Origin of the sequence: Nocardia albiluteola (genome assembly GCF_018860155.1) — a bacterium.
Lineage (GTDB): Bacteria > Actinomycetota > Actinomycetes > Mycobacteriales > Mycobacteriaceae > Nocardia > Nocardia albiluteola.
The window spans coordinates 393,947-438,706 of sequence record NZ_JAHKNI010000008.1; the positions used below are offsets into that span (position 1 = coordinate 393,947).

General features: G+C 69.0%; 41 protein-coding genes and 1 pseudogene (1 of these 42 running past the window's edge). 15 read left to right on the forward strand and 27 right to left on the reverse strand.

All coding sequences use genetic code 11. The features are described 5' to 3' along the window. Both KO481_RS25220 and KO481_RS25225 read left to right on the forward strand, forming a co-directional pair. A pseudogene (locus KO481_RS25220) lies at window positions 1–102 on the forward strand (SAM-dependent methyltransferase); it begins 668 nt to the left of the window's first position. Window positions 103–112: 10 nt separating this feature from the next. Next, window positions 113–1,030, forward strand: a complete 918-nt coding sequence (locus KO481_RS25225; protein ID WP_215920266.1) for a serine/threonine-protein kinase — start codon at window positions 113–115, stop codon at window positions 1,028–1,030. A gap of 128 nt (window positions 1,031–1,158) precedes the next feature. Here KO481_RS25225 and KO481_RS25230 read toward each other — a convergent pair whose 3' ends face one another. The 9 genes from KO481_RS25230 to KO481_RS25270 form a co-directional block, all read right to left on the reverse strand. After that, window positions 1,159–3,111 carry an MFS transporter gene (locus tag KO481_RS25230; RefSeq protein ID WP_215920268.1) on the reverse strand — a complete coding sequence of 651 codons (1,953 nt, stop codon included), beginning with the start codon at window positions 3,109–3,111 and terminating at the stop codon, window positions 1,159–1,161. Window positions 3,112–3,461: 350 nt separating this feature from the next. Then, window positions 3,462–3,791, reverse strand: a complete 330-nt coding sequence (locus KO481_RS25235; protein ID WP_215920270.1) for a transglycosylase family protein — start codon at window positions 3,789–3,791, stop codon at window positions 3,462–3,464. 343 nt (window positions 3,792–4,134) lie between these two features. Beyond that, a complete protein-coding gene (locus KO481_RS25240) occupies window positions 4,135–5,931 on the reverse strand; it encodes a hypothetical protein (protein ID WP_215920271.1) in 1,797 nt (598 codons plus the stop codon). Next, window positions 5,928–8,810: an ABC transporter permease family protein gene (locus KO481_RS25245; protein WP_215920272.1), complete on the reverse strand. Its 2,883-nt coding sequence runs from the start codon at window positions 8,808–8,810 to the stop codon at window positions 5,928–5,930. The genes KO481_RS25240 and KO481_RS25245 overlap by 4 nt, the downstream gene beginning before the upstream one ends. Beyond that, complete coding sequence (locus KO481_RS25250; RefSeq protein WP_215920273.1) at window positions 8,801–10,117, reverse strand: ABC transporter substrate-binding protein; 1,317 nt, start codon at window positions 10,115–10,117, stop codon at window positions 8,801–8,803. The genes KO481_RS25245 and KO481_RS25250 overlap by 10 nt, the downstream gene beginning before the upstream one ends. An 84-nt stretch (window positions 10,118–10,201) precedes the next feature. Next, a complete protein-coding gene (locus KO481_RS25255) occupies window positions 10,202–11,458 on the reverse strand; it encodes an SPFH domain-containing protein (RefSeq protein WP_215920275.1) in 1,257 nt (418 codons plus the stop codon). After that, window positions 11,458–11,889, reverse strand: coding sequence for an NfeD family protein (locus KO481_RS25260; protein ID WP_215920277.1), 432 nt, complete (start codon window positions 11,887–11,889; stop codon window positions 11,458–11,460). Before KO481_RS25260 ends, KO481_RS25255 begins: the two co-directional genes overlap by 1 nt. Window positions 11,890–12,319: 430 nt before the next feature. Beyond that, on the reverse strand, window positions 12,320–13,003 hold the full coding sequence (locus KO481_RS25265; protein WP_215920279.1) for an SDR family NAD(P)-dependent oxidoreductase: 684 nt from the start codon (window positions 13,001–13,003) through the stop codon (window positions 12,320–12,322). Further along, the gene (locus KO481_RS25270; RefSeq protein ID WP_215920280.1) at window positions 13,000–13,896 is read right to left on the reverse strand and encodes an NAD(P)H-binding protein; all 897 of its coding nucleotides are present in this window, start codon (window positions 13,894–13,896) and stop codon (window positions 13,000–13,002) included. The genes KO481_RS25265 and KO481_RS25270 overlap by 4 nt, the downstream gene beginning before the upstream one ends. Before the next feature lie 67 nt (window positions 13,897–13,963). Here KO481_RS25270 and KO481_RS25275 point away from each other — a divergent pair, with 67 nt between their 5' ends. Beyond that, window positions 13,964–14,851: a LysR family transcriptional regulator gene (locus KO481_RS25275; protein ID WP_215920282.1), complete on the forward strand. Its 888-nt coding sequence runs from the start codon at window positions 13,964–13,966 to the stop codon at window positions 14,849–14,851. Beyond that, window positions 14,848–15,663: a DUF3097 domain-containing protein gene (locus KO481_RS25280; protein WP_215920288.1), complete on the forward strand. Its 816-nt coding sequence runs from the start codon at window positions 14,848–14,850 to the stop codon at window positions 15,661–15,663. The genes KO481_RS25275 and KO481_RS25280 overlap by 4 nt, the downstream gene beginning before the upstream one ends. Before the next feature lie 69 nt (window positions 15,664–15,732). On the opposite strand, the gene KO481_RS25285 is transcribed toward KO481_RS25280, so the two are convergent. From KO481_RS25285 to KO481_RS25295, 3 genes are all read right to left on the reverse strand, one after another. Continuing rightward, window positions 15,733–16,149 carry a hypothetical protein gene (locus KO481_RS25285; RefSeq protein ID WP_215920289.1) on the reverse strand — a complete coding sequence of 139 codons (417 nt, stop codon included), beginning with the start codon at window positions 16,147–16,149 and terminating at the stop codon, window positions 15,733–15,735. Between the two features lie 49 nt (window positions 16,150–16,198). Further along, the gene (locus KO481_RS25290; RefSeq protein WP_215920428.1) at window positions 16,199–17,011 is read right to left on the reverse strand and encodes a heavy metal-binding domain-containing protein; all 813 of its coding nucleotides are present in this window, start codon (window positions 17,009–17,011) and stop codon (window positions 16,199–16,201) included. Between the two features lie 76 nt (window positions 17,012–17,087). Continuing rightward, window positions 17,088–17,918, reverse strand: a complete 831-nt coding sequence (locus KO481_RS25295; protein WP_215920297.1) for a heavy metal-binding domain-containing protein — start codon at window positions 17,916–17,918, stop codon at window positions 17,088–17,090. On the opposite strand from KO481_RS25295, the gene KO481_RS44025 reads away from it, so the two are divergent. From KO481_RS44025 to KO481_RS25305, 3 genes are all read left to right on the forward strand, one after another. Further along, the gene (locus KO481_RS44025) at window positions 17,917–18,051 is read left to right on the forward strand and encodes a hypothetical protein (protein ID WP_281066179.1); all 135 of its coding nucleotides are present in this window, start codon (window positions 17,917–17,919) and stop codon (window positions 18,049–18,051) included. The two genes, KO481_RS25295 and KO481_RS44025, sit on opposite strands and share 2 nt — an antisense overlap. A 9-nt stretch (window positions 18,052–18,060) precedes the next feature. Beyond that, window positions 18,061–18,417, forward strand: coding sequence for an iron chaperone (locus tag KO481_RS25300; protein ID WP_215920299.1), 357 nt, complete (start codon window positions 18,061–18,063; stop codon window positions 18,415–18,417). A gap of 104 nt (window positions 18,418–18,521) precedes the next feature. After that, window positions 18,522–19,310 (forward strand): alpha/beta hydrolase family protein, encoded by a 789-nt coding sequence (locus tag KO481_RS25305; RefSeq protein WP_215920301.1) that lies wholly within the window; start codon window positions 18,522–18,524, stop codon window positions 19,308–19,310. On the opposite strand, the gene KO481_RS25310 is transcribed toward KO481_RS25305, so the two are convergent. The 4 genes from KO481_RS25310 to KO481_RS25325 form a co-directional block, all read right to left on the reverse strand. Then, window positions 19,311–23,660, reverse strand: a complete 4,350-nt coding sequence (locus KO481_RS25310; protein ID WP_215920303.1) for a HAMP domain-containing protein — start codon at window positions 23,658–23,660, stop codon at window positions 19,311–19,313. A 49-nt stretch (window positions 23,661–23,709) separates the two neighbouring features. After that, on the reverse strand, window positions 23,710–24,123 hold the full coding sequence (locus KO481_RS25315) for a response regulator (RefSeq protein ID WP_215920305.1): 414 nt from the start codon (window positions 24,121–24,123) through the stop codon (window positions 23,710–23,712). A 143-nt stretch (window positions 24,124–24,266) separates the two neighbouring features. After that, window positions 24,267–24,641 carry a VOC family protein gene (locus KO481_RS25320; RefSeq protein WP_215920307.1) on the reverse strand — a complete coding sequence of 125 codons (375 nt, stop codon included), beginning with the start codon at window positions 24,639–24,641 and terminating at the stop codon, window positions 24,267–24,269. Window positions 24,642–24,750: 109 nt separating this feature from the next. Further along, complete coding sequence (locus tag KO481_RS25325; RefSeq protein ID WP_215920311.1) at window positions 24,751–25,452, reverse strand: helix-turn-helix transcriptional regulator; 702 nt, start codon at window positions 25,450–25,452, stop codon at window positions 24,751–24,753. 107 nt (window positions 25,453–25,559) lie between these two features. Here KO481_RS25325 and KO481_RS25330 point away from each other — a divergent pair, with 107 nt between their 5' ends. Beyond that, window positions 25,560–26,369, forward strand: coding sequence for an Rv1486c family protein (locus KO481_RS25330; protein ID WP_215920313.1), 810 nt, complete (start codon window positions 25,560–25,562; stop codon window positions 26,367–26,369). Window positions 26,370–26,387: 18 nt separating this feature from the next. Here the strand turns inward: KO481_RS25330 and KO481_RS25335 are convergent, their stop codons facing one another. After that, window positions 26,388–26,879, reverse strand: a complete 492-nt coding sequence (locus KO481_RS25335) for a pyridoxamine 5'-phosphate oxidase family protein (RefSeq protein WP_215920315.1) — start codon at window positions 26,877–26,879, stop codon at window positions 26,388–26,390. 127 nt (window positions 26,880–27,006) lie between these two features. Between KO481_RS25335 and KO481_RS25340 the strand changes: the two genes are divergently transcribed. Next, the gene (locus KO481_RS25340) at window positions 27,007–27,762 is read left to right on the forward strand and encodes a S1 family peptidase (protein ID WP_215920317.1); all 756 of its coding nucleotides are present in this window, start codon (window positions 27,007–27,009) and stop codon (window positions 27,760–27,762) included. A 9-nt stretch (window positions 27,763–27,771) separates the two neighbouring features. Here KO481_RS25340 and KO481_RS25345 read toward each other — a convergent pair whose 3' ends face one another. Beyond that, complete coding sequence (locus tag KO481_RS25345; protein WP_215920319.1) at window positions 27,772–28,527, reverse strand: sulfite exporter TauE/SafE family protein; 756 nt, start codon at window positions 28,525–28,527, stop codon at window positions 27,772–27,774. 272 nt (window positions 28,528–28,799) lie between these two features. Between KO481_RS25345 and KO481_RS25350 the strand changes: the two genes are divergently transcribed. Then, the gene (locus KO481_RS25350) at window positions 28,800–28,979 is read left to right on the forward strand and encodes a hypothetical protein (protein WP_215920321.1); all 180 of its coding nucleotides are present in this window, start codon (window positions 28,800–28,802) and stop codon (window positions 28,977–28,979) included. 544 nt (window positions 28,980–29,523) lie between these two features. Here KO481_RS25350 and KO481_RS25355 read toward each other — a convergent pair. The 8 genes from KO481_RS25355 to KO481_RS25390 form a co-directional block, all read right to left on the reverse strand. Then, the gene (locus KO481_RS25355; RefSeq protein ID WP_215920323.1) at window positions 29,524–30,567 is read right to left on the reverse strand and encodes a ferrochelatase; all 1,044 of its coding nucleotides are present in this window, start codon (window positions 30,565–30,567) and stop codon (window positions 29,524–29,526) included. A 17-nt stretch (window positions 30,568–30,584) separates the two neighbouring features. Continuing rightward, window positions 30,585–31,421 carry an NADH-dependent enoyl-ACP reductase InhA gene (gene inhA, locus KO481_RS25360; RefSeq protein WP_215920325.1) on the reverse strand — a complete coding sequence of 279 codons (837 nt, stop codon included), beginning with the start codon at window positions 31,419–31,421 and terminating at the stop codon, window positions 30,585–30,587. Between the two features lie 85 nt (window positions 31,422–31,506). Further along, complete coding sequence (gene fabG1, locus KO481_RS25365) at window positions 31,507–32,223, reverse strand: 3-oxoacyl-ACP reductase FabG1 (protein WP_215920327.1); 717 nt, start codon at window positions 32,221–32,223, stop codon at window positions 31,507–31,509. Window positions 32,224–32,430: 207 nt separating this feature from the next. Beyond that, window positions 32,431–33,435, reverse strand: coding sequence for a VWA domain-containing protein (locus tag KO481_RS25370; protein ID WP_215920329.1), 1,005 nt, complete (start codon window positions 33,433–33,435; stop codon window positions 32,431–32,433). A gap of 230 nt (window positions 33,436–33,665) precedes the next feature. After that, window positions 33,666–34,634 carry a DUF58 domain-containing protein gene (locus tag KO481_RS25375; RefSeq protein WP_215920333.1) on the reverse strand — a complete coding sequence of 323 codons (969 nt, stop codon included), beginning with the start codon at window positions 34,632–34,634 and terminating at the stop codon, window positions 33,666–33,668. A gap of 30 nt (window positions 34,635–34,664) precedes the next feature. Continuing rightward, window positions 34,665–35,822 (reverse strand): AAA family ATPase, encoded by a 1,158-nt coding sequence (locus KO481_RS25380; protein WP_308166776.1) that lies wholly within the window; start codon window positions 35,820–35,822, stop codon window positions 34,665–34,667. A gap of 124 nt (window positions 35,823–35,946) precedes the next feature. Further along, on the reverse strand, window positions 35,947–37,368 hold the full coding sequence (locus KO481_RS25385) for an NlpC/P60 family protein (RefSeq protein WP_215920334.1): 1,422 nt from the start codon (window positions 37,366–37,368) through the stop codon (window positions 35,947–35,949). A 408-nt stretch (window positions 37,369–37,776) separates the two neighbouring features. Then, window positions 37,777–38,304, reverse strand: coding sequence for an Rv1476 family membrane protein (locus KO481_RS25390; protein WP_215920336.1), 528 nt, complete (start codon window positions 38,302–38,304; stop codon window positions 37,777–37,779). A 281-nt stretch (window positions 38,305–38,585) separates the two neighbouring features. Here KO481_RS25390 and KO481_RS25395 point away from each other — a divergent pair, with 281 nt between their 5' ends. From KO481_RS25395 to KO481_RS25415, 5 genes are all read left to right on the forward strand, one after another. Next, window positions 38,586–41,378 (forward strand): aconitate hydratase, encoded by a 2,793-nt coding sequence (locus tag KO481_RS25395; RefSeq protein ID WP_215920338.1) that lies wholly within the window; start codon window positions 38,586–38,588, stop codon window positions 41,376–41,378. Between the two features lie 130 nt (window positions 41,379–41,508). Further along, complete coding sequence (locus KO481_RS25400) at window positions 41,509–42,075, forward strand: TetR/AcrR family transcriptional regulator (protein ID WP_215920340.1); 567 nt, start codon at window positions 41,509–41,511, stop codon at window positions 42,073–42,075. 90 nt (window positions 42,076–42,165) lie between these two features. Continuing rightward, the gene (locus KO481_RS25405) at window positions 42,166–42,570 is read left to right on the forward strand and encodes an acyl-CoA thioesterase (protein ID WP_308166778.1); all 405 of its coding nucleotides are present in this window, start codon (window positions 42,166–42,168) and stop codon (window positions 42,568–42,570) included. Window positions 42,571–42,899: 329 nt separating this feature from the next. Continuing rightward, on the forward strand, window positions 42,900–43,283 hold the full coding sequence (locus KO481_RS25410; RefSeq protein ID WP_245401449.1) for a hypothetical protein: 384 nt from the start codon (window positions 42,900–42,902) through the stop codon (window positions 43,281–43,283). An 11-nt stretch (window positions 43,284–43,294) separates the two neighbouring features. After that, entirely contained in the window at window positions 43,295–44,254 is a 960-nt protein-coding gene (locus KO481_RS25415; RefSeq protein ID WP_215920344.1) for an MvdC/MvdD family ATP grasp protein, read from the forward strand. Window positions 44,255–44,355: 101 nt separating this feature from the next. Here KO481_RS25415 and KO481_RS25420 read toward each other — a convergent pair whose 3' ends face one another. Next, window positions 44,356–44,598, reverse strand: coding sequence for a helix-turn-helix domain-containing protein (locus KO481_RS25420; protein ID WP_215920346.1), 243 nt, complete (start codon window positions 44,596–44,598; stop codon window positions 44,356–44,358). Window positions 44,599–44,760 lie beyond the last annotated feature (162 nt).

Sequence of the window (44,760 nt, forward strand, 5' to 3'; positions counted from 1 at the left end):
TTCGATGTCGAGCCTCATTCCGGTCCTGCCTGGGCGTGGGCCGGAATGTGGCGCAAACCTCGAGCCACCGATACCCCGGAAATCGCGGCCGATCCGCTTTAAGCTGTGCGGCGTGTCATTCAGGTCAGGAGACCGCTTCGCGGGGTTCGTCATCGCGGCGCAGCTCGGAGTGGGCGGGAGCAGTGAGGTCTATCTGGCCGACGACGGGCAGGGTCCGGTCGCGCTGAAGATCATGAATACCGCCGCCGGGCAGTCGGATTCGGCGCGGGCGCGGTTCATCCACGAATTCGAGGTCGCGGTCAAACTGCACCACCCGAATATCGTGCAGATGTTCGCGCACGGGGAATTCGACGGGCGGCTGTGGTCGTCGCACGAATATATCGATGGCGCCGCCGCGCGCGGGCCACAGCCGCGTGCCGATCCGGATCCGGATCCGGCGATGGTCGTCGCCGTACTCACCGGAATCGCCCGCGCCCTGGACTATTCGCACACGATGCGGGTGCTGCATCTGGACGTCAAACCGGCCAATATGCTGGTGAGCCGCGATATTCCGGCGCCGCCGCCGGATGCCGATCCGATATCGCGGGCCGGTTCGCACGATCCCGATCCGGATCTCGTGGCGAGGGTCAAGCTCTCCGATTTCGGCACCGCCCGCCGGTTGGGCGGCGCCGGGCCCAAACTCACCCCGGAGGGTTTCATCGTCGGCTCGCTGCCATATGCTGCCCCGGAATTGTTGCGCGGCGAGCCAGTTCGCCCGGCGACCGACCAGTACGCGCTCGCCTGTTCCGCGGCGGAACTGCTCACCGGACAGCCGCCGTTCCCGCTGGTGAATCGGTATAAGCTCGCCGACGCGCAATTGCACGAGCCGCCGCCCGATATCTCGCGCCGCCGCTCCTGGATTCCCTGCGCGGTCGGCTCGATTCTGCGCAAATGCCTGGCAAAGGATCCGCATCAGCGGTATTCGACCTGCACCGAGCCGATCAAGATGATCGCCCGCGCCCTGCGTGACATCGATCCGGCGGACTACTGAGCTGTATTCCGGTCGCCGCGGCGTCGGTGCGGCGGTCCATCGACGTTGGTCGACAACACCCTGCGGTTCGAATCATGCTGCACAGCAACCAATTACATCTGCGGTCGCCGCCTGGATTCGATTCGGACTCAGCCCGCCTTCCCGGTGCCCGGCACGGGTTCGGGATCACGTTGCTCGCGCTCCTGGTCGCGTTGCGCCGGTGCGGGATCCGCCAGGGTATCGATGGCCCGGGTGAGTTCGGCGAGGGCCGGCATGGCAGCCGCGAGCAGGTGCTGCCAGCCCGGGTGCAGGTCGTCCAGGGCGGTGCGCAGGATGTCCGTGTTGGTCGCCTGCCAGCCGCGCACGGCCGCGACACCGTCCTCGGTGAGGGTGAGGGTCACCGCACGGCGGTCCTCGCCCGGGGCCCGGGTGATCATGCGCTGGGTCTGCAATCCGTTCACCAGCGTGGTGACCGAATTCGGCGCCAGGCGCAACAGCCGGGCCACCTGCCCGGGCCGGATCCCGGGATGCTCGGCCACGCAGGACAGCAGTTCGAGCTGCGCGACCGACAGCGTATTGCCCGGATCGGCGGCGCGGGCGGCGCGGCGCATCGCCCGGCGCAGGGATGCGATCACCTCGGCGACGGCGCCCTCGGCGGGCCGGACGGCCGCGGGCTGGGCCGGCGGTTCACTCATGGGCGCCTCCTCACGGTGCACGGATGCCTGTGATTGTGCCCGGCGCCCGGTCAGCGTCGACGCGGCGGCCAGGATCGCGAAGAACAGCAGTCCGATCAGCGCCAGCCGCGGCGCCGCGGACGGTGCGCTGGACTGGCGCTCCACGTGCAGCGCCAGGGTAACCACGGCGACGCCGCCCGCGGTGCCCAGTCCGCGGCCCATATTGACCAGTCCCCCGCTCGTGGCCGAGCGTCCCGCCGGGACCGCGCTCATGATGCCGGTGTTGTTGCTCGGGATGAAGACGCCCAGGCCGAGCCCGAGCACGCCCAGCCAGGCGAACGACCACCACGCCGCGGTGTCCGCCACCAGCGCGGCCAGCGCGATCATCGCCGCGGCCGCGCCCAGCCGCCCGCGCAGCCGGCCGTCCCAGTCCGGCGGCAGCACCTTGCCGCCGCCGACAGCGGCCAGGGCGAATCCGGCGGGCAGGGCGGTCAGGATCAGCCCGGATCTGCCCGCGGTCGCGCCGTGCAGCTGCGGGAACAACGCGAGCGGGCCGAACAGCACCAGATATGCCGCAAACGCCCCGACCAGCCCGGCGCCGACCGCGCGTGGGCGCAGCATCGCCAGATCGATGAGCGGATCGGTCGCCCGGCGCGACCACCACCACAGCCCCGCCCCGCTGACCAGCGCCAGCGCCGCCAGCGCGACGGGCGCCCAGCCGGGGACCGGAAGGCCCGAGATCGAGGACACCGCCAGCAGCGCCGAACTGGTGCAGGTGATCAGCAAAAGCAGTCCGCGCCAATCGAATTCGGTCAGAGCGGCGCGATGCCGGGTGCGCGGCAGCAGGTAGCGGCCCGCGATCAGCGCGATGATGCCGACCGGGACGTTCACCCCGTACACCCAGCGCCAGCCGATGGAATCGACCATGAGCCCGCCGATCGCCGGCCCCAGCGCGAGCCCCAGCGCCTGTGCCCCGGCCTGCACGCCGAGCGCCGAACGCATGCGGCGCGCGGGCACGCTGGTGACCACCAGCGCGACGCTGTTGGCCTGCAGCATCGCCGCACCGATGGCCTGCAATACCCGGAACCCGATCAGCCAGCCCAGCCCCGGCGCGAGCGCACAGGCGGCCGAGGCGACCGTGAAGACCACGAATCCCTGCAGATAGACGACCTTGCGGCCGATCGAATCGGCGATCCGCCCGGCCGCCACCACCAGACCGACGACCGTCAGCAGGTAGGCCAGCGACACCCACTCCACTCCAGCCAGGGGCGCCCGGAATTCGCGCTGCACCGCCGGGAACGTGAGCGTGACGATGCTCGCGTCGAGCTGGCCCATGAACGCGCCCAGGCACACCGCCCCCACCGCGAGCCACCCCGCCCGCGGATGGTCTCGCACGAACGCAGGACGAGCCGACTCGACGAACAACATCACAGACCTCCCGCACACACATGCAACATTTTTATTCTAGAACAGAACATTGATGTGCTTGTAACCGCTGGCCTAGGATCGCAAAACAGACGCTGAACCGGACGTATATCGCCGGTCATCGCACGCTTCCCGAGGCCGATCGGCCAGCCATCCACAGGAGGCGACAGCGAAGTCTTGACGATATAGTTCGAGCACAGAACCTTCTAGCGACAACCTGCCGCACGGACGGCGAGTGCGACGGTGGTGGTGCCGACGGGCTGACGCGCCGAAACAGAACACGGCCCCGCCACCCGGACGAACCGGACGGCGGGGCCGTGCTGATGCTTGTTGTTGCCCCTGAGAGCGGCGCCTTACAGGTTGCGGCCGCAGACGGGCCACGCGCCGGGGCCCTGGCCGGCGAGCACCTTCTCCGCGACGCGGATCTGCTCGGCCCGGCTGGCGCTCGCGGGGTTGCCGCTGCCACCGTAGGCATTCCAGGTGCTCTGGGTGAACTGCAGGCCACCGTAGAAGCCGTTACCGGTGTTGGCACCCCAGTTACCGCTGGCCTCACACTGCGCGACGGCATCCCAGTTGTGGCCACCGGCCGCGGACGCGGTCGCGGTCAGGCCGAACGGAACGGCGATGAGGGCGCCGGCGACGGCAGTGAGTCCGAGCGTGCTGATCTTGCGGTTGCGAGACATATGGTTTTCCCTGCCTGCGCCCAACCACCCGGCAATATCGCGTCACCGAGCCCTGTCCCCAGAAAATGTCGGGTTCGAAGCTCGTATCACGGGACAGGTTTCCGGCGTTCGACGATACGAGTTCCAGCCCGTGTTCCGGGCCGACGCCGACGGTAACGGAGAATTCGCCGCAGATCACGTCCAGATAACAGCAGTTATTTATATTAATCGTCCGACGATCTCGCGGATTCCCGCGCACGACCTGCCGAAAATGACGGACTACATTCCTGTAGTTATAGTTCCGTTATGTGTTCGGGATCACACCGAAATTGTGATCCGGACCGCTGAGAGAGCGGGGCCCGGTTCACCGGTCTGCGGGCGCCGGAGCGTCCTCGGGCGCGGGCAGCGGCCAGCGGTCCACGTCCGTGAGCAGCAGCGGGCCCGGCGAGCCCAGCTCCGGATCGAACAGGCCCGGCTCCGACAGCAACCGGTCCCGCACCCTGACCTGGGCCGCAACGGTCAGTGGCGCATCCGGGACACCGTGCTCGCCCCGCGGGCGCACCTCCCCGGCGTGCGCGAGCCACCCACCGGCCTGCCGCAGCACCTCGCCGCGGCCCGGCGACCCGTTCAGCAGCAGACCGCCGTACTCGGGCACCAGGGCCATCGCCGATCCGAGATGCTGCAGGCAGCGTGCGATCCCCAGGGCATGATCCAGGTCCCGGTAGCGGGTCAGCGCCCGCTGCCAGTCGTGCAGGGCGCGACGTGCCTCCCCGCGCTGCCACCGCAGCACTCCCATCGTCTCGTAGACGTGGGCCAGCCCCGCGGGATCACGGTCGTCCGCGGCCAGGGACTGCGCGACCCCCAGGCAGTTGCGCGCGGCATCCAGGCTCCCGAGGTGCAGGCGTACGATCGCCAGGTCGACCAGGATGCAGACCGCCCCCGCGACATCCCGGGCCGGAACCCGCCCCCACGCGCGCTCGAGCAGCGCGGCGGCCCCCTCGAGCGCGCGGACCCTCGTAGCCTCGTCGGTCCAGTCCTCCCGCAACCGCCGCATCGCCTCGCCCTGGTCACGCCGGGCGACCAGGGAGGACTTGTAGCGATGCAGCCACGACACCGCCGATTCGACGTCCCGCGCGCCGAGGCGCACCCGCGCCAATTCGTGCTCCACCGGCTCACCGGCCGGCGTGGTGATCTCGGCGATACTCAGTGCCAGACCGTCTTTCGCGGCACTCCAGCCATTGCGGGCGTACCAGCGATCGAGCGCGTCGGCCAGCCGGATCAGTTCCGGCACCGCCGCCGAAAGCCTGCTCCGGCCGATCTCGCGGCAGTCCCGGATGAGCGCGATGAGATGCGCGTCCTCCTGCTCGAACCAGCGCCGTGCGCCGGCGCCGAGCCGGCCGGTGTCCAGCGCCGCGGCCCATCGGGTCGCACGATCGGCGTGATGACCCACCAGCGTCTGGAGCGCGGCCCCCCACTCGGGGCCGTCCGCGATTCCGTCGACCATGTCGGCGGGCAGCACGCACACCACCCGGAGCCGATCGCGAGTGTCGCGGGCCAGGATCCCGGCCCCGATGAGCCCCTCGATTTCCGTGGCGGCGGAACCGTTCCGGTCGGCGGGCGCGTCCTTCGGGAGCCGCTGGCGGGCGGTGAGCACCGCGGACACCAGGTCGTACAGGGCCGCCGTCTCGTACCTGTCGAACGGCAGCGCGCTGAGCACCTTCAGCACGCGATCGTCGCAGCCGGCGGGCAGCTGCGGATCCCGATTCACCTGACGCACGGGAGGTTCCGGTTCCGCACCGATGGCGCTCGGCCACGACCGCACCGGCGCTCCCGGCGAGATCAGGTCGGCGGTCAGCCGCAGCTCTCGCTGTGCCCACACGTGCTCCCAGGTGCGAATTGCCTGGCGCACCAACACATATCCGGCCGCCGCCAGCACCACCAGCACCGCGATGCGGCTCAGCCAGGAGGAGACCGAAGTCAGCGCCCGGCTCTCGCCCACCTGCTTTTCCAGGAGTTTGCTGATAATTTCCAAAAGCATCGAGGTGGAAAAGACCGACGCGGTCCGCAGAAGTCCCTGCCACACCGACGATTTCGCGACGGCCTCGGCCGAGGATTCCGGGGCGCCGGGCTCGGCGCCGTCGATGCGCTCGCCCGAGGTCATCGCAGCACCCCTCCGGTCAGGCCGGGCACCAGGAACCGCCGCCACGTCAGCAGCAGGAGCAGGACCGGCGGCACCGAGGACAGCAGCCCGGCGGCGGCCAGGTGCGCCACGCCCTCGTGAACCTGCCGCGCCTCGCTCCACAACAGCAGCGACCACGGGCTCGCGTCGGCGCCACGCACTTGCAGCCCGATGAAGAAGTCGTTCCACACCTGCACCAGCTGCAGCACCAGCACCGCGACCACGGCCGGTCCGGCGGTCCGGGCCACGCCGCGCACCCGATACCCGACGCTGGCGGGATCCCGCTGCGACTCGGCCAGAGGACTGTCCGCGGGTGCGAGCAGCGCGCCGCGCAGAATCAGGATCGCTATCGGCAGCCCGATCGCCGCATGCACCAGAATCAACGGCATCGAGGTACCCGCCAGGCCGTGATCGGTGATGTACGACCGGATCGGGCCCAGGTACACCTGCGCGGGCAGCACCGCGAGCACCACCAGCAATCCCATCACCGCGCGCGAGCGCGCCCGCGCCGACGACGCCGCCCGCCCGGATGCCGGCTCCGGCGCGGCAGCGTAGTACGCCGGCGGCAGCGCCGCCGTCACGGTCAGCACGCTCGCCACCGCCGCCACCAGCGCCGTGTTCCGCAGCGCGCGCCACAGCTCGCCGTCGCGCCACACCGATCCCGGCCCGACCAGGGCGGGACCGTCGAGCCCGCGCCAGCTGTTCACGACCAGCACCGCCAGCGGCAACAGCAGTACCAACGACACCAGCCCTACCCGCAGGCACAGACCTCCCGCCTGCCACCCCACCGGAAGCACTCGCCGCCGCATCCGCGCGCTCAGCGAATCGATCTGCGCCCCAATGCCATCCGCCCGCCGACTCAATCGTGTCGCACGCCTGCCGACTTCTCGCGCGATCGCCACCCGCACGGCCCAATCACCGTCGCCCACAGCACCATTCGCAACGACACGCCTCTCCTGGCCCGCCGCCGCACCCACGTACGCGGCAATGCCTGCCTCGGACCTCACACCATCCGATCCGCCACTACCGTCCCCGGTGACATTCGACGCCGCGCGGCCATCCTCGGTACCGCCCTCACTCGAAACATCCACCCCTCCTCCGAAACTCCCGACACCGGCCTCGTTGCTGACCTTGCGGGCGACACTCGCTTCCCCACTGCCGCTCTCGATGCCGCCCTCGCCGACCGCACCCATCTCGGCACTATGGTCCCCAGCGGTACCCGACCAAACACCGCTGTGCCCAGCGTTGCCTGTCCCGGTGTCGGCCGCGGCGCCGCCGCCGCCGGCGATGCCGACTACACCGCCGCCGATTCGCGCGACACTCACTTCCCCACTGCTGCTTTCGGTACCGCTCTCACCGACGGCACCCCCAACCCCGGCACTCGGCTGAACGTCGCTGTGCCCGCCTTCCCTGGCGGCGCTCTCCTCAGCGACATATGACCCAGCGTTGGTGTGCGCGGCACTGGACAGTGCAGCACCGGCAAGCCGAGGATCGCAGGACGCATGGCCGCTCGGCCGAACGACCGTCGCGATCGTCGTCAGGGTGGCGGCAAGAATGCGCAGGGCCCGGGCGGCGCTGCCGATGGCGACCGCAGTCAGCAGACCGCGTCGTGCGGGGCCGGACGCCGGGCCGCGGTATCGGATCGCGTCGACCGACATTCGCAGATGTACCGGAAGCGCGGCTCGCGGTGGGGTGGGCCAGCGAGTGTGATGGCGCGGCATGCCCATTTGCAGCAGCCAGGCGAGCAGGCCGACCAGCACCGCCAGGGGCAGCGAAAATGCGGCGGCGGCAGCGCGGTCGCCGCCGGAGGCCGCGGGGAGATACCACCAGTGCAGGGTCACGCTGTCCAATGTGTACTGCAGCGGACCGGGAACTCCCACGAGAATGACGTCGAAGACCCGGGCCGCGGCGACGGTGACCACCAGTCCGACGATCACAAGCACGGGGTTCAGCAGCGCGAGCAGTCGCCACCAGCGCCGCCAGCCGGTGAGCGCGGCCAGATCGCTGCTGCGGACCGGGTCGGCCTCGATGCTGGCGATCGCCACGCGCACCAGCACGAACAGCGCGCCGAACCAGACCCAGGTGAATGCTCCGCCCAGCATCAGCGCATAGAGGAACTTCTGCCCCGGCACGCTCGTGACGCCATCGGCGAACCATTCGATGATCAGCCGCCCCGCCAGGCCCGCGACGAACGCCGAAACGCCGAACGGCACGATCAGCGGCCACCACGGCCACCAGGTGTGCCGCAGCGTCCACGCGATCAGGATCGTCAATCCGAGCATCAGCACCGTGAGCAGCACCCAGGCCACGGTGATCGTGTACGACTCGATCCCGTCGCTGGTGCCGTACAGGATCCCCACCGCCGTCACGCCCACCACCGCCGGCAGCTGCGCGGTTCGCAACCGGCCCACCGATTTCCGCAGCCACAACCACAGCAGCGCCGCGCCGACCCCGGCCGCGATCGTCCAGCACGCCAGCGGCCACCAGCGCAGCTGCACGGCCGCCACGATCGCCGCGACCACCGCGCCGGCCAGCCACAGCGACCACATCACCAGGTCCCACGCGCGCGGCAGCCAGCGATTCTCGTGCAACCGGCGCACCGTCCACGCGGCGCAGACCACGGCCGCACAGCACACCACGACCAGCGGCCGCGGCCCCGCGGCGAGCCATACCGTCGTCAGTGCGGGCGCCACCAGCAGGAGCATGAGCGCCAGCGCCGGCAGTTGCAGCACCAGCGGCGCCAGCCCCCGCAGCTGCCATCCGCTCACCAGCGCACCGGACATGCGGCGGGGCGCCAGCTCCAGGCGCAGACCGTTGGCCTCGATCCGATCGATGCCTGTCGCAGGTTCCGTCACAGCCACGTCTGCTCCAGATCGCCGATCGCGTGCTCGGTGGCCGCATCCACGGCGGCGGACCCGTGGCCGCCGACATCGGTGAGAAATCGAGTCAGAATGCGCCACAGCCCGTTCCGCCGCCCGCGCGGCCCCGCCAGATCCGCGAAGTCGAAGACGTCCCAGCTGTTCATCTGTGCGTGCACCGGCTCGAACACCCCGTAGTAGGACGCCGGTTCGGGTGCATCGAGCCGCGGCTGCACGAAACCGCCGTAGCGGGTGACCCACGGCTCCGGAGCCGAGGGGGCGGCCAATGCGGCCACGAGGTCGTCGGCGCGTTCGGACGCCGCCGAGGTCACCACCATGACGTCGCCGCCGCCGATGCGAGGGGCGACGGCATACTCGGCCCTCCGAAAGGCCGGAAACGGCATCACGCCGACGCTGGACTCGCCCCGGCCCGTGCGCCGAAGGCATTCTCGCACAATGGGTTCCGCATAATCCGGTGCCACCACCATCGCGGCCCGGCCGTACAGGAACACATCTCGCACGGCGTCGGGAAACTGCCGTCGCAGCGTATCGGCGACCCCACCCGGAAATGCCCGTGCGTGCCCCCAGATGGCGCCGAGCATATGCAGCGTCGTTCGCACCTCAGGCCGATCCCAGCCCGCGGGCGACTTCGCCAGACTCTCGTACTCCTCGCGCGCTATCGCGCGCAGCACGTTCGAGAAGTGATACGCCAGCACCCAGCCGTCCGCGGCGCCGAGGGCGAACAGGCGGCGGTCGCCGCGGGCGTATTCATCGACCTTTCGCGACCAGTCCGCCAGGCACCACTCCCGTGGCGGGTCGTCCGGGGGAAACGCCTCGCGGTCGTACCAGACCAGGGACATGTTCGCGGACTTGAACGGCAGGCCGAAGAGGCTGGCCTGGCGGGCGCGGGGATCGGTATGCCACAGCACGTTCCACCACGAATCGGGATAGCGCTGCACACCGTCCGGTGCCCACAGCGATTCGTGCATCGCGCGCAACGTCGTGCCCGCGAGATCCTGGATCCGGCCGGCGTCAGGCAGCATCACGATGTCCGGCGCATCGCGGCCCGCAGTGAGCGCGGTATCGATATCGTCACCCAGCGGCACGACCTCCACCGGGTCGGTGAACTGCGGCGCGCTGCGACCGGACCGCACCCCGTCCAGTACCGCGCGAAAGGCCTCCAGTTCGGATCCGCTCCAGGACACCGCAATTCGCAGCGCTCCCGAACTGCCGCGCAGAATCTCCGGCGCGCATGCCCCCGCGAACGGCAGGATCAATCCGGCCTGTAGCACGGCCCGTCGCGTAACCATCCCCCGAATACCGCTTCCTTGCAGTACACCCCGTCACCGGTCCCCGGTCCGACGATTGCTACATCGCCGGACCAGGCCGGTCCGTTACCGTCCCGGCGGCTCCGGCGGCTGCCACCCCCGGGTCTGCTCCTGACTCGGCCGCTGCTGCGGCGGTGCCTGATACTGCGGCTGGAACTGCGCCGGGGTACGCTGCGGCGAAATGCTCGCCTGCCCGGGCGTATTCCGCCCCCCGATCGGCGGCACCGGCGCCTCGACCGGGGTGGCCGCGGCCGCCTCGGCCGCGCGAACCGCCCGTGCGGCGGCCGGGTCGGTCGACACGTCGAACCAGTCGGCGACCTCGTCGGTGTCGTCCTCGGCCACCGGGCTGTCACCGTCGGTGCTCGGCTCGTACCGGAACACGCCGTCCTCGCCCTGGGTGCCGAAGTTACGGGCGAAACCCTCGAGCGCCTTGCCGAAATCGCTGGGCACCATCCAGACCTTGTTGGCATCGCCCTTCGCGACGAGCGGCAGCGTCTGCATGTATTGGTAGGCAAGCAGTTCGGGCGTGGGCTTGCCCGATTTGATTGCCGCGAAGACCTTTTCGATCGCCTTGGCCTGGCCCTGGGCCTGCAGGTAGGCGGCCGCGCGTTCACCCTGGGCGCGCAGGATACGGCTCTGCCGCTCACCCTCGGCGGACAGGATGGCGGACTGCTTGGAGCCCTCCGCGGCGAGGATCTGTGCCTGCTTGGCGCCCTCGGCCGTCTTGATCTGGGCCTCGCGGTTACCCTCCGCGGTCAGGATGATCGCGCGCTTCTCGCGGTCGGCCTTCATCTGCTTCTCCATCGATTCCTGAATCGATGGCGGCGGATCGATGGCCTTGAGCTCGACGCGCGACACCCGCAACCCCCACCGGCCGGTGGCCTCGTCGAGCACGCCGCGCAGCTGCGAGTTGATCTGGTCGCGGGAGGTCAGTGTCTCCTCCAGGGTCATGCCGCCGACCACGTTGCGCAGGGTGGTGATGGTCAGCTGCTCGACCGCGGCGATGTAGTTGCTGATCTCGTACACCGCGGCCTGCGGGCTGGTGACCTGGAAATACACCACCGAGTCGATCTGCACGGTGAGGTTGTCCTGGGTGATCACCGGCTGCGGCGGGAAGGACACCACCCGCTCGCGCAGGTCCACCCGGGCCCGCACCCGATCGGCGAACGGCACCAGCAGCGTCAGCTGCCCGGACACGGTGCGCGAGTACCGCCCCAGCCGCTCGATCACCGCCGCCTCGGCCTGCGGCACCAGCGCAATCGAACGGAACAACACCACCGCGACCAACAGGACCAGGACTACGGCGACTATCAGTGCAACCATTAGGGCCCCTTCCACACGACGGCGTGCGCGCCGTCGATCTTCATCACGTACACGGTTTCCCCCTCGGCATAACGCTCTGTCGGGTCCAAGGACCGCGCGCTCCAGACCTCACCGTCGATCTTCACCCGGCCGGACTCCTCGTCGACCGCCTCGAGCACCTTGGCCGTCTTACCCGGAAGCGCGTGCACATTCGTGGGCGTGGTCGGCGGAACGGCGAAGCGGCGCAACAGAAGCGGACGCACGAGGAACAGCAGCGCCAGCGCGCTCACCCCGAACACGACCGCGTCGATGATCGCCGAGCTATCCGCGATCCCGCCCACGCCGGCCGTCACCAGCGCGGCGCCACCCAGCATGAGCAGCGTGAAATCACCGGTGAGCATCTCGGCGGCGGCGAGCAGGATGCCCGCGACCAAGAACGCAATTGCGGCCACGTCATCAACAGTAGCCGCCCGCACCGACACTCAGGGGTATACGACATAGACATTTCGCCGCTGCCCGGCGCGCCGGGCCGCCGCAGCACCGAGCCCGGCGACTCGATCGCGGAGGCCGGACTCCATCCGGCACGGTCCGCACGCCACGCGCCAGCCGTGAGCACGCAATTCCTTGCAGCGATTGCATTTTCGCATTCCGCGCAGTGCTGCCACCCCCGCAACTCCGAACCGTTTCGACGCCGTCTCCCCGCCGATCCACACCCGAGGCGACCCCGCGCGGCTTGCACGCCGCGCAGGGTCGCGCGAAGTGTCGACCCGGCCGCCCGGCCGAGACACTCGATCCCGTAAGCCCCACCGCCACAGCGACTCCGGCCGCCACCGGAGCCCCGTCGTCCGAGGATTCGCCCCCGGGCAATCGATGACCCCGCCGCTACCAGGGCACCGTCTCGTCCTGATAGTTGACGAATTTCAACCCCGGCTCGCCGCGATGACGTTCGATCGTGTCGACGACGCCCGGGATGGACTCCTCGATCGTCAGCGGCGCGTCCGCGCCGCCGAGCTCGGTGCGGACATGGCCCGGGCAGACCAGCAACAGGGTGTGCCCGGCGTCGGCGTGGCGCACGGCGTAGCTGCGCATCAGCTGATTCAGGGCGGACTTGCTCGCGCGGTAGAGCTCGTGGCCGCCGTTGACGTTCAGGGCGAGACTGCCCTGGCGCGAGGACATCACGCCGATCGTCCCGGCGGGCGCGACCAGCGTGCGCAGGGACTCGACCACGCGCAGCGGACTCAGCGCGTTGGTGACCATGACCTCGACAAACATCTCCGTCGGGACCTCCCCGATCGGAAGGTTGCCCAGGGTGATCGCGGCATTGACGAACAACAGGTCGAGCCGGCGGCCGGCGAGGCGGTCGCGCAGCGCGGCGAGCTGGTCCTGCTCCGTCATGTCCAGGGATTCGACGGTGACCCGGCCGCCGGACGCCGCGGCCAGATCGTGCAGGCCGGTATGCCCGGCGCCGCGGACGGTGCCGATGACGTCCCAGCCGCGGCGCGCGTAGGTTGCCGCCAGGCCCAGGCCGAGGCCGCGGGACGCGCCGACGACGAGTGCGGTGCTCATGCCCGCACCGCCGGGGCCAGGACGAGCTCACACCATTCGTGGAAGGTCGTCGGGCCGGTGCTGCCCGGCGTGCGCGGCACGCCGTCGTAGAGTCCCTCGTTCGCCGCGCGCGCCATGTCGACGTAGCCCTGCACGATCGCCCCGCCCGCCCCGTGCGCGGACATCCCGGCGCGCAGGTCCTCGAGCGACTGCTGCACATACCGGATCGGGCGGCCGAGCACCCCGGACATGATGCGGGCCATATCCTCCGGCGACAGCTCCTCCGGCCCCACGACGGGGACTTCGTCCGCACCGGTCCACGTGCGGTCGATCAGCAGATCGGCCGCCGCCGCCGCGATATCGCGGGTGGCCACGATCGGGGCGGCCAGGTCCGCGATGCCGGTGCCGGTGAAGACGCCGTCGTCGCGGATCGAAACCACCTGCCACAGCAGGTTGTCCATGAACGGCGGATTCGCCAGCGCCCGATAGGCCACGCCGGTGCTCCCGATGAGATCGTCCATCGCCAGCGACGCCGTCACGTGCCCGGCGCGGCCGGCCACCGGGGTGCCGCGGCCGAGCGAGGAGACGCCGACGACATGCCCGACGCCCCGCGCGGTGAACGCCTTGGCGGCCGGGCGGGTGAATCCGGAATACACCGCGTCCAGGCTCGGCGCACCGGGATCCCCCGGCACCAGCCAGAACACGGCGTCCGCACCGGACAGGGCCCGGTCCACGACGCCGGGGTCGCCGTGGGAGCCGACGACGACGTCGACGCGGGCGCGGACCCGCTCGGGGAGTTTCCCGGGATCGCGGACGATGACGCGCAGTTCCGCATCGGGAGTGGGCTTTTCGTCGAGCAGGATCTCCAGCAGCCGGCTGCCGATCTGCCCGGTGGGAGTGGTGATAACGATCATGCTTCGAGTCTCGGGACGGCCGCGCGCGGCGTCCAATACCCTTCCCGGACATTGATACCCTGAGGGCATGGATCTCGATCTGCGCAAGCTCCGGTACTTCGTCGCGGTGGCGCAGCACCGGCACTTCGGCCGGGCGGCGGCCCAGCTCTACATCGCGCAGCCGGTGCTCAGCCGCCAGATCAGGGCCTTCGAACAGGAGCTGGACTGTCCCCTGCTCGAACGGACCACCCGCAGCGTGGAGCTGACCGCCGCTGGCAAGCAGCTCTACGAGGAGGCCCAAGGGCTGCTCGCGACCGTGGACGCGGCGGTGCGGCGGGTCCACGATGCCGACCGGGCCGTGCGGCGGCTGGTCATCGCCTTCGCCCACGGACTCCATGTGTCCGAGGCGATCCGGGCGTTCGCGTCCCGTCACCCGGACGTCGAGACCGACGTCCTGCCGGCCCGCTGGTGGGAGCAGGACGCGCCGCTGCGCGACGGCCGGGCCCACATCGGCTATCTGCGCCGGCCGTTCGACGACTCCGGCCTGCACACGATCCCCATCGGCCGCGATCACCGGGTGGCGTGCATGCCCGCCCGGCATCGGCTCGCGCACCGGCGCTTGCTCACCCTGGCCGACCTCGAGGGCGAGGCGATGCTCGACGCGGCGGGCCGGCGAACGGCCTCGGTGGAGGAGAAATTCGAGCGCATCGCCGCCGGGCACGTCATCGCGCTGGTCCCGGTGAGCGTCGCGCGATTCTACTCCCGCCCCGATCTGGTCTGCCTGCCCGTCACCGACGCCCCGAGCGCCGAGACCTGCCTGGCCGTCGTGGCGGACCGGCCCGACCGGCTGCTGCGCGACTTCCTCGACATCGCCACCACGACACTGCGCGACTCCGACCGAGACACGGACGCGGGTCCGGGCCGCCACGCCGCGCCGCCGAAACAGGGTGCGCGCACGGTACATTCGGACCGGTGAAGGACTACGGCGACATCTACTCCGGACATTCCCGCACCCACAAGCGCGCGATACCGCAGGTGAGCGCCGAGCGCGAGCTGGTGGCCGAGGATGCCGCGAGCGGATTCTGCGGCGCCGTGGTCGGTTTCGAGCGCACGTACGACGGGGAGTTCGTCAAGCTGGAGGATCGCGATGGGCGGGTGCGGCTGTTCGCGATGCGGGAGGCGGCGTTCCTGATCGACGGCCGGCCCGTTACGCTGGTCCGGCCCAAGGCCGCCGCGCCCGCGCGCCCTGCCCGCTCGGCCTCGGGCTCCACCCGCGTGGAGGGACTACGTGCCCGGGTAGCGCGCGGCAGCCGCATCTGGGTCGAGGGCGTGCACGACGCGGCGCTGGTGGAGCGGGTATGGGGGCACGATCTGCGGGTCGAGGGCGTCGTGGTGGAACATCTCGAGGGCCTGGACAACCTGGGGGCCCGGCTCACCGAATTCGGCCCCGGCCCGGGTAATCGGGTCGGCGTGCTGGTCGACCACCTGGTCGACGGATCCAAGGAGACCTCGCTGACCACCGGCCTTGGGCCGCACGTGCTGGTCACGGGCCATCCGTACGTCGACGTCTGGCAGGCGGTGCGCCCCGCGGCGGTCGGCATCGCGGCCTGGCCGGACGTGCCTCGCGGCGAGGATTGGAAGACCGGCATCTGCCGCCGCTTGGGCTGGGGCACACCCCAGGACGGCTGGCGCCGGGTCTATAACGCCGTGGATTCCTACCGCGACCTGGAGGCCCCGCTGCTGGGCGCGGTGGAGCGCCTCATCGACTTCGTCACCGAAACCGGCTGAGGCGCTTCATCTCTCCCGGCAGCGGCCCGAAATCGGCTGAACTGCATCGACACTCACAAGCACACCGGCTCAGGCGTCGAACAGCCGCGCGAGCGCGTTGCGAGCGGCAGCGTCGCGGGTGGCGAGGGTGTTCAGCTCCTCGGCGAGGATGCGGAGCCACTCGTCGATGCCGACCTGCTTGCGGCTGATGACCACGCCGCGCACAACGCTGCGCACCTCGGCCTCGATGCCGCCGCGCTTGCCTTGACGCAGCTCCAGTTCCCGCTCCGGGGCGTGCACGCGGACCGCGACGGCCTGGCCGGGCTTGCCGCTCATCCGGTCGGACATGGTGCGCCGATACTCGACCTCGACCATCTCCTCCGGCAGTGCGTCGCCCAGGACGTTGGTCAAGACACGACCGTAGGACTCCACATCGCTGCGCTCGGCGCGCAGCGTGGCGATCATCGTGTGCATGTCCCACATCGGGCCGAGCTCGCCGCCGGTCACGACCTCGCCTCGCCGGCAGTCGATGTCGTGATGACCACCGCTACCCCCCTCATCTGTCCACCAGAGGCAGCACGAGCTGCGGTTTGGCGATGTGGTGGTCGGCGCGCAGGGGGCGGATGGCGGTGCCGACGGAGAAGAACTCGGTGGTGTGCCCGCCCCAGCGATGCGGCAGCGACAGCAGCTGCACCCCGACGATGCCCTCGGCGTGCAGGCTCTCCGCCTCCGCCTGCATCCGCGACATCGCCAGCTCGCGGGCGTCGTAGAGGGCCTCGGTGAACTGCGGGATCTCCACGTTCTGCCCGATGTTGCCCATCGCCTGCCAGAACCGTTGGTGCGCAATGTGATACACGCACGAGCCCATGACCATGCCCAGCGGCGCGTAGCCGGACTGAATCAGCGTCCAGAAATCCTGGCCCGACAGGTCCGAGGTGAACGGCTTGTTCTGATTGTTGCGCCAGCTGCCCGGCTCAGCTGTGTTAATGCTTTCCCCCGCCGCACCACCCCGGTCGTACTTCACCGCGGTGCCGATCGCGATGAATTCGGCCAGGTCGCTGCCGAACTCCTTGAACTCGATATCGAGCCGGACGCCGACGATCCCGTCCGCGCCCAGCACGTCGGCCTCCGCCTCCATCCTGGTCATCGCCAGTTCCCGCGCGTGGTACATCGCGTTCGAGAGGGTCTCGAGCTCCTGGTTCTTGTTCCACCGGCCGAACTGGAAGCCGACGTGGTAGATGCTCGAGCCCAGCACCATGCCCAGCGGGCGGAAACCGGCCTCGCGCACCAGCAGGAACTCGTTGACGCTCAGATCGGAGGTGAACAATGTGGTGCTCTGGCCGGGCCGCATCTCGGACAGGCGGCGCATGGCATCCTCGGGGATGCGCTGGCGCTCATCGGCACTGGTCATGCTCACCTCTCTGTTTCTCGTGTGATCATCGCCGTCACCGCAGCGGCATGATGGTCAGCGCACTGCTGCGCGCGGGCCGTGGGTCGTCCCGGAATCTCGATATCGCGGTGCCGAACACCTTCGACTCCGCGCAGAGCAGGACGGCATTGTTGAGCTCCTGGTCCCAGGTTCGCAACTGGATGTCCGACACGATCGCCCCGTCCGCCTGGGTCTCGGCGGCGTGGCGGCCGAACGTGTCGCGCGCCCGGTGCCGAACCCGGGTGATGAGGTCGGTCGGGCCGCTCACCTCCGTGTTGCCGGCCAGAATGCCCATCTGGTTGCGGCTGCGCCAGTCCAGATACTGCGCCTCGACCGCGATTCCGATGCCGATCCGGGCCGGGACCCACCCGGACTGCATCAGTTTGGCCACATCCTGGCCGGGAAGTACGGCGGTGAAGGGCTGCGTGGGCCGATGCCGGGACTGGGCCCGCACCGCGCTGCCGAGGGCGACGAATTCCTGGGCGCTCTGCCCGAGATGGCTGCGCGTCAACCGCACCCCCACCACGCCGTCGGCGCCCATCGCCGCCGCCTCGGCCGTCATCCGGGCGAGCGCGGTGTTGTAGCCGCGATACAGCGCCTCCACGTACGGCTGGAAGTTCACCTGGCCCAGCCCGTAGGCGGCGCCCGTGCCGTAGCCGCTCAGGCCGGTCCATCCGATCTGCTGCACGATGCAGCCCATGACCTCCGCGACCGGCGTCAGCCCCACCGATTCGACACCGACCGCGCCCGCCACCGACAGCAGGGAGGTGCGCACACCGGAGGACGAGAAGCGGGCCAGCCGCTCACGCGCCGCGTCCGGCAGCCACGCGCCGTCCGTGCCCGTCATGGGAGACTCCCTTCCGCAGTACCCGGTGTCCCGCAGAGCCGATCCCGATCCATCCTTCCACGCCCGCGCCCGCCGCGCCGCCGTCATCGTCTCGGCCGCCGGTGAGCTCGTCATCCGTGGCCACGAACGATAAGGTAGCCGAATGGTTGCCAGCGATGTCGACGCGTACCTCGCGGACGTGGCCGAGCCCGGACGGCACACGCTGCAGCAGCTCCGTTCGGATATCCGGGCGCTGCTCCCCGCGGCACAGGAATGCATCTCCTACGGGATGCCCGGATTCAAGGTCCAGGGGCAGGTCGTCGCGGGATTCGCCGCCTTCACCAAGCACCTCAGCTATCTGCCGCACAGCGGCTCGGTATTGCCGGCCCTCGCCGACAGTCTCGCTGGATACACGATGACGAAGAGTTCACTGCACTTCCCACCCGACCGTCCACTGCCGCGGGCGCTGGTGCGCAAGCTGCTCGAGACCCGGCTGCGGGAGTCCGGCATCGATCTCTGAATCCTCCCGTCCGGCAGATTCCCGGTCGCGCAGGCGGATTGGGCTATCGTGTCTGCGGGAGCCGCCGGTCTCGGGCGTCTTGCCGTGCGACGAAGGATTGAAGGATGACCATGACCGACGGGCACGTGGAGCTCAACACCGACACCGTAGACGGAATCCCGGTGCTGTGGGCCGACCCTGCGGACGGAACGTCGAACGGCGATCTCGTCCTGTGGCTGCCGTGGTTCACCGGAACAAAGGACGACGTCGCTCCGCAACTACGGCAACTGGCCGAGGCGGGATTCGCGGCAGTAAGCCTGGATCCCTGGCAGCACGGCGAACGCGGGCTCGAACCCGCGGAACAGCTCGCGATCCGGGTGTTCAGCGATTTCCGCCGGAACATGTGGCCGATCCTCGGCCAGACGGCCCTGGACACCCTCCGCGTCATCGACTGGGCCACAACGAATCTCGGAGTTCGCGGCGCGGTGAAGATGGGCGGCTTCTCGATGGGAGGCGACATCGCGATCGCCGCCGCGGGCATCGACACCAGGATCAGCACCGTCGCCGCCGTGATCGCCACCCCGGACTGGCTGCGACCGGGCATGCACGATTTTCAGGATCCGGACACGGTACTCCCGCCCGGCGAGCCCGACGCGTACGCCGAATTCTTCTACGATCACCTCGATCCGATCACCAACGCCGCCCGCTACGCGCATCGGCCCGCAATCACCGTGGAATGCGGCGCCGACGACGCACACGTCCCGGCCGATGGCGCAATCCGATTCCGCGACCTGCTCTCGACGACCTATCCCGGCTACGGCGACCGGATCCGGGTCACGCTGCACCCCGGTCTGGGCCATGCGCCGGCACCGCAGATGTGGGACAACTGCCTCGACTGGTTTCGGCAGCACTGATCACTCGTCCGTCGGCACCCCCAGCCAGCGGCCGATGCAGGCCAGCAGGTCGTCTGGGTCGACCGGCTTGGTGATGTAATCGCTCGCGCCCGAGGACAGGCTCTTGTCGCGATCCCCCGCCATCGCCTTGGCAGTCACCATGATGATCGGCAGGCGAGTGAACCGGGGCATCTTGCGGATCGCGGCGGTGGTGGCGTAGCCGTCCATCTCCGGCATCATGACGTCCATCAGGATCACGTCCACCTCAGGGTAGGCCTGCAACGCCTCGATTCCCTTGCGGCCGTTGGGCGCATGGTCCACCGACATGCCGTTCAGCTCCAGCATGCCGGCGATGGCGAGCACGTTGCGGGTGTCGTCGTCGATGAGCAGCACCCTGCGGCCGCGCAGGCCCGAATACTGTTTGGGCCGGCCCGGCTTCTCCAGTTCGGTGGAATGCGGATGGGTCAGCTGCAGAATGAACCGCTCGCGGAACTCGTCGGCGGAGGCGAACAGCTCCACCTGGTTGTTCCGGGCGATCGCCTCGGTCAGCCGGACCTCCTCGTTGTCGGCATCGGCGACCGCATAGGCCAGCACCGCAGCGGTTTTCGACGACATGGCCGCCCTCATCCCGCTCAGGAACTCCGGCGACGACATCCCATCCATACCGACATCGATCAGCACGCACTGACTTCCGGAAGCGGCCGCCAGCGCCTGCTCGGAGGTCCCGACGGACTCCAGGTGGACCGGACCGGTGGTGTCGGCCAGCTGTGCCACGACGCCGGACACCAGGCGCGTCAGCGGCCGCTCGGTCTGATCCTCGACGACGAGCACGACCCGGTCGGAAGACTCTGGGAGGGCACGGGATTCGGCGACGATCTCCGGCTGCGTGTCCAGCGGGAGGTACAGCGTGAAGGTACTACCCACCCCGATCTGACTCTCGGCGCTGATCTCGCCGCCGAGCAGATTCGCGACCTGCCTGCTGATCGACAGGCCCAGGCCGGTGCCGGCGTAGCGGCGGCTGGTGGTCCCGTCGGCCTGCTGGAAGGCGGCGAAGATCGTCTCCAGATTCTGCTCGGCGATGCCGATTCCTGTGTCGCTCACCGAGAATGCGATGTGCTCGTCGAATCGGCGCACCGCGAGCCGGACGGTGCCCGTCTCGGTGAATTTGACGGCATTGGACAGCAGATTGCGCAGCACCTGACGCAGCCGCTGTTCGTCGGTCTCCAGCTGCGCGGGGGCGTCGGGCTCCACCACCACGTCGAACTGCAGACCCTTCTGCGTGGTCAGCGGGCGGAACGTGGTCTGCACGTAGTCCAGCAGCTGGCGCAGGGGCACCGGCTCGGTGTGGATATCCATCTTGCCGGCCTCGACCTTCGACAGGTCGAGGATGTCGTCGATCAGCTGCTGCAGATCCTTTCCAGCGGACTGGATCACCTTGGCGAATTCGACCTGCTTCTCGGTGAGGTTGCGCGACGCGTTCTGCGCCAGCACGCCCGCCAGGATGAGCAGGCTGGTCAGCGGGGTGCGCAGTTCGTGCGACATGTTCGCCAGGAATTCCGACTTGTACTTCGAGGCCAGCGCGATCTGCTGGGCGCGCTCCTCGATCTCCTGCCGCGCCTGCTCGATCTCGAAGTTCTTCATTTCGATGTCGCGGTTCTGGCGTACGAGCAGTTCGGCCTTCTCCTCGAGATCGGCGTTGGACTGCTGCAGCTGACCGGCCAGCCGCTGCGACTCCCCGAGCAGGGTGTCGGTGCGGGCGCTGGCCATGATCGTATTGACATTGACGCCGATGGTCTCCACCAGCTGCTCCAGGAAGTCGCGCTGCACGACCGTGAACCTGGTGAACGAGGCCACCTCCATGACCCCGAGCACCTGATCCTCGAAGACGATCGGCAGCACGATCAGGCTGGCCGGGCGTCCGGACCCCAGCCCGGAGGAGATCTGCACGTAATCCGGCGGCGTCCGATCGATCATGATCGCCTTCTTCGACTGCGCGACCTGCCCGACCAGCGACTGGCCGAGGTAGAAGGTCGTCCCGTCCTCGATGCGCCCATATCCGGCGATCAGGCGCAATACCGGGCGGTCGTTCTCGGTCTCCATGAAGAAGAAGGTGCCGTACTGGGCTCCGACCAGCGGGGTGACCTGATTCATGATGAGCTGGGCCACGGCGGACAGATCGCGATGGCCCTGCAGGCGCCCGGAGATCCGGGCCAGGTTGGTATTGAGCCAGGCCTGTTCCTCGTTGGTGCGGGTCGTTTCGCGCAGCGACTGCACCATCGCGTTGATGTTGTCCTTCAGCTCGGCGACCTCGCCCTTGGCCTCGACCGAAATGGACCGGGTCAGGTCTCCGGTGGCCACCGCGCCCGTGACCTCGGCGATGGCGCGAACCTGCCGCGTCAGATTGCCGGCGAGCTCGTTCACGTTCTCGGTGAGGCGCTTCCAGGTGCCGGACACGCCCTCGACCTCGGCCTGACCGCCGAGCTGCCCCTCCTTGCCGACCTCGCGGGCCACGCGGGTGACCTCCGCGGCAAAGGCCGAGAGCGTGTCGACCATGGTGTTGATGGTGGTCTTGAGCTCCAGGATCTCACCGCGCGCGTCGACGTCGATCTTCTGCGACAGATCGCCGCGAGCCACCGCCGTGGTGACCTGCGCGATGGACCGCACCTGGTTCGTCAGGTTGCCGGCCATCGAATTCACGTTGTCGGTCAGGCTCTTCCAGGTTCCGGCCACGTTCGGCACGCGGGCCTGGCCGCCCAGGATGCCCTCCGTGCCGACCTCGCGCGCGACGCGGGTCACCTCGTCCGCGAATGCGGAGAGCGTGTCGACCATGGTGTTGATCGTCTGCGCCAGCACGGCGACCTCGCCCTTGGCCTCGACGGTGACCTTCTGCGACAGATCGCCCCTGGCGACGGCCGTCGCGACCTGGGCGATGGAGCGCACCTGATCGGTCAGATTGTCGGCCATCACGTTCACCGACTCCGTCAGGCCCTTCCAGGTACCCGACACCCCCTTCACATCGGCCTGACCACCCAGCCGGCCCTGGGTACCGACGTCGCGCGCGACGCGGGTGACCTCGTCGGCGAAGGACGACAGCGTGTCGACCATCGTATTGATCGTGTCCTTCAGCTCGAGGATCTCACCGCGCGCGTCCACCCGGATCTTCTGCGACAGATCGCCGCGGGCGACGGCGGTGGTGACCTCGGCGATGGAGCGCACCTGATCGGTCAGATTGTCGGCCATCACGTTCACCGACTCCGTCAGGCCCTTCCAAGTACCCGACACCCCCTTCACATCGGCCTGACCACCCAGCCGGCCGTCGGTGCCGACCTCCCGGGCCACGCGGGTGACCTCGTCCGCGAACGAGGACAGCGTGTCGACCATCGTATTGATCGTGTCCTTCAGCTCGAGGATCTCACCACGCGCATCCACCCGGATCTTCTGCGACAGATCGCCTTTCGCGACCGCGGTGGCGACCTGGGCGATGGAGCGCACCTGATCGGTGAGGTTGCCGGCCATGAAGTTCACCGACTCGGTCAGGCCCCTCCAGGTGCCCGAGACCCCCAGTACCTGGGCCTGGCCGCCGAGGCGGCCCTCGGTGCCGACCTCGCGGGCCACGCGGGTGACCTCGTCCGCGAACGAGGAGAGCTGGTCGACCATCGTATTGATCGTGTTCTTCAGCTCCAGCAGCTCACCCTTGACGTCGACGGTGATCTTCTGCGACAGATCGCCCTTCGCCACCGCGGTGGTGACCTCGGCGATCGCGCGGACCTGTGCGGTGAGGTTGCCGGCCATGATGTTCACCGATTCGGTGAGATCGCGCCAGGTGCCCGACACCTCCGGCACCTTCGCCTGGCCGCCGAGGCGGCCCTCGCTGCCCACCTCGCGGGCCACGCGGGTGACCTCGTCCGCGAACGAGGAGAGCTGGTCGACCATCGTATTGATCGTGTTCTTCAGCTCCAGCAGCTCACCCTTGACGTCGACGGTGATCTTCTGGGACAGGTCGCCCTTCGCGACGGCGGTGGCGACACCGGCGATATCGCGCACCTGCGAGGTGAGGTTGTCGGCCATGGCATTGACCGAATCGGTCAGATCCTTCCAGCTGCCCGAGACCCCGGGCACCGCCGCCTGACCACCGAGTTTGCCCTCGGTGCCGACCTCTCGTGCCACTCGCGTGACCTCCGTGGTGAACAGCGCGAGCTGGTCGACCATGCCGTTGAACACCAGGGAGATCTCGTCCAGGACCGGGTCGCCCACCTCGGGCAGGTACCGGCGAAAGTCGCCGTCGCGAACCGCCTTGAGACCCTCGAGCAGCGGCTGCAGGCGCTCATCGTTGCTACTGACTCGTTCCGTGGTCAGGGTGTCGCTGGCCATCGCTTGCCGCCTTCGTGTGGAGCCTGTCTGTATTTACAGATCTACGTCTTTACAGATCTACGTCGAAATGGTTCTCGCCCGCTGCCACCCGGCGGATGATGCCGAGCAGGTCGTCGAACAGGCCTGTCTTGAGCACCAGGCCCGCGCCACCTGCCTCCATGACGCGGTTCAGCGTGTCCCGGTCGGCATCCCCGGTGAAGACCAGGACCCTGGCCTGCGGCGATACCTGGCGCAACACTGTGATCGCGTCGATGCCGTTGCCGTCGGGAAGCCGGCGGTCCAGGAGGATGACATCGGGAAGGATCTGGGAGGCGGTGGAGACCGTCTCCGCGATCGACCCGGTGGTGGCGACGACCTCGATGTCGTCGACCAGCTCGAATGCCGAATGCAGTGCCACCACCACCATCGGATGGTCCTCCGCCAGCAGTAGCGTGGTACGACCGTCCGCGATGTCAGCCGACATGAGCGCCAGTGTATTCCGCTGCTAAGGGATTACCATCGGCTTTCAATAACGAACTGACAAGCCGACTTCACGGTTTGCCGGAAGCGACCTACCAGCAATGAAGTGCTGGTGGCGGGCCGCCCGCCCCGACCCGCCACCCACGCTCACCGGGGCGCCGGGGTGAAGATGACGAATCTGTTGCCGTCGGCATCCAGCAGATGGGCCGAGACCAGACCGGCCGGCGTGGTGGCGGCCGGATGCAGCACCTTGCCGCCCAGCTCCACCGCGCGCTCGCAGGTCTGCCCGACATCGGCAACCTGGACACAGAACGCGGCGTACGCGGTATCCGCAGCGTCGAGCCGATCGAACCCGCCGCTGGGCACCTGCTGCCCCGGATAGGTGACGAGCTGATACTCCGCGCCGCTGCCCGGATCCGCCCGGAAGGTCCAGTCGAACAGGCTACCGTAGAAGCGCTGGGCCGAGACGGGATCCGCGCTACCCACCTGGAACCAGGCGACCGTGCCGTTTGCGGGTTCCATCGGAATTCTCCTTCGATTTCGTGCCCGGCCGGGATGACCGCGCCACATCAGTGTCGAAGCCCCTCGCGACAGCCCTATGTCGGTATTTCCGAACGAATTCCGGAATTTTCTACAGTCGCACCGGCCGCAGCAACCGCTCCGGCGGCAGATCCTCGATATCCCCGAGCGAACGCGAGGCCGGGGCGGGCTCGGCCAGCGCCGCGGCGGTGATCCGGTCCAGCCGGAACACCCGGTTGCCCTGGCGCAGCCTGCACCAGCCGACCAGATACCACCCCTCGGTGCCGCACATCAGCAGCAGCGGTTCGACGGCGCGCTCGGTGACCGCACCGAACCGGTCCATGTAGGACAGCTCGAGGACTCGCCGCCGCACCACCGCCTGCTGCACCAGTGCCGCATGGGCCGCGGGAGGCGGCTCGTCGGCCGACTCCACCAGGCGCACTCGATCGGCGAGATCCCGTGCGGCGCCCGCCGATTCGTCCGACATGGCCGACATGATCTTGGCCAGTGCCTCCGCGCCCGCCGCATCGAACGGCGTACCGTGCATGCGCCGCAACGCCACTCCAACGGCCACCGCCTCGGCCGGCGAGAAGTTCAACGGCGGCAACGACATTCGCCGATCGATCGCGTAGCCGCCGGTGCGCCCCGCATCCGCGTGGATCGGGACGCCCGACTGCTGCAGTGCCGCGATATCGCGCTCGATCGTGCGGATGCTGACCTCGTGGCGCGCGGCCAGCTCCCGCGCCGTGCGACGCCGCGGCGACACGGCCCGCAACTCCTCCACGAGCGCATACAACCGGTCCGTACGGTTCATCCCCTCCCCTTCCGCAGCTCGGATGGCCCGAACCCTAGCCGTGGGCACCGACAGCTTGCTCCTCGGCCGCACGGCGCCACAGGCAACGGCACAGTTATGCTCGAATTATGTGTTCTCCCAGTGCCACGCTGACGGTGTGGGCCGGTGCGTGGCTTTCGGGCCGCAGCGCGCCCGACGACGTGCTGGATGCGCTGCGGGCGTGGGCGCCGCGCCAGCTCGTCGCCGCGGGCGATCCGGTCACCGGCGGGCACACCGGGCTGCCCTGGCCCGGCGGCGAATCGCTCGATCGCAGCGGCGCCGGAATCATGCCGCTGCTCAAGCTCATTCGTGAGGAATCTCACGATCCGGGCGCCCGGCTGCGGCTGGTGCTGCCCGTGCCCGGTGACGTGCGAGGGCTCCCGGCCGGCTGCGAATTCGCCGTCGCCGCGGTCGAGGCGGAGGAGGGCATCCTGGTCGGCACGCCGGGCACCGACGGCACTGGCCTGGTGCCGCTCTGGGTGGACGAGGAGACGCTACAGTGGACGGTTTACCGCACCCCCCTGCCGGCCACCTCCGAGCCTGACATGCCGCTCGGCGAGGCCGAGTACGCGATGCGCCAGGCCGTGCGCGATGCCGCGGACGCCCTCATGCAGCTGCAGCGGACCGGCGTGAACGCCGGCGGCGCCGATCCCCGCGAGCTGATCGAGGACGAGCTGGCCGAGTACTCCCGCCACGAATACCCCGACTCGATTCCCTTGCGCGCCCGGCGGATTCTCGATACCGCCGACCACGTGGCCGCGATCCTCACCGTCGCGCAGCACGAACCGGCCTCGGCGCCGACTTCGGCCAGCGCCATGGCCGCGCAGGAGACACTGCTGCGCCCGCTGTGGGACGCGATCCGCGCCGCACGCCTGGCCGCGGTCCACGCGGCGAGCTGATTCCGGGGCCGGGCCCGCTCAGTGCTTGACCACGACGCGCTCGGCCTCGCCCGGCTTCCAGATCACGATCTCCAGGTGACCGTCGACGATCTCCACGGCCGATCCACCGGTGATGTCGGCGGCATAGAACGGATCGAATTTCCCCCCGCGCAGATCGAATCCCGATTCCTCGTACAGCGATTCGGCCCAGCGCCGTTGCTGCTCCGGATCGCGGACATCGTGCACGACCCCGAAGAGCTTGGCATCGCCGTCACCGACCTGGGTGTCGACGGTCGCGGTGTGCAGGCAGAACCGCGGATCTCGCGCCAGGTCCAGGAATTTCGTGGTGCCCTGCATGCCGACCAGCCACAGCTCGCCCTCGAACATGATCGGTTCGAGCGGGCTGATGCGCGGGTAGCCGTCCGAGCGCGTGGTCGCCAGCAGGCACAGATTCTTCGCCGCGCCGTGCCGCCGTTGGAACACCGTCGAAATACGCGGGGCTGCCTCGGTGAATTCGCTCCAGGTGGTCATGGGGGCCAGAGTAGGACAGCCCACCGACACATGTCGCCGGCCGAATCCGCCTGCCCCACTGTGCGAGGCGGCCGTCGCTGGGACAGAATGGGCGAGACTTTGTTCTCGATTGACCGGGCGGGTACCCATGCACTTTCCTCGGAGCATCGCCGCCGTCACCGCGGTCGCGGCGATCGGCCTCGGCACCGTCACCGCCGGCCCGGCCACTGCGGTGATCGGCGGCCACCTCGTCCAGGCCTCGGCCTATCCGTGGCTCGCGGCGATCGGCTCCCCCGCCTTCCCGGTGCGCCCGAGCGGGCAGTTCTGCGTGGGCGCGCTGATCGCCCCCGACAAGGTCCTGACCGCCGCGCACTGCGCGGCCCTCGCGGCGCCCGTCCCGGCCGCGCTGCACGTCACCTTCGGCCGCACCGATCTCACGCACGGCGACGGAATCACCGTGGGGGTCAGGGCAATCCGGGTGGATCCGGAGTTCCGGATCGGGACGTTCGACAGCGACCTGAGCTTCCACCACGACCTGGCAATCCTGACCCTGGACACCCCGGTCACGCGGCCGACGGTGCGGATCGCCGCACCGCACGGCACCCGGGGCACGGTCGTGGGCTGGGGCGCGACCTCCGAGGACGACCTGCTCTCGAACTCCCTGCTGCGCGCGGCCACCGTCCCGCTGACCACCGACGCCGCCTGCGCGGCCGCCTACGGCGCCGAATTCGATCCCGCCGAGGCCTTCTGCGCCGGTTCGACCACCGCGGACACCGGTGAATTCGACAGCGGCGGACCGCTTCTCATCGGCGGCGCGCTCGCGGGCATCACCTCGTGGGCCAAGGGCGCGGCGGAGGCGGGATTCCCGACCGTCTACGCCCGCGTGCCCCCGCTCGACTTCTGAATCACGCCCTCACAGCGCGAATTTCACGGCCATCGCGATACCACAGGTCGCGGCGACCACGCGCAGCACGCCGCTCGGCAACCGGCGCGCGATCACCGGCCCGATCCAGCCCCCGGTGAGGAATCCGAGCCCGAGCGGAAGCACGAACGCCCAGTGCACCGGTCCGAATAGCGCGAATCCCACCGCGGCCGCGCCGTTCGCACACATACCGACCGTGTTCTTCACGGCATTCACCTGCTGCGGCGTCCATCCGGGATACATGGCGGTGAGGATGGCCAGGATCAGAATGCCGCCCGCCGCGCCGAAATATCCCGCATAGATCGCCGCCGCGAACAGCACCACCCGCAGCCCGATCGTGTACCGCCGCCGATCCGCGCCGCCGTACCTCGCGCGCATCCGGGCCAGCCGCGGCTGCGCCAGCAGGAACACCGACGCCCCGCCGATCAGGAACGGCACCACGACCTGAAACGACGAGGCCGGCGCGACCAGCAGCAGCACCGCGCCGACCGTGCCGCCGAGGGCTGCCAGCAGGCCCAGGCGCAGCACCACGCCGCCCTTGCCCGCCAGCTCCGACCTGGATCCGGCCGTCGAACCCAACCCGGTGAACACCAGGGCCACGGTGTTGGTGACGTTCGCCGCGACGGGCGGCAGTCCCAGCGCCAGCAGGGCCGGATAGGAGACGAGCGAGGCGAGGCTGACCAGCACGCTGACCACACCCGCCGCGAAGCCGACACCCAGCAGCTCGCCCGCCTGCAGTGTCGTCACCGGCGCCCACCGTCCCTCATCGTCTCCACCGAACCGCCGCTCCGCACTCCCGATCCGCCGCCGGGAGGTGCGGCAGCGGCTCGACGGAACCGCACTCATTCAAACATCCCATGAATATCGGGCGCTCCTCGGGGCCACGACCGGCCGATATTCGACCCGGCGACCGGACGGGCACGCGCGCACCCGTTTACTCTCAGCTACACGGAGAATTGCCAGCTATGTGCGGTTTTCCGAATGCGCATCCGATATCTACTCGACGAGAGGTAGGCATCATGCGCAAGGCACTCACCGCCGCGGCCGCGATCATCACGCTCGGCTCCATCACGGGGGCGGGCACGGCCGCGGCACACGTCGACACCTACAAGCCGGCCATCGGGCTGGACAACGGCTACCTCCCCTGCAACCTGCACAAGCGCGGCACCGGCCCGCGTACGTCAGACAATCCGAAATAGCGCGGCGACCCGCGCCGGCCCGAGTAGTGCGCCACTCAGGTACCGATGACACAACTGGGTAACGAGATTCGAGTAGTTGCCTACTCGGGTGCGGGCAGTCGCTCGTCCATAAGCTGATAGCAACGTTGAAAGTTCGGCAGTGCCACAAGGTTCCAGGCAATGTCACAAGGTTCCACACCGACAGAGTTGCACAGTTCAGCGCGGCAGCGCCGACGAAAGTAACGACGTCACCGAAGCATCCCCGACAGGGAAACCTCGGTGCGGCTCGACTTCCCGCCGGGCCGCCGTTCGCGAACGTGCCTGCACCGGGCACGCACGGCAATGTCGTTCCTCCCCTGGAGGATTCAACGCTGCCCGAGCAGCCGGTCGGCGGGTACGATGCCGCAATGCGGCGGGCGCCAGTGCGGCTGTACCGATCCCGGGACAGCTAGGTCGCTCCCGAGGTGGGTTCACCGGACGGTTCGAACAAGGTCGGCGTTGCGGCTCGACTTCCCCCGAGCCGCAACGTGCGCTCACCCCACAAGGTTTCGTAAGGTCTGCCGGACTACCGGGTTCGGCGAGGCGGCTCGCAGCAGCCGACGGCGCACGCCGCGCCGTTCACGGTGCAGCCGTAGCCGGGCACCGCGCCCAGGCGACGCGGCTGCGCGCCGGCGAGATGTTCGGTCACCAACTCGGCGATCATTCGCGCGAAGCGCGGGTCGGCGCCGGGAGTCGCGGCGCGGGCGAAAGTCATGCCCAGCTCCGCGGCCCGCTCCTTCGCCTCGTTGTCCAGGTCCCAGACGACCTCGAGATGGTCCGAGACGAAGCCGACGGGGCATACCACGACCGCGTCGATCTCCTTGCCGGACAACGTATCCAGGTGGTCGACGATGTCCGGCTCCAGCCACGGCACCTGCGGCGGGCCCGAACGGGACTGCCAGACCAGGTCGTACTCCGCGAATCCGGTTGCCGCGGCGCACAAGCGGGCCGCCTCGGCGACCTGACGACTGTACAGTTGCCCGCCGTCGGCGGGCGGACCGGCGGCGGCGTCCGCGGACACCGGGATCGAATGCGCGGTGAACACCAGCCGGGCCCGATCCCGGCGATCGGCCGGAAGTTGCTCCACCGCTTCGCGAATCGCGTCCGCGAATGCCTCGATCAGCAGCGGATGATCGAAGTACTGGCGCAGCTTCACCAGCTCCGGCGCGTCCGGCACCGCCACGCGCGCCCGCACGATGTCCTCGTCGTATTGACGGCAGCCCGAGTATCCGCCCCAGGCCGAGGTCGGGAAGACCAGCGCCGCACCGATGCCGTCCGCCCGCATCCGCTCAACGGTCTCCTCCGCCATCGGATGCCAGTTGCGATTGCCGAAATACACCGGCAGATCGATTCCGCGCGTGGCGAACTCGGCCTCGAGCGCGGCAATGATGTCGCGGTTGAGCCCGTTGATCGGCGAGACGCCGCCGAAGTGGAGGTAGTGCTGGGCGACCTCGTCGAGACGTTCGCGCGGCACGCCCCGGCCCCGGGTGACGTTCTCCAGGAACGGCATCACGTCCTCGGGGCGCTCGGGGCCGCCGAACGAAAGCAACAGCAGGGCATCGAATCCCATGGTGTGCCGCGCCAGGCTCAGTTCCCCGCGAAGTCCGCGGGGAACCAGGTGTTGTGGCTGGCGCCGCCATCGACGTAGATGATCGAGCCGGTGGTGCCGGGCAGCCAGTCGGACAGCAGTGTGACGATGGACCGGGCCACGACCGTCGGGTCGTCCACGTCCCAGCCGATCGGCGAGGCGCCGTCCCAGTAGGTGTTGAGCATGTTCAGCTGCTTGGCGTCGTCGGTGGCGGTACCGGCGATCGCCTTCGCGGCGAGGGTCTTGATCGGGCCCGCGGCGATGAGGTTCGAGCGGATCCGCTTGGCCTCACCCACCTCCCGCGCGACGTACCGGTTCACCGATTCCAGGGCGGCCTTGGCCACGCCCATCCAGTTGTAGTACGGCATCGCGGTGCGCGGATCGAAGTCCATGCCGACGATGGAGCCGCCCTCGTTCATGGCGGGCAGCACCGCGCGCGCCAGCGAGGCATAGCTCCACGCGGAGATCTCGAAGGCTTTGGCCGCATCCGAGCCCGGGCCGTCCAGGAACGGCAGCGCCTCGGGGCCCATCAGGGTGCGCGGCGCAAACGCGATCGAGTGCAGCACGCCGTCCACGCCCTCGGGCGCGTGCTCGCGAACCCGCTCGGCCAAGCTCGCCAGATCGTCCTCGCTGGTGACATCGAGCCCGATGGCCGGGGGGACCTCCTGCGGCAGCCTCTTGGCGATCCGGTCGATCAGCCGCAGCCGCTCCGGAATGCCCGTGATGATCACCTTCGCGCCCTGTTCCTGCGCGACCGCCGCCGCGTGGAACGCGATCGACGAATCGGTGATGATGCCGGTGATCAGTACGGCCTTGCCTTCGAGCAATCCGCCCATAAGAAGTCGGTTCTCCTCGGTGAGTCTGCGAAAGTTATGACAGGAAGGGTCCGAACCCGAGGTCCGGACGGTGTGCACGAAAGGCTCAGTGCCCCATGCCCATGCCGCCGTCGACCGGGATGATCGCGCCGGAGATGTAGGAGGCCTCGTCCGAGACGAGGAAGCTGATCGCGGCGGCCACGTCCTCGGCCTGGCCGATCCGGCCCGCCGGGATGAAATCGAGCGCGGTCTTGCGCATCTCCGGGGTCATCTCGTCACGGGTCATATCCGTGTCGATGAGGCCGGGCGCCACCACATTCGCGGTGATGTTGCGCTTGCCGACCTCGCGGGTGATGGCGCGCGCCATGCCCACCAGGCCCGCCTTGGCGGCCGCGTAGCTCACCTGCGCCGGAGCACCGATCTGACCGACCACGGAGCCGAGGAACACGACCCGGCCGAAGCGGTTCTTGAGCATGTTGCGGTTGGCGCGCTGGGCGACCCGCCACGCACCGGTCAGGTTGGCATCGATGACCTTCGAGAACGATTCCTCGCTCATGCGCATGAACAGGACATTGTCCACAATGCCCGCATTCGCGACCACGACCTCGATCGGCCCTTGGTGCGCCTCGACCTCGGTGAACGCGCGATCGATCGATTCCGCGTCCGTCACATCGCATTTCACACCGAACAGCCCGTCCGGCGCCCCCGACCCCCGGTGCGTCACCGCCACCTTGTGTCCGTCGGCGGCCAGCCGCTGCGCGACCGCGAGTCCGATGCCGCGGTTGCCGCCCGTCACGAGTACCGATCTGGAAGTTGTAGGCATAGTGCTCAACTTAACGGGTCTGGCCCAGTCCGCCTACTTCGGGGCCGTTGGTGTCGGCCTCCACGTCCCGGCCGGCACGAACGGCCGCCGTCCGGGGATGCCGGGACCCCCGCCCGGCATCGGTGCGGCGGGCCACAATGCCGGCGGGCCGCCCGTCGAGATCGAACGGGCGGCCCGGCACGGCGATATCGGTCTTACCTCATCGGATCACGGAATCCGCTGGCGCACAACCAGACTCGTTACGACACCGCAGGCGAACAGCAGTCCGGCCAGGATCATCCAGGGACGGCCGGCATCGCCCCACTTCATCTCGTAGCCGATCTGCTCGTCCAGCTTGTCGTACGCATGGGTGAGCTCGCCGAGGCTGGAGGCGGTGAAGAACGATCCCCCCGACAGGTCCGCGATCTTGTGCAGCGCGGCGTCGTCGACGGGCACGGGGACACGCTGCGTGCCTTGGCCGTCGGTATCGGGGATGTCGACCGAGCCCCACGTGGTACCGAAAGAGATCGTCGAGACCGGGATCCCCTTGCTCTTGGCCAGCCGCGAGGCGACGAAGCCGTGCCGCGGATTGTCCACGTCGGTGTCCTGCGGCACGGTCTGCTTGCCATCGGACATCAGCACGATCTGCGCGGGCGGCGGCGAGGACGCCCCGCCCAGCACCGAGGCCAACGTGTCGATCGCCTGCAGGGAGGCGAAGATGCCCTCGCCGGTCGCGGTACGCTCGGCGAGCTTCATGTTGTCGATCGCGGCCTTGACCGCTTCCTTGTTCGTCGTCGGCGACACCTGCACCGAGGCTGTCCCGGCGAAGGTGACCAGCCCGACGTTGATGCCGTTGGTGAGCCCGTCGACGAACTTCTTGGCCGCCTGCTTGGCGACCGCGATGCGGCTCGGCGTCACGTCGGTGGCCTCCATCGACAACGACACGTCGATGGTGAGCATCACGGTGGCGCGGTTTCGCGGCACCTTCTGCAGGGCGGTCGGCCCGGCCGCGGCGATGGTGAAGCAGATCAGGCCCACCAGCATCAGCGCGATCGGCGCGTGCCGGAACGGATTGGTCCGCCTCGGCGCCACCTGCTCCAGCACCTCCATATTGGAGAACCGGAGCATCTGTTTCTTGCGTCGGCGTTGCACGATCGCGTACAGGATCGCGATCGCGGCCACCACGATGAGGAACGCGAGCCATACGGCCGCGGTGAAATGAGAAACGCTCACGACTGCGCCTCGCTGGCGCTCGGCTCCGTCGTGCGCATCGCACGCAGGCTCATTGGTTCACTCCGCTTCGCTACGTTCACTGCGCCTCGCCGGCGCTCGGCTCCGACGTGCGGATCACGCGCAGGCTCATTGGTTCACTCCGCTTCGCTACGTTCACTGCGCCTCGCCGGCGCTCGACTCCGACGTGAGCAGAGCACGCTGACTCATGGGTTCATTCCGCTTCGCTACGCTCACTGCCGGGGCACCTGCCCGCTCGGGGCGCCGAACGTGTGGCGGCGGGTGGACACGAACCGGACGACGTCGGCGATCCAGTCCCGGTCGGTGCGCAGCGCCATCACCGGAGCGCCGCAGCTGCGCAACTCCTGCTCCACCTGTTCCCGGTGCGCTTGGGCCGCGCGCGCGAAATCGGTTCGCAGCGCGGGGGTTACGGAGAACTCCCGGGTGTGGCCGGTCTCGGGATCGTGCAGCACCACATCGCCGACATCGGGCAGCGACAGATCCAGCGGATCGAGCACCTCCACCCCGAGCAGGTCGTGGCGGCCCGAGATCGCGCGCAGCGAACGCTGCCAATCGATGTCGCCGAGGAAGTCCGAAATGACAACGGCCAGACCGCGTTTGCGCTGCGGGCGGCGCAGCGACTCGATCGCGCCGCGCAGATCGCCCCGGACGCCGTCCGAGGCGTGCGGGGTGGTGGCGATGCGGCGCAGCATCGCCTGCGCGTGCACCCGCCCGCTGCGCGCCGGTATGCGCACCAGCTGCTCGCCGGTGGCCACGATGGCGCCGATGCGATTGCCGCCGCCGCTGGTCAGATGGGTGACTGCGGCCGAGGCCGCCACCACCAGATCGCGCTTCTGGCACCCCCCGGTGCCGAAGTCGAGGCTGGCCGACAGGTCGATGACCAGCCAGGTCTCGAGCTCCCGGTCGGCGATCATCTGCCGCACGTGCGGATGGGTGGTACGGGCGGTGACCGACCAATCCATCTGGCGCACATCGTCACCCGGCTGGTAGAGCCGAGCATCGCCCGGCTCGGACCCGGGACCGGGAATCAGGCCGAGGTGATCACCGTGCAGCACGCCGTCGAGCCGGCGGCGCACCGTCAGCTCGAGGGTGCGCAGCGCGGCGGTCAGACGCGGATCGGTGAGAGCACCGGCCGCGAACGAGGGCGGCGCGTGCGAGGGGACGTTTGCGGAAATAGTCACTGGCGCAACCGAATCCTTCAGCCTCACGCCCTATCGCTGCGACTGGCCGACGCTCTGGCCGTTCGGCACCGGCGGCATGGGCGGCTGTGGCATGGCCGGCTGCGAGAGCCCGGGCTGGCCCGCGACCGGCGGCATCGGCACGGCCGGCGCGGGACCCTGGGCCGGGGCGGGGGCGTTGGCCTGCGCGGCGACCTGCGGCAGTCCGACCGTCTGCAGCACGCGGCGGATCACGTCGTCGGGGCTCACCTCGTCGGCCAGCGCATCGTACGAGAGCACCAGCCGGTGCCGCAGCACGTCCGGGATGACCTCCACGACATCCTGCGGCACAACGTAATCGCGCCCGCGGATCAGCGCCACGGCGCGCGCGGCGGCGATGATGCCCAGGCTCGCGCGCGGCGAGGCACCGTAGGCGACCCATCCCGCGACGTCGTTCAGCCCGAATTCGGCGGGCGTGCGGGTCGCGGCGATGACCCGGACCACATAGTCCACCAGGGCGTGGTGCACAAAGGTGTTCGCCGCCAGCTTCTGCAGGCGGATGAGCTCCTCGGGATGCAGCACGTTCTTGGGCTCCGGCGGGGTGACGCCCATCCGGTAGATGATCTCCCGCTCCTCCTCGAGCGAGGGGTAGTCGACGACCACCTTGAACAGGAAGCGGTCGCGCTGTGCCTCGGGCAGCGGGTACACGCCCTCGCTCTCGATCGGGTTCTGGGTGGCCATGACCAGGAACGGATCCGGCATCGGATAGGTCTTGCCGCCGATCGACACGTGCCGCTCGGCCATCACCTCGAGGAGCGCGGACTGCACCTTGGCGGGCGCGCGGTTGATTTCGTCCGCGAGCACGAAATTCGCGACGACCGGGCCGAGCTCGGTATCGAATTCCTCCCGGCCCTGGCGATAGATGCGGGTACCGACGAGGTCGGTGGGCACCAGGTCGGGGGTGAACTGCACACGCGAGAACGAGCCGCCGACGACCTTGGCGAAGGTCTCCACGGCGAGCGTCTTGGCGATACCGGGCACACCCTCGAGCAGCACGTGACCACGGGCGAGCACGCCGACGAGCAGCCGCTCGACCAGCCGGTCCTGCCCGACGATGACCCGCTTTACCTCGTAGATCGCCTTCTCCAGGGTCTGGACATCGCGCTCGAGGGTGTTCGGCGCCGGCTCGGGCGTATCCGTCACCGAATCCACTGCGCCTGCACCATCCGTCGAAGTCACCAAACTCCCCGCTTTCGCCTTGGTCTTTGTGCGTGCTGCCACAACTATTCCAGGTCCCGGCAAATGATGCCGCAACCGGGCTGCGAGTTTTATTGCCCTACGCGATCAGCCGCACCGCATTCGGCATCATGCCCTTCACCCGCACCGCCGAAATCTTCACCACGTCACCGGATTCGGGGGCCTCGATCATCTTTCCGTCGCCCAGATACAGCGCGACGTGCTCGCTGCCGCCGCGGCCCCAGAACAGCATGTCCCCGCGTCGCCGCTGGGCGACCGGCACCCGCTTGCCCATCTGATACTGGTACCCGCTGTAATGCGGCAGCGAGACGCCCGCACCCGCGAAGGCGTACATCATCAGACCCGAACAGTCGAAGCCGACCTTCTTGTAGTCGCCGTACCGGTCGGCGACGCCGTGGTCGCGGATGCCCTTGGTCGGGCCGTCGGCGTTGCCGCCGCCCCAGGCATAGGTGACGCCGAGCTGGGACATCGCGCGGTCCACCACGATCTCGATCAGCTGGGCCGCGCTGCCCGCCGGGCGGGACGGCTGGGTCATGGACTGGTGCGACGGCGGGGAATCGTCCAGCTCGGTCCGGGAGCTCTGGCCGTCGTTGAGCTCCTGGGCGCGTTCGCGGGCCGCGGCGTCGGCGGCGGCGCGCACCGCCGCGGCCGCGGCCGAGGCAGCGGCGGCGATCTCCTCGTCGCGGCGCTGCTGATCCCAGGCCTCGTAGGCCGCGCGCTCGCCCTGCAGTCCGGACACCCGCTCCCGCGCGGCGTCCAGGCGCTGCTGGGCCACGTCGCGCTGCTGGGTCAGGGCATCCCGCTGGGCGGTCTCCGCATCCACCGCGGCCGTGGCGGTGGCGACGGCATCCTCGGCCTCGGACTTCTTCGCCTCGGCGGCCGCGGCGGCGGAGTCGGCGGCCTGCTTGGCCGCGCGCGCGGCCGAGTCGGCGTTCGCCCGCTGAACCTGGGCGCGCCGGATGCCGTTCAGTGCGTCATCCGCGGATTTCGAGGCGGCACTGAGCAATTGGGCCCGGTCCAGGGCCTGGCTGGGGTTCCCGCCGCCGGACAGGTAGCTGACCATCGAATTCGAGCCGGGGCTCTCGTAGGCCTGGATGGCGAACTTGTCGAAGTTGTTGCGCGCCTGCATAAGCGTGGTTCCGCAGGCCGTGAGCGCGTGCTGGGCGCTGGTCGCGGCGGTCGCGGCGGTGTCGGCCGCGCCGCGCGCGGTCTCCAGGTCCACCAGCGCCTTGTTGACGGCCTCGCGCTTGGTTGCGACGACGGAGTCGAGCTGCTGGATCTGCTGGCCGACCGAGGCGACGTCGTTGATCAGCGCACCGACCTCGTTGACTCCGTCGTCGACCTGGCCCGCGGCCGCGGCGATGTCGCCGTCGCTGGGATTGGGCGGGGGCGGTGGCACCGCGCCCGCAACGGGCACCGCCACGACGAACGTCGCGACGCTAATCAGCAATCCCAGAGCGATCCGGGATGCCCCCCTTCGCCGTGTGCCGGTCACGCGCACCCACCTCCCTCGAATCCACCGCGGATCCCGGGAACGAAGCGTCACCTGGACTGTCCCCTGGGGCGACGGCCGAGCATCATCGCCTCATAGGAACCAGTGATATCCCTGATCACCACCAGTACCTACAAGCCCTTGTGACACTTCTTCCCCAAGAGTGTCATTCAAAACCGTACGACACACGAGCCCCTGGGAGAACAAGGACGACGGAATCACATTGGCGTAATTTTACGATTGCCCATCAATAGCCAGATAGGGCACAGGATTTGCCCGCGAAAACAGACCGGGCGTTCGGGCGGGTCGCGGTCCCGAAACCGCATCCCCGAACCGCGAGGCCGCGCATCGCATGGCACGGCCGGCAAGAGGGCATGTCGCGGCGCACTACGCCGCGCACCGGTTCAGACGGAGGGCTCAGCCCTGTTCGCGCGCCGCACGCCGCGCCTTGATGACGTACAACCCGCCGCACGCGACCGCGGTGCCCACGAGCAGCGCGCAGGTGATGGCCGTCCAGGACACCGGCTCAGCCGTCTCGAGGTGGTCCACGACGATGCGCGCGGCGACCGCGGAGTGCCCGCTGGTGTATTTGGCGTTGTCCTCGGCCCACTCCAGGCGGGCCCGGGTGAAGTGATCGCTGTAGGTGCCCACCCAGCTGTCGCTGAGCACCACGACCGTGCCGTGCTCCTGCTTGCCGACCTCGGTGGCCACGTCCCGCAGATCGGATTCGCGCGCCGGATTGCCCTCGACCACCACGATGCTCAGCGGAATGCCGTGCGCGCGTGCGTCGGCGACGATGTCCTGCAGCGGAGCCGCCTGGTCGTACTTACCCTCGGGCACCGAGACGTGCTCGGCCGCCAGATCCACCATGACGGTGTCCACATCGACCTTGGGCGGGATCTCCGCGGCCATAGGGGTGAATGCCCTTGTGAGGGTGACGGTCATCTTCCATCCGGTCTTGTCGGGCCGCCCGCCTGGGCGACCGGCATCCAACACTGGTCATCGCATCGACGCGCTGGGCAACGCCGAAAGGTCTGGGTGCACACTACGCGACCGGGGCATGATGGATGGCGGCACGCCGCGCCGGAGAGCCCCCGTGCATTTCACAGGACAAGCGTACTGTTAGAGTTCGGATCGTGAGGACGCGCAGCTAGTGTGCTCCTCGAATGGAAGCCACCGGCACAGCCCCGCCGGTGGCACCCTCACCGACGAGTGGAGCTGAACGTATGACGACCATCGATACATTCGGCGCCAAGGGCACCCTCGAGGTCGGAGATCGGTCGTATGAGATCTTCCGCCTCTCCGCCGTGCCCGGCACCGAGAAACTCCCCTACGCCCTCAAGGTCCTCGCGGAGAACCTGCTCCGCACCGAGGACGGCGCGAACATCACCGCCGACCACATCCGCGCGATCGCCAACTGGGATCCCTCGGCCCAGCCGAACACCGAGATCCAGTTCACCCCCGCGCGCGTGATCATGCAGGACTTCACCGGCGTGCCCTGCATCGTCGACCTCGCCACCATGCGCGAGGCCGTCACCGCCCTCGGCGGCGACCCGAGCAAGGTCAACCCGCTCTCCCCCGCCGACATGGTCATCGACCACTCGGTCATCCTCGACGTCTTCGGCACCGCCGACGCGCTCGAGCGCAATGTCGACCTCGAGTACCAGCGCAACGGCGAGCGGTACCAGTTCCTGCGCTGGGGCCAGGGCGCGTTCGACGACTTCAAGGTCGTCCCGCCGGGCGTCGGCATCGTGCACCAGGTCAACATCGAGTACCTGGCCCCCACCATCATGGTCCGCAACGGCCAGGCCTACCCGGACACCTGCGTCGGCACCGACTCGCACACCACGATGGTCAACGGGCTGGGCGTGCTGGGCTGGGGCGTCGGCGGCATCGAGGCCGAGGCGGCCATGCTGGGCCAGCCGGTCTCGATGCTGATCCCGCGCGTGGTCGGCTTCAAGCTCACCGGCGAGATCAAGCCGGGCGTCACCGCCACCGACGTGGTGCTCACTGTCACCGACATGCTGCGCAAGCACGGCGTGGTCGGCAAGTTCGTCGAGTTCTACGGCAAGGGCGTGGCCGAGGTGCCCCTGGCCAACCGCGCCACCCTGGGCAATATGAGCCCCGAATTCGGCTCCACCGCAGCGATCTTCCCGATCGACGAGGAGACCATCAACTACCTGCGCCTGACCGGCCGCACCGACGAGCAGCTCGCGCTGGTCGAGGCGTACGCCAAGGAGCAGGGCCTGTGGCACGACGCGGACAACGAGCCCGCGTACTCGGAGTACCTGGAGCTGGACCTGAGCACCGTGGTGCCGTCCATCGCCGGCCCGAAGCGCCCGCAGGACCGAATCCTGTTGTCGGACAGCAAGTCCGCCTTCCGCCGGGACATCCGCAACTACACCAACGACCCCGTCCCGCACACCGCGCTGGACGAGGCGATCGAGGAGTCTTTCCCGGCCAGCGACCCGGTCGCCTCGGGCACCGCAAACGACGACACTCGGGTGCCGACCGCCGCCAACGGCAATGCCGGGCGTCCGTCCAAGCCGGTCAAGGTCTCCGATCCCGAGCGCGGTGACTTCGTGCTCGACCACGGCGCCGTGGTGGTCGCGGGCATCACCTCCTGCACCAACACCTCGAACCCGTCGGTCATGATCGGCGCGGCGCTGCTGGCCCGCAACGCGGTCGAGAAGGGCCTGGCCTCCAAGCCGTGGGTGAAGACCAACATGGCCCCGGGCTCGCAGGTCGTCGCCGACTACTACGAGAAGGCCGGCCTCTGGCCGTACCTGGAGAAGCTGGGCTTCTACGTGGGTGGTTTCGGCTGCACCACCTGCATCGGCAACACCGGCCCGCTGCCGGAGCAGATCTCCAAGGCCGTCAACGACAACGACCTGTCGGTCACCGCGGTGCTCTCGGGCAACCGCAACTTCGAGGGCCGCATCTCGCCCGATGTGAAGATGAACTACCTGGCCTCGCCGCCGCTGGTCATCGCGTACGCCCTGGCGGGCACGATGGACTTCGACTTCGAGACCGACGCCCTGGGCAAGGACGGCAACGGCAACGACGTCTTCCTGAAGGACATCTGGCCCTCGCCGCAGGAGATCGACGACACCATCAAGTCCTCGATCAGCCGGGACATGTTCACCAAGTCCTACGCCACCGTCTTCGACGGCGATGCGCGCTGGCAAGGCCTGGACACCCCCGAGGGCGACACCTTCGCGTGGGACGAGAGCTCGACCTACGTGCGCAAGGCGCCGTACTTCGACGGCATGCCGCTGCAGCCGACCCCGGTCGAGGACATCGCGGGCGCGCGCGTGCTGGCGCTGCTCGGCGATTCGGTCACCACCGACCACATCTCCCCCGCGGGTCCGATCAAGCCGGGCACCCCGGCCGCGCAGTACCTGGATTCGCACGGCGTGCAGCGCAAGGACTACAACTCCCTGGGCTCGCGCCGCGGTAACCACGAGGTGATGATCCGCGGCACCTTCGCCAACATCCGGCTGCGCAACCAGCTGCTGGACGACGTCTCGGGCGGTTACACCCGCGACTTCACCCAGCCCGGTGGCCCGCAGGCGTTCATCTACGACGCCTCGCAGAACTACCAGGCCGCGGGCATCCCGCTGGTCGTGCTGGGCGGCAAGGAGTACGGTTCGGGCTCCTCGCGCGACTGGGCCGCCAAGGGCACCCGCCTGCTGGGCGTCAAGGCTGTGATCACCGAGTCGTTCGAGCGCATCCACCGCTCGAACCTCATCGGCATGGGCGTCATCCCGCTGCAGTTCCCGGCCGGCGAGTCGGCCGCGTCGCTGAAGCTGGACGGCACCGAGACCTTCGACATCGAGGGCATCACCCAGCTGAACGAGGGGGCGACTCCGAAGACCTTGAAGGTGACCGCCACCAAGGAAAACGGGGACAAGATCACCTTCGACGCGGTCGTGCGCATCGACACCCCCGGAGAGGCGGACTACTACCGCAACGGCGGCATCCTGCAGTACGTGCTGCGCAACATGATCGCCGGCTGACTCGTCCGATACGGCGCCGGACGGATACAACTCCCTTCGGCGCCTTGGCACTTCGCTCGTCGCTAGTGTCGTAACCCCCGCGCTGCCCAGGCGGCGCGGGGGTTTGCCACACCCCGGTTTGGAGGAGCCCATGCCCAAGGTCAGTGATGACCACCTCGCCGCCCGGCGCAGCCAGATTCTGGACGGCGCGCGGCGCTGTTTCGCAGAATTCGGTTACGAGGGCGCGACGGTGCGGCGCCTGGAAGAGGCCATCGGCCTGTCCCGCGGCGCGATCTTCCATCACTTCCGGGACAAGGACGCGCTGTTCTTGGCGCTGGCCCAGGAGGATGCCGAGCGGATGGCCGAGGTCGCCGCGAACCAGGGCCTGGTGCAGGTGATGCGGGAGATGCTCGCCAATCCGGAGCAGTACAACTGGCTGGGCACCCGGCTGGAGATCGCGCGCCGGCTGCGCACCGACCCGGAGTTCGCGGCGGGCTGGACCCAGCGTTCGGCCGAGCTCACCGCCGCGACCCTCGCGCGGCTGGAGCGACGCAAGGCCGCGGGCGCGTTGCGCGACGACGTGCCGACCGATGTCCTGCTGGGCTATCTGGACCTGGTGCTGGATGGGCTCATCGCTCGCATCGCCTCGGGCCACGCCAATGACAACCTCACTGCCGTACTGGATCTCGTGGAGGCCTCGGTGCGGCGCAAGGCCTGAGCGGTGACCCGCCAGCCATCGTGACGGATGCCACCCCGGATACGGAATACCGGGCATTGGCCGCATGTTCGCCAAGGTATGACATTCGCTGTGCCCGTGACCGTCCGCGGCTACGAACTCGACGTCAACGGCCACCTGAATCAGGCCGTCTACCACCAGTACGCCGAGCACGCGCGGTGGGAGGCGCTGCGCGCGGCCGGCCTGGTCCCGGACAAGCTGTTCCAGCACGGGCTGGGCCCGGTGGTCCTGGAATCCACCGTGAAGCATCTGCGGGAGCTGCATCTGGGCGACGAGGTCACCGTCACCTGTGAATTCGAATGGGGCACCGGCAAGGCGTTCTGGATGCACCAGCAGATCCGCAAGCTGGACGGCACCGTCTCGGCGGAGTTCACCGTCGTCACCGGGCTGATGGATCTGACGGCTCGCAAGCTCGTGCCGAATCCGATCGAGCGGTTCCGCGAACTCTCGGAGTCCACCGAGGTGCTGGGGCTCTAGACAACAAGCCGACCGGTTCGGGCGATTCGCCGCATCGCAACCCGAGTTGAGCACTCAACCGAAAATCTTTCGGCGATAGCGCATTCCGTGGCGCTGCTGCCGGGATGCCAGCGCACCGGAATTCTTTCGTTGCCAACCGGCCGGCGTCCCAATCGGGATATGATCCAGGTCACGCTCGGCTTCCGTGGCAAACCGCGAGCAGATCGGAGACCAGCCCTATGCCCGAGATCGTCCGTCCCTCCGCGCCCTCACGCACCGGATTTCTCCCGGACCAGTGCGAGGCCGCTCCGCTACTTTCAGGCTATCTTATAGCCGAATCGGCGGGTGCGGTGAGTGTGCGCGTATCCGAGGGCACCTGGACCTTCGATCGCGCCGATGTGCTCGACATCGACCCGCTCGGAGCGGATGCTCCCGGCGCGGACATCCCCCGCACCGATCCGGCCACCGGCCAGGGCGGCCGCCCGGTCCGGGTGCGAGTGCGCGCCGGCGCCACCGCGGACTTCACCCGGCGGCTGCGAATCGACCTGACCGAACGCCCGATGACGCTGGCGCAGCAGCATTCTCCCGCGCGCGGCGACGATCAGCTCGCCCGTCAGACCGAACGCTGGGCCCGCTCGCTGCACCTGTCCGGCACCGGCGCCGCGATGACCCGAAGCCACACCCTCTCGTTTGCGGGCAGCCTCGACGCCATGGCCTGCGACAGTCTCGATTGAGGAGTCGGTCGATGGCCCGCGCGGCAGGGTCGGTGCTGATCATCACCGAGGCCGACGATCTGCATGCCGACGCGATGGCTGCGACGCTGCGAAATCAGTACGGTAACAGCCCGATTCGGCTCGACATGCGCGACTTCCCGCGCGAGAGCGGCAGTTTCCGACTCGACCGCGCCGGCACCGCGCGCTCGCTGTCGCACATCTACGGCCTGGACGACGTCGCGGCCGTGTGGTGGCGCCGTCCGCACCAGGCCGTGGTACCCGCGGGCATGCGCACCGCCGACGACGACTACCGGCAGGCCGAATGCGACGGCTTCCTGCAGGGGCTGCTCTGGTCGATCCCCGCGGTATGGGTCAACGATCCCGGCGCCGACCGCACCGCCACCCGCAAGATCGTGCAGCTGGAGACGGCGCGGCGCTCGGGCTTCACGATCCCCGAGACGCTCATCACCAACGATCCGGACGAGGCGCGCAGCTTCGTCGGGGCGCGGCCGGGGCCGGTCGTCTTCAAACGCACCGGCACCGGGCGCGCGGAGTTCTCCGAGACCCGCGTGGTCACCCCCGCCGATCTGAATCGCCTCGACACGATCCGCTCGGCGCCCACCACGTTCCAGGACTACATCGAGGCGGAGTGCGATCTGCGGGTGGTGTGGATCGACGGCGTGGAGTGGACCGTGCGCATCGACTCGCAATCCGGTGCGGGGCGCGTGGATTCGCGCCTGGACACCTCGGTCGACTTCACCCCGGACCGGTTGCCCGCCGCGGTCAGCAAGTCCATCGCCACCGTGATGGGCGCGCTGGGACTGGTTTTCGGGGTGCTGGACATCCGCCTGGGGATCGACGGCGAATACTACTTCCTCGAGGTCAACCCGCAGGGGCAGTTCGCCTACCTGGAGATCAAGACGGGACTGCCCATCTTCCGCAGCCTGGCAAGCTATCTCGTCGTCGGCGACGCGGCCGTCGTCCCGGAGTGAGGCACCCGGACGAACCGGACGTCCACGCCCACAGGACCGTTCGGCCCCGTCCGGCGCATCCTCCTGCGGCAGCACCGAATTCGGTGCGGGACCGCGTGAGATTACGTGCCCACCGTGGCCTTGCGACGGTTGGCGCCACCACGGCTGCGGAGCTGCACATGCGACTCCACCAGCACGTTGTGGATGAACCCGTACGAGCGGCCGGTTTCCCGCGCCAGCGAACGGATACTCGCCCCCGCCTCGTACTGCTTCTTGAGCTGGGTCTGTAAGCGGTCCCGCGACTTTCCCGTCACGCGCGTGCCCTTACCCAACATGGACTTCCCTTGTGCGGGCCTGTCACTCATGGCTTCCTCCGGTCGCCCTGCAGCCTCATTCCAGGCTAGTGCCGCGTCACGCAACGTTGGGTAGGTAATCCGGGCGGCGGATTTTCGAGCCGACGGCGAAGTCTCGGATCGGTCGGGCGTGCTGGTTGCGCCAGCGGACGTAGTCACCGATCGCCGCATCCT

Bases quoted from the DNA above. Each gene is read 5' to 3' on its own strand.
- KO481_RS25230 (WP_215920268.1), bottom strand. From the start codon at position 3,111: ATGTTGTTCGTCGAGTCGGCTCGTCCTGCGTTCGTGCGAGACCATCCG.
- KO481_RS25235 (WP_215920270.1), bottom strand. From the start codon at position 3,791: ATGTCTCGCAACCGCAAGATCAGCACGCTCGGACTCACTGCCGTCGCC.
- KO481_RS25240 (WP_215920271.1), bottom strand. From the start codon at position 5,931: ATGACCTCGGGCGAGCGCATCGACGGCGCCGAGCCCGGCGCCCCGGAA.
- KO481_RS25250 (WP_215920273.1), bottom strand. From the start codon at position 10,117: ATGGTTACGCGACGGGCCGTGCTACAGGCCGGATTGATCCTGCCGTTC.
- KO481_RS25255 (WP_215920275.1), bottom strand. From the start codon at position 11,458: ATGGTTGCACTGATAGTCGCCGTAGTCCTGGTCCTGTTGGTCGCGGTG.
- KO481_RS25265 (WP_215920279.1), bottom strand. From the start codon at position 13,003: ATGAGCACCGCACTCGTCGTCGGCGCGTCCCGCGGCCTCGGCCTGGGC.
- KO481_RS25270 (WP_215920280.1), bottom strand. From the start codon at position 13,896: ATGATCGTTATCACCACTCCCACCGGGCAGATCGGCAGCCGGCTGCTG.
- KO481_RS25275 (WP_215920282.1), top strand. From the start codon at position 13,964: ATGGATCTCGATCTGCGCAAGCTCCGGTACTTCGTCGCGGTGGCGCAG.
- KO481_RS25290 (WP_215920428.1), bottom strand. From the start codon at position 17,011: ATGCGCCGCCTGTCCGAGATGCGGCCCGGCCAGAGCACCACATTGTTC.
- KO481_RS44025 (WP_281066179.1), top strand. From the start codon at position 17,917: ATGGGAGACTCCCTTCCGCAGTACCCGGTGTCCCGCAGAGCCGATCCC.
- KO481_RS25295 (WP_215920297.1), bottom strand. From the start codon at position 17,918: ATGACGGGCACGGACGGCGCGTGGCTGCCGGACGCGGCGCGTGAGCGG.
- KO481_RS25300 (WP_215920299.1), top strand. From the start codon at position 18,061: ATGGTTGCCAGCGATGTCGACGCGTACCTCGCGGACGTGGCCGAGCCC.
- KO481_RS25305 (WP_215920301.1), top strand. From the start codon at position 18,522: ATGACCATGACCGACGGGCACGTGGAGCTCAACACCGACACCGTAGAC.
- KO481_RS25310 (WP_215920303.1), bottom strand. From the start codon at position 23,660: ATGGCCAGCGACACCCTGACCACGGAACGAGTCAGTAGCAACGATGAG.
- KO481_RS25315 (WP_215920305.1), bottom strand. From the start codon at position 24,123: ATGTCGGCTGACATCGCGGACGGTCGTACCACGCTACTGCTGGCGGAG.
- KO481_RS25320 (WP_215920307.1), bottom strand. From the start codon at position 24,641: ATGGAACCCGCAAACGGCACGGTCGCCTGGTTCCAGGTGGGTAGCGCG.
- KO481_RS25325 (WP_215920311.1), bottom strand. From the start codon at position 25,452: ATGAACCGTACGGACCGGTTGTATGCGCTCGTGGAGGAGTTGCGGGCC.
- KO481_RS25330 (WP_215920313.1), top strand. From the start codon at position 25,560: ATGTGTTCTCCCAGTGCCACGCTGACGGTGTGGGCCGGTGCGTGGCTT.
- KO481_RS25335 (WP_215920315.1), bottom strand. From the start codon at position 26,879: ATGACCACCTGGAGCGAATTCACCGAGGCAGCCCCGCGTATTTCGACG.
- KO481_RS25340 (WP_215920317.1), top strand. From the start codon at position 27,007: ATGCACTTTCCTCGGAGCATCGCCGCCGTCACCGCGGTCGCGGCGATC.
- KO481_RS25350 (WP_215920321.1), top strand. From the start codon at position 28,800: ATGCGCAAGGCACTCACCGCCGCGGCCGCGATCATCACGCTCGGCTCC.
- KO481_RS25355 (WP_215920323.1), bottom strand. From the start codon at position 30,567: ATGGGATTCGATGCCCTGCTGTTGCTTTCGTTCGGCGGCCCCGAGCGC.
- inhA (WP_215920325.1), bottom strand. From the start codon at position 31,421: ATGGGCGGATTGCTCGAAGGCAAGGCCGTACTGATCACCGGCATCATC.
- fabG1 (WP_215920327.1), bottom strand. From the start codon at position 32,223: ATGCCTACAACTTCCAGATCGGTACTCGTGACGGGCGGCAACCGCGGC.
- KO481_RS25390 (WP_215920336.1), bottom strand. From the start codon at position 38,304: ATGACCGTCACCCTCACAAGGGCATTCACCCCTATGGCCGCGGAGATC.
- KO481_RS25395 (WP_215920338.1), top strand. From the start codon at position 38,586: ATGACGACCATCGATACATTCGGCGCCAAGGGCACCCTCGAGGTCGGA.
- KO481_RS25400 (WP_215920340.1), top strand. From the start codon at position 41,509: ATGCCCAAGGTCAGTGATGACCACCTCGCCGCCCGGCGCAGCCAGATT.
- KO481_RS25415 (WP_215920344.1), top strand. From the start codon at position 43,295: ATGGCCCGCGCGGCAGGGTCGGTGCTGATCATCACCGAGGCCGACGAT.
- KO481_RS25420 (WP_215920346.1), bottom strand. From the start codon at position 44,598: ATGAGTGACAGGCCCGCACAAGGGAAGTCCATGTTGGGTAAGGGCACG.